This window comes from Bittarella massiliensis (ex Durand et al. 2017) (assembly GCF_009876955.1).
GTDB classification, from domain to species: Bacteria; Bacillota; Clostridia; order Oscillospirales; family Ruminococcaceae; genus Bittarella; species Bittarella massiliensis.
This window is the reverse complement of sequence record NZ_WWVY01000009.1, coordinates 40,516-97,224: the sequence shown is the minus strand read 5'-3', so window position 1 is coordinate 97,224 and position 56,709 is coordinate 40,516. Positions and strand designations below refer to the sequence as shown.

The following is a 56,709-nucleotide window of genomic DNA, read 5'->3' as shown; positions in this document are numbered from 1 at the left end:
GCGGGCAGCCATGGTAAAAAAGCCGCTGTACAGCACGCCCAGGCCGTTTGCCTCCGCGACGAACTCCATATTTTGCGCGGCGAGGACGCCATTCGTCGGATCGTTGGCCAGGATGACGATGACAGTTGGCGCGCGAAAGAAGAAAAAGTGCTCGTCGATCCGGCTGTTCCTCGCCAGCGGGCTAAACCAGCCCGCAATCGGCCGCACCGCCCTGAACAGCCTGACCGCCATCCCCTCCACGCGGTCTTTTTCCCTGTCGAGGACGGCGAAGGAGAGGTCCTGTGCGTTCTTTGCCGTGTGGGTGAGTCGGCCCGCCTCCAGAATCTGTGCCAGCACCTCCCGCGGGATCTCCCTCTGCTGAAAGGTGCGGACGCTCCTGCGAAAGCGGATGGCGTTCAAAACGTCGTCGGGGCAGAGGCGGACATCCCCCTCCTTCTCGACCTGTCCGTCCCCGCGGCCCACCATGGAAATGGCCTTTTGCGGACAGACCGCCGAGCACTGCCCGCAAAAGATGCAGGACTCTCCTATTGTGCCCGCTTTTTGGCCGCTGATGGCAATGTTGCGGGCAACGCAGACCCGGCTGCACAGACCACATCCCACACAGCGTTCTGTGTCAATGATCACCTGGCGCTGTTTCATCTCTTCCCACCCTTTTGTCAACCTTCTTTAACTGTTATAACAGAGAGACGGGGGCAAAACAACATCGGTAAAGAAATTGGCTCCCATTCAGCCCCCTGCGCCCGGCGCGGGCCGATACGGGTCCACCCCCGGAGGAGGCGCCAAATGCCGCCCAGGCGAAAAAGGGGACGGCGGCACAGCCCCTTGGCCGCGCCGCCGCCCCACCTCTATTCCCGCCGCCTGCCCCTCAACCGGGGGGGCTTTTCTATTTTAAATCAATCCTCCAGCGCGGGGCGGTAGTCCGGGTCCCGCCGCCTGAGGATAAAGTCGGCCAGGATCAGCTGGGCCATCCCCATGTAGCTGTTGACATAGGCCAGGTAGAGCGAGCAGGCCAACCGCACCCCAATGGCCGCCCACAGGCCGTAGCCCTCCGCCGCCATCCCCGCCAGTTCCGGCGGCACGACCCAGAGGATAAAGGAGAGGATGAGGACGATCACCTGAACGGCGTTGTGCCGCATGGCCTTGCAGGAGGCCACCACCGACTGCAGGGGGTTGCGCCGGGGCGACAGGGCCTGGCAGTACTTGGCCAGGAGGACAAAGAGGGAAAAGATGACCGCCAGCAGGGAGAAGATCGTCAGCACCAGCCCGGTGCCCAGCCCCCCGGTGCCCCGAACGGTCATCAGCCCGTCGGCCCGGCTCAGCAGGGTGGAGAAAAAGCTCATCAGCACGTCGGTGCAGAGGCCCAGGACCAGCGCCCGCCAGAGGCGGCCGGGGGCCGTGTAAAACCAAAAAAGGTCGGCCATGCGGGCCCGCTCCTCCTCCCACCCCCGCCAGAGGGCGCGCACAAACCCCAGCGAGAGGGGGAAGAGCAGCCATTTGACCGCCGGCGAGACCAGGGTCAGCCCCAGGGTCAACGCCTCCCCCTGGGGGAGGAAATAGCCCACTGTGCCCCCCGCCGTCACCAGGAAGGAGTAGACCAGCGCCACCAGATAGAGCCCCTTCTGGCCCCGGCAGAGCTCCTTTGCCTGCCGCTTGATCTCCTGTGTCAAAACAGACCCCTCCCCATGCCGCGTCTGCGGCCGCAATGTAGTGAAAAGTATAGCACATCCGCCCGGCCCGGACAAGGTCTGCCCCAGACAGAGAGGGCGGGCGGCGCGAGGTGCACCGCCCGCCCAGGCAATTTGCTTTTTTGTCAGTCGGCGGCCTGGGACTTGGCGTCCTGGGTGCGCAGCCGCAGGGTACAGATGACCGGGTAGTGGTCCGACGGGTAGAACCCGTCCTCGCTGCGCTTGTCCAGCTGCACGTCCAGCACCTCGAACTCCTCGGTGACGAAGATGTAGTCCAGCCGCCGGGTGGTGTTGTCCTTTCCCTTAAAATAGTGAAAGGTGTTGACCCCCTGCCCCCCGTTTTGCAGGGCGGCGAAGACGTCCTGAAAGTGGGGGCCGTTTTTCAGCGACCGCTCCCGGATCCGCCGCACCGAACCCGAGCGGGGCCCGGCGTTCAGGTCCCCCATCAGGATGGTGGGCAGGGGGTCGATCCGCTGGTACTCGGCAATGCGGTCGAAGATGACCTTGACCTCCAGGTTGCGGGCCACCGGCAGCAGGTGGTCAAAGTGGGTGTTGAAGACCCGGATGCGCTGGCGCACCTTCTTCAAATAGACCTCCACCACCGTGCAGATGCGGGGAAAGATGGCAAAGGCGTAGCGGCTGCCGATCTTGGCCGGGCTCTTGGAGAGCCAGAAGGTGTCGTGAAAGAGGACGTCCACATCCTCGTTTTTGACGATGATGTCCGAGTGCTCGTCCCCCAAATTGCGCTTGCGGCCCCAGCCAAAGAGGCTGTACCCCTCCAGCAGGGAGGCGATGTCCTGGCGCATCACCGGCATCAGTTCCTGCACCCCCACCACGCTGGCCCCCGAGTCGCGAATGACCCCGGCCGCCAGCTCCCGGCGGTTTTCCCATATTTTTTTGCGGGCAAACCGGCTGTCCCGCTTGAGGTTAAAGGTGATGACTTTCAGCACCTGCTCACTCACAGCTATCCCTCCAACTTACCCTTTCAGTATACCACAATCGCCGCAAAAGGGAACCTGTCCCCAGGGGGTTGGGAGGAATTTTCAGCATTTTGAAAGGGCGCTGTAACCTTTTTTACCGCCTCGACCACTTCCTTCCTCCATCCCCGAAGGGGGCAAAAAAGGGAGGGCGGCCGGCGGCCGCCCTCCCCTGTGGAAAGATGCTATTTTTCATACCGCTTGCGGCGGTTTTTGATGCTCCGCCGCACGTTGATGAAGAGGGAGACGGCGATGGCCCCCGCCACAAAGACGGGGATGATCCAGCGGTTGACGTTCTGGTCGTCGCTGAGCACCTCGATCCAGAGCTGCTGCATGTACTCGTTGGTCTCGTCGTCCAGGTTGAGGAAGGTCTCGGCGCGCTCCAGCACCTCGTCCCCGGGGTAGAGGACCGGGTCGGCCTTCTCCTCCTCGTCCATCAGCTCCACCGCCCCGGTGTTGGGGGAGGAATAGCCGATGGTCTCGAAGTTCTCGTAGGCCACGGCGGGGTCGTTGAGGAAGTTGATGAAGAGCTCCGCCGCCTCTTGGTTGTTGCAGTCTTTGGGCACGCAGGCCGCGTCCACAAAGCGGTTGGTCCCCTCTTTGGGGAAGGCAAAGGCGATGTCCGGGTTGTCCGCCTTGATGAGGGCGTAGTCCCCCGCGTAGTAGGGGGCGATGGCCGCCTCGCCCGCGCCCAGCTTGTCAAAAATCTCGTCCATGACGTAGGCCTGCACCAGGGGCTTTTGCTCCTTGAGCAGGTCGGCCGCCTCCTTGAGCTGGTCCTTGTCGGTGGTGTTCATCGAGTAGCCCAGCTTTTTCAGAGCGATGCCGAAGGCGTCGCGGGAGTTGTTGAACATCAATATCTGGCCGGCATAGTCCATGTCCCAGAGGATGTCCCAGCTGTCCACCTCTTTTTCCACCATGGCGGCGTTGTAGAGGATGCCCACCGTCCCCCAGGTGTAGGCCACCGAGTACTTCCCCTCGGGGTCGTATTCCAGATTCTTGAAGTTGTCGTCCACATAGCGGTCGTAGTTGGGGATGTTCTTGAAATTCAGTTCGGCCAACATCCCCTCCTCGATGAGCTTGCCCACCATGTAGTCGGAGGGGAAGATCACGTCGTACTTGGAGGCGCCGCTCTTGAGTTTGGCGTACATCTCCTCGTTGGTGGCGAAGTTGGTGTAGTTGACCTTGATGCCGGTGAGCCTTTCAAACTCCTTGCAGACGTTCATGGAGTCGTCCTCGCCCTCGGCGATGTAGAGACCCCAGTTGTAGACGTTGATGGAGACGTTTTGCCCCCGGAACTTCTGGTAGTCCACCCCGGTGGTGTCGAACTCGTAGCCGTCCTCCTCGGCCAGAACTGGGCAGGCGGCGCAGAGGAGGAGCGCCAGGCAGAGCAGCAGGGAGAACACCCGCTTGAAAAGACGGTTTTTTTTCATCTTCCCGCCCTCCCTTTGTTGCGCTCCCGCCGGGCGGAAATCAGGTTGTAGATCACCAGCAGGGAGAGGATGACCGCGAACATCACCGCCGAGAGGGCGTTGATTTCGGGGCTGACCTTTTTGCGGGTCATGGAGTAGATGGCCAGGGGCAGGGTCTGGGCGGTGGGGCCGGCCACAAAGTGGCTGATGATGAAGTCGTCGAAGGAATAGGTCAGGGCCATCAAAAAGCCGGACATGATCCCCGGCATGATCTCGGGGATGACCACCTTGAAGAAGGCCTGCACCGGGTTGCAGCCCAGGTCGCGGGCCGCTTCCACCTGGTGGGCGTCCATCTGGCGCAGCTTGGGCATGACGTTGAGGATCACATAGGGCACATCAAAGGTGATGTGGGCGATGATGAGGGTGGTGAGCCCAAACTGAAAGCGCAGAAAGACAAACAGCAGCATCAGCGAGACGCCGATGACGATCTCCGGGTTGATGACCGGCAGATAGGTGAAGTTCATCACCAAACTGCGCATCTTGCGGCCCATGGCGTTGATGCCCACGGCCGCCAGGGTGCCGATGGCGGTGGCCGCCACCGAGGCGATGACCGCCACCACCAGGGAGTTTAGGAGGGCGGACATGATGGCCTCGTTGTGAAAGAGCTTGGCGTACCAGTCAAAGGTGAAGCCGGAGAAGACCGCCCGGCTCTTGGACTCGTTGAAGGAGTAGACGATGAGCACCAAGATGGGCAGGTAGAGAAAGGCGTAGACCAGCACCATGTAGAACTTGGCGCCAAAGGACATTTTCTTTTTGTTGTTCACGAGTAGATGCCCTCCTTTCCAGAACTGTCGAACTGGTTAAAGAGGCTCATGCACAGCAGCACGATCACCATCAGCACCAGCGAGATGGCGGAGCCCATGTGGGGGTTGTAGCTAGCGCCGATGAACTGCAGCTCGATGATGTCGCCGATGAGGCTGTTGCCGCCGCCCCCCAGCATCCGGGAGATGATAAAGGTGGAGATGGCCGGCACGAACACCATGGTGACGCCAGTCATCACCCCGGGCAGGCTCAGGGGGAAGACCACCCGGCGAAAGCTCTGAAACCAGTTGGCGCCCAGGTCCTGGGCCGCCTCCAGGGTGGTGTTCTCGATTTTGACCATGATGGAGTGCAGCGGCAGGATCATAAAAGGCAGGTAGTTGTAGACCATCCCCAGCACCACCGCGCCGGAGGTGTTGATCATCTGCACCGGGCCCAGGCCGAAAAAGCCCAGGAACTTGTTGATGAGGCCGCCGTTTTCCAGCAGGGTCATCCAGGCGTAGGTGCGCAGCAGGAAGTTCATCCACATGGGGAGCATCACCAGCATGATGAAGGTCCGCTGAACCGAGGCCCGGGTGCGGGAGAGGAAGAAGGCCAGGGGGTATGCAATCAGCAGGCAGATGACCGTGGCCACCGCCGCCAGCCAGATGGAGCGCAGCAGCACCCCGGTGTACTGGCCCACCTGGGAGATGTTTTCAATGGTGAAGGCCCCGTCTTGCGTGGTGAAGGCAAAGTAGAGCACCAGCCCCACCGGGATGACGATGAAGACCGCCATCCAAATCAGGTACGGGAGGGAGGGCAACTTTGACTTCATTTCTCCCCCTCCATCTTCCGCATGATGTGGATGTCGTCGGGGGTGAGGGTCATCCCCACCACGGCGCCCACCTGCTCGCTCTGGGTGGAGTGGACCTTCCAGTGGTAGCCCATGGAGTCGATGCCGATCTCGAAGTGTACCCCCTTAAAGATGATGGATTCCACCACCCCGGTGATCTGGCCGGAGATCTGGGGGACGATCTTCACGTCCTCCGGGCGGACCACCACGTCCACCTGCTCGTCCTTTTCAAAGCCCTTGTCCACGCAGACAAACTCCGCGCCGCCAAACTCCACCAGGAAGTCCCGCCGCATGATGCCCGGCAAGATGTTCGACTCGCCGATGAAGTTGGCCACAAAGGCGTTGATGGGCTCGTTGTAGATATCTTCGGGAGAGCCGATCTGCTGAATGACCCCGTCGTTCATCACCACCACCGTGTCGCTCATGGTGAGGGCCTCTTCCTGGTCGTGGGTCACGTAGACAAAGGTGATCTCCAAACTCTTCTGGATCCGCTTGAGTTCCACCTGCATCCCCTTGCGCAGTTTCAGGTCCAGGGCGCCCAGGGGCTCGTCCAATAAGAGGACGCGGGGGCGCAGCACCAGGGCGCGGGCAATCGCCACCCGTTGCTGCTGTCCGCCCGACAGCTGGTCGATGCTGCGCTTCTCGTAACCCGAGAGGTTGACCAGGGCCAGCATCTCCTGCACCCGGCTGGCGATCTCCTGCTCCGGCAGCTTTTGGATGCGCAGCCCGAACGCCACATTCTCAAAGACATTGAGATGGGCAAAGAGGGCATAGCGCTGAAAGACGGTGTTCACCTGCCGCTTGTGGGGCGGCAGGGCCTTGATGTCTTTGCCATCAAAAAGGACCTCTCCTGCTGTCGGCTCCACAAACCCGCCGATGACGCGGAGGGTGGTGGTTTTGCCGCAGCCGGATGGCCCTAGCAATGTCACAAACTCCTTGTCGCCGATGTCCAGGTCCATCCCGTCGATGACGCGTTCGTCGTCGTAGTCGACGACAAGGTTTTTGATTTCAATTATATTGTTTTTCATCTCTTTATCACATCCCCTTTGCGGTTTTTTGCAGGCCGCCTCCCGGCTTGCGCGCGACAGCTTTTGACTCCACCCCGCAAAAGGTTTTTACCGGATTGCCCCGGTTTCTGTGGGCATACGCTGCCATGCACATGTGCCTGCATGAATGAGATACCCCTACACTATACGTGCTTTGTAACACTTTGTCAACAAATTCAGCCCTCTACTCTTGTAAAATACATTTTTGAGCGGAAAACGGCATGGTCATCCCCTTTTTGAGAGGGCAAGCAAAAACAGACGGTTTTTTTGAAAAAACCCCCTTGCAATTCAAAATTGAATATGCTATATTAGTAGGGCAGTTCCGGGTGTAGCGCAGTTTGGTAGCGCGCTTGAATGGGGTTCAAGAGGCCGCAGGTTCGACTCCTGTCACTCGGACCAAGGTGAATCGATTTAATCGATTCACCTTTTTTGTGTTTTCTGAAGGGATAGTTTGAACCGACCTTTGGGAAAACCGCTACATCGGTTTCCTTCCAATGCCAATGCCAACATTAAAAATTCTATCTGTATATCTCATCATTTATTTTTGCGATTTCCACTGCGGCAACACCGTATGTGGACAGCAGTTACAAGCCCCCCAGTGACAGTCACAGCTTTTTTCTCTCGGCTGTCCGGCGCACCTTTGATCAAAAAAGCGGGCCCGTCTCACGACGGGCCCGCTTTTTCTATTTACAGCCCGGCGGCATTTACCCCATAGACCGCCTGTTCTTCTGTGAATCCCTCGTATTTCAACTGATCGATCAGCCCCTGGCGGGAATAGGAGGAGATCTCCAGATAGGATTTGGCCGACTTGGCGGCCTGCTCGTTCCAGTTGGCCCCGCAATTGGCCGCTCCGTAGGCAGCCTGTTCGCCGGTGTACCCGTCATACTGCAGCTGTTGTGCCAACCCCTTTTGGGAGAAGGCAGCAACTTCCAGATAGGACTTGGCCCCTTTCAGCGCCTGTGCATTCCAGTTTGCTCCACAGTGGTCGGCTCCATAGACAGCCTCTTCGTGGGAGAATCCCTCGTATTCCAGCTGTTCCACCAGACCCTTGTGTGAAAAGTCCGAGATGCTTAGGTATGACTTGGCCGTGCTAAGGGCGTTTTTCTGCCCTGCCGTCACGCCGGAGGAGGCGCTGTTTCCACCGCTCTGGGAAGTGCTGCTCTGAGCGCTGTTGCTGCTGGGTTTTGAGCTGCTCTGCCCCGCACCGCTCTGGGTCGAGCCGCTTTGGCCAGAACTGCTCGCGCCGGCATGACTGCCCCCGCCCTGATTGCCGGCAGTCTCCTGAGAACTGCTGGCCGTACCGCCGCCCGCCGCGGCGCTGGAAGAGGGCTTTGACGATCCGCCGCTTTCCCCGCCACCGGATACCTCCCCCCAGCTGATCCCTTGGCTGCTGAAACGAAAGCTGTCGGTGATGGGGGCGATCTGGGCGCTCATCTCCTCTTTGAGGGCGTCGCCCATGGTGAAGATGGCAAAGTACAGACCCTTTTTCTCCGGGCCGACAAAGATATATGTCTCTAGAGTGTAGACCCCGTGAGGGTCAAACCGCTCGGTGTAATTGACCTTTAGCGTCTCCACCCCCGCCAGTTTGACCCGCTCTTTGCCGGTGAGGTGGTAGCCATCCGCCCCCTTCTCCATCCCCTCCAAAACCGCGTCGTACACCTCGTAGAGCATCTCGGTATCAGCGGCTTCGGAGACGTCTTGCTCGGAGTACAGGACGCTGAGGAATCCCGCTGTATTCTCTTTTTGGGGATAATGGTAGTACCCTCGATCCGCCTTTACTTTTCGCCAGTCGGCGGGCACTTTATAGGAAAGCTTCTCCAGCTGTACGCTCTCCAGCTGGGGAGAGGAGCTCTCTTTTTTATCCTCTTCCCTCTTGGGGATCGTTTTGCAGCCCGTCAGCTGCAGACACAGGGCCAGCGCGAGGATGACCCCAACCGCTCTCTTCATATCAACGCCTCCAAACACTCATCCGCGGGCCCACCTGGCCGTCCGGTTTCTCACCTGTGAAACTGCACGCTGTTGACAATGGGGTCGATGGCTGGGTTCATGATCTTGGCCAGCTCATCGTTCATGATGAAAATCAGAAAGTACATGATGTCGCTGTCCACATCGGCCAACAGGTAGACCACGGTGGTGTAGGGCCCCCGCCCGCCAATGGTCTGGGTGTAGGTGACTTTCATGGCCAATTTGCCCGCCAGATCTACATACTCCTTTTTGTCCAGCCGAAAATTGTCCGCACTGCCCTGGACCCCCTGAAAGGCCAGCTCGTACCCCAATTTGAGGGCATTTTCGCTGGTGGCGACCGAGAGGTCCGCCTCCATATAGTTGACGTTGAGCAGCCCCGCCGTCTTGTCGGAAGAGGGGTAGTGCCAGTAGCCTGTCTCCCCCGCCTGCTGCGCCCACTCCTCAGGGACCTGGTAGGTGATGCCCTGCAGGGACACCGTCTTCATCGCCACCTTCGACGCGCTCTGCCCGCCCTTCTGGGGCTTCCCTTTGCCGCACCCAGTCAGCTGCAGGGCCAGACACAGCGCCATGACGACTGCCAAACACCTTTTCATACAAACTCCTCCTTGCGGGCCGTCGACGGCCCGTTTTGCCCATTATAACACATCCTAAACGACAAAAAAGGAGAAAATTCGACACACAGGTTGTGCAGATTGCCCGGCGGTCCAAAGCCCTCCCTTTCTCTCCCTCCCCTTTCAAAAAAGAACAGGGCCCGCACATGATGCGGGCCCTGTTCTCTATTTGGGGGCGCAGATAGCTGCAAACGATACGGCACCCCTTACTTTTACATTGGGGCCGTCATCCCTTTCCCGTCACTGGGAGGAGGGGGAGCTGTCTGTTCTGCGGTTGCGGCGGGGAAGAAGGGTGAGCCCTCCCAGGCCGGCAGCCAGGGCCGCCAGAAGGAGGACCACCCCATCCCCTTTCTCGCCGGTGGTGGGACTGCCACCGTCCGGCTCTCCCCCGTCGGGGGTGGGCGCGGGATCGGGGGCAGGGTCGGGGGTAGGCGTGGGATCGGGTTTGGGGATGGGGTCGGGCTCCTCTGTGCCGGCGGCAACCAAGGCCTTGACGGCAAAGAGGGCGCCCGAGTCGTTGCCGTAGTAGGCGACGCCGCTGGCCCCGTCGATGACCACATTGGAGAGGCAGTAGTTCTGGCTCCCCTCCTGGGGGGTGTAGACGGTGGCGAGAGTCAGCTGCCCATCTTTGAGGGTCGCCCGGTAGAGGGCGCCCGGGTTGGCGTTTTGGGTGAACCAGGCGCTCACCTCTTCCCCGTCAACGGTGAGGGTGGGGGTGTTGCCTGCGGCCGCCAGGGCCAGTTGGGTGACGGGGGCCAGGGTGGCGCTGTCAAACACCGCCAGGTAGCCGTCGGCGAAGGCCCCGCCGGCCACAAACACCTTGCCCTCCGCCACCGCCGGGCTGGCATTGGTGCCGGCGGGGAGGGCGGCCTTGGCCGAGAGGATGGGGACGCCGCCCTCGATCAGGGTGACGCGGCAGAGCTGGCCGTCTTTGGTGGCACAGTAGAGGGCCCCGCCCGACTGGACAATGGCGCTGCGCACCCCGCCGCCCAGGTCGAGGGTCCCCTTGACGGCACCGGTCTTGGCGTCGGCCGAGACCAGCACGCCGTCATCCCCGGCAAAGACGATGAAGTCGCCCACCATGGTGGCTCCCGCCCCGTAGTAGCCGGGGCCGTCCACGCCGTAGGTCCAGAGGGGGGCCACCTCCTCATCGCTGCGGCGGCCGTCGGTATCCGCCGCCGAGAAGGCGGCAAAGTACCCCTTCAACCGGCTGCCGGAAGAGCCGTTGGTAAAGCCGGTGTAGAAGACGCCGTCGCGGTAGGTGATGGTGGAGAGCGCCTGCATCCCGCTGACGCCCTCGGTCAAAAAGAGGGATTCGAGGGTAGAGGCGCTAAAGACTTGTACCCGCCCGTCCCCCAGGGGGACAAAGAGTTTGCCCTCGCCGTAGGCGAGATAGGCGTAGTAGCCGTTCGGGGCCGCCAGAGCCGCCGCCTTCTCCACCTCGCCGGTGGAGGCGTTTAGCAGCTGCACCTGGTTGTCCCGCACCAGGGCCAACTTGCCGTCCACCAGGATGGGGGAACCGGCATAGCCGCCGCCCCAGAGGGGGTCGACCGCGGTGCAGGTCTGCTGCCAGAGCAGCGAGCTGCTGCCGGCGGGCTTGAGGGAGGGGAGGACGGCGTTGTTGCCGACATCCCCCTGGTGCATCGGCCAGGCGGAGGGGAGAGCGGGCCGAACCGGGCCGGGCACCGGGGTGCGTTTGAGGACCAGATCGAGGGTGTTGGTCTGCCCCTGCACGGTGACGGCGAGGACGACCGGGGTCTCCTCCCCCGTCAGGGGGATGGTGACGCGCACCGGGTTTCCCTTGGTCTCGGCGGCCAGAGAGACCGCCTGCGCCCCCACCTCTTTGCCGTTTACGGTGACGACGGCGGCGGGGTCCTTGACATTCAGGGTGAGGGTCACCTCGTCCTTGGCCTCGTCCACCGGGATGGTGTAGCTGCTCTCCCCCGGCTGCAACGCGATGTCGAGCCCCTCGACCGAGAGGGCGGCGACCTCATTGGTAAAGGCGGGGATGGTCAGCGCGACCTGGGCGGTGATGCCGGGGACGGCCGCTGTGCCGTCGGCGTTCTTCACCTTCTCATAACGCAGGCTCTTCAGAGGGGTGGAGAGGGTGACCTGCGCGTCGGGCTCGCCAAAGTCGGGCCGCTTGAGCAGCTCAAAGAGGTTGGAGCCGCCGTAACCACCGGTGGTGGTGCCGATGTAGCCGTAGGGAGAGGCGCTCCAGCTGCCCAGCTCCACCCCCACGTTGCCAGGGCAGGAACTGTTTTTCAGGGTGTAGACAAAGGCGTCGCCCTCCCTGTGCATCCGGTAGAAGGAGACGTGGCCGTTTGCCCGGTCCCACCCCAGGTTGTGGGTGATGAAGTCAGGGCTCTCGTTTGCGCCCTTGATGCCGTCAAAGAGGGCGGCCTCATAGGCCTTCATCTCGGCGTTGGCGGCGTCCACCTCGGCCTGGGTGATCCCCTTGATGGTGACCGGGAAGGTCTTGGTGGCGCTGACCCCCTGGTAGGTGAGGGTCAATTTGAGATTGGTCTGGGTGTCGGGCGCACCGACGCTGCGGTAGACATTGCAGCGCAGATAGCTGGCGGTGAGGTAGTTGGTCCCATCCGCCGCCGCGCTGTCGGTGGACCACTGGTAACTCATGGCCCTGTTCTCAGGGGTGTCGGCAATCATCCCCGCCTTGATCAGGTCGCCGACATCCTTGAGCTGGATGTCGAATTCCAGCGCCTGGGGGTCGATTTCGGTCAGCCCCAGGCTGCTCATCTCGGTAAAGCCGTCGAGGGTGACCCCCGCCAGCGCCGCATCGACGGCCGTCTGGGCGGCGTCGTGCTCCTGCTGGGTGACAGCGGGGACCGTGAGGGGAATCTCCACCGTCCGCTTGGTGACCGAGCCGGAGGTGTAACTGTCCTTGTCGATGGTGAGGGTCAGCTTGACGGTGGCGTCGGGCTCGCCGTAGGCGGGCCGGTTGACCTTCACCGAGCTGGAGCCGTAGGAGGGCGGATCGATAACAGCGGTGTTGTCACTCGCCCACTTCAGCGCGACGTCGCTATACCCGCTCACCCCATAGGAGGAGAGGGTCTTTTGCAGTTTCAGCGGGCCCACCACGTGGTCGGCGTCGGCATTGTCCAGGCCGATGAGGGCAAATCTGTCCGCCCCGCCAAAGAGGGCGGCGGCGCCGTCGATCTGCTCCTGGGTGGTCTTTGTGTGCGCCGGCACGGTGACCAGAACGGTCTTTTCGCAAAAGACGCCGGGGACACTCGCCTTGGAGAAGCGGAAGGTGACCTCTCCCTGCACCTTTTCGTCGGTGAAGGTGACCTTCCCGTTTTCATCGCCCGCCGCAGCGGAGATGTTGGCGTTGCCGCTGGAGACCACCTCGACTGAAATGTCGGTGCGGTCCATCTGCAACTGCCAGGTGGTCTCGACATTGTCCACCGGCACGTCGTTGTAATCGCTGTCCCAATCGGTCTCCCGCACATAGAGACCGTTGGTCGCAGAGAGGCTCACCCCGTCCACCGCGGCCTGGATCTCGGCGCGCACCTCGTCGGCGGTGACGGCCTTGACGGTGACCGAAAAGACCTTGGTGTCGCTTGCCGTGCCGCGGGAGATGGTGGCGGTGAGGGTGAGGGTCACATCCACCCCGTCAGTGGGGCGGGTGAGCTTGCCGTTGTCGCCGAGGACCGCTTGATTGTCGCTCTGCCAGGCGATGCTGGTCCCGGCGCTGCCGGCGGTGGGCAGGGTCAAATCGCCCTTCACCGCCGAGAGGTCGCCCAGATCCAGCTCGCCTTTGGCCTTGGCCACCGCCTCGGCGTCGGTGTAGGTCACCTCAGTGACCGTCAGCTCGGCATAGGGGCGGCTGATGTCGATGGCCGGATTCCCCTTGCTGTCGTACCAACTGCTCTTGCGGACAGCGGAGAGGGTGTACCGGCCCGCCTCGTCAAAGGTGAGGGAGGCGACGCCGTTTTCGTCGGTGGTGCCCACCTCGGCCTCTGCCCCGCCGTCTTTAGAGGCGAGGATGGTTGCCCCCTTGACCGGCGACGCCGCCGCGGCGTTCATCCCCGCGGTGCCCATGAGGGTGACCGAGACGGGTTCGCCAGTGTTGGCCGTCAGGCTGTCACCGGCAAAATAGGTGTAGAGGCTGCCGGCGTATGCACTGTACCAGAGGTCGTATAGGGTGACCTCGTCGCCATTTGCCAGGGGGCAGCCGTCGATGAGGTAGCCGGTGCCGTCCTTTGCGGGATAGGCGTCGTTGACCATGTACATGAAATAGACATCGGTCGGGGCGTCGGCGTTGGTGTCCAAAAAGTCCTGCAAAAAGCCGGGAGTGGCGTCGATAACGTCCGCCGGGTCCAGGCCGTTGTCCACGCAGTACTGCGCCAATACATGCAGGGGGGTGTAAAAACCGGGGTCCTTGTCCGCCCAGGCCGTGAGGCCATATTCGGGCAGGGACTTGTAGGTGTCGGGCAGGGTGATGGCCGTCGGCTCAACCGCCGTAAAGCCGTACCCCTCGACCCGCAGGGTGGTGCTGATCCCGGCGCCGCCCCGAGGGGCGCCGGCCGCGGCATAGGCCGGGGTCAGCAGGGCGCCCAGCGCCAGACAGAGCGCCAGGACCAAGCTTGTCAGTCGTTTTGTCATTGTCTCTCTCCTTTTTTTGTTCCCTTCGGGGGAAAAAGGAAAGGGCCCGCCGAAACTCGGCGGGCCCCAAAGAGCGTACACAAATAGCCGGAGCCAATATTCACCCCGCGCATTGCTGTACCATCTTTTCCTCACCGAAAGAAGGGTATAGTTTTTCGTTCTGAAAAACTGTGTCGTTTTCTTCATCAAATAGGAGCTGGTTTGCCATTGGCAAGCCAGCTTTTTTGTGCAACAAACACAAATTGTTTCATCGAACAAAAAAACTATACGTATACATTGCCGGCAGATATCCTGACTTGAGGCTGCGGGCGGCCTGTTGGCCGCCACTCCTCCCCCCGCCCTTCCCAGCGCGCGCCCAGAACGCGCGCCAGTGGTTGCGGGGTTCGTCCCCTCTCACAGTAGAGTGAACTGTTGCGGATTTGCACCGCATTCCCCGTCCGGCGGCAGGGCTTTTGCCCGCCGCCTCCACAGCCAAAAGGCTGTACCGACACCCCTATGGTACAGGCATTTTTTGGAATTGTCAATGCCTGACCGAGCGATTTTTCCCCCTTTCGGCAGGGGGCGGCCTCCCCGCAAAATCGACGGCCTTCCTTGTTTTGCGGCCGGTTTCATGGTATGATAAAAAATATCGATCCCGGCGAACAAGGGGCGCCGACTTGAAACGAAAAAGGAGCGATCTCCCCCATGGGAATTTTTGTTGCAATAGCCATCCTCTTCATTTTGATCTCCTGCGTCCTCTTTTTGGTGCGCACCCCGCTGGCCCAGTGGGGCAGTTGGCAGTGGATCTTCCTGGCCTTCAGCGTGCTGCTGCTGCTCTTCTTTGTGGCCATGGTCTGGTACTCCATCCAGACCCACCGGGAGCGCAAGGAGGAGAAGGCCGAGCGGGCCCAGCAGGAGCGGGAGGCACGCCGCCGGCAGGCCGCCATCACCTACGACGACCTGGACATCCTCCCCGAGGAGGAGCGGGAGGAGCCCGATGACTTTGACTACGAGGGGTACAGCCAGGTCGAGGAGGGCGAGATCGTCTACATCGACGGCAAGGTGATGATCGCCGGTTCGGAAGAGGCCAACGCCGCGGTGGCCGCCCTCAAGGCCGAGAAGGAGGAGGCCCGCCGCCGGGACGCCGAGGAGAAAGCCCGCCTCAAGGCCGAGGAAGAGGCCCGTCAAAAGGGCGAAGATCCCCAGGAATGACCCCGTTTTTCGGCAGCCAAAAGCCGCCTCCACCGCGCGTTGCGGCAGGGGCGGCTTTTTTGCTGGAAAGGGGCTACTTCTCCCCCTCCTTGTGGCGGGCCTTGATCCCGTCCCAGTAGGCCTTGGCGGCCTGCTCGGTCTTGTTGGGGCCGTACTGGTAGTAGACCCGGCCGCGCAGGCTGTCGGGCAGGTACTGCTGGGCCACATAGTGGTCGGGGTAGTCGTGGGGCAGGCGGTAGCTGAGCCCGCGGCCCATCTTGGCCGCCCCGCCGTAGTGGGCGTCTTTGATGGAGGCGGGCACGTCGGAGTAGCGGCCCGCCTCCACGTCGGCCATGGCGGCGGCGATGGCCAGGTTGGCCGAATTGGATTTGGGGGCGGTGGCCATGAGGATGGCGGCCTGGGCCAGGGGGATGCGCCCCTCGGGCAGCCCCAGTTGCAGGGCGCTGTCGACGCAGGCCTTGACGATGGCCACGCACTGGGGGTAGGCCAGACCCACGTCCTCGCTGGCGATCACCAGCAGCCGCCGGCAGGCCGAGGGCAGGTCCCCCGCCGCCAGCAGCCGGGCCAGGTAGTGGACAGCCGCGTCCGGGTCGGACCCGCGAATCGACTTTTGCAGGGCGCTCATCACGTCGTAGTGGGCGTCGCCGTCCCGGTCGTAGCGCATGGCCGAGCGCTGGGCCACCTGCATCGCCCGCTCCAGGGTGATGGTCTTTTCCTCCCCGCCCTCGTCAAAGCCGGTGCCGTTGCAGCACAGCTCCACCGCGTTGAGGGACTTGCGCACATCCCCCCCGCAGCTCTGGGCGATGTAGTCGGCCACCTCGTCGGGACAGTGGATGGGGTAGCCCATCTCCCCCGCCATCTTCTCAAAGGCGCGCAGCACCGCCCGCTTGACCTCCTGTGGCTCCACCGGCCGGAACTCAAAAATGGTGGAGCGGCTGAGGATGGCGTTGTAGACGTAAAAATAGGGGTTTTCGGTGGTGGAGGCGATGAGGGTGATGGAGCCGTCCTCCAAAAATTCCAGCAGGGTCTGCTGTTGCTTTTTGTTCAGGTACTGGATCTCGTCCAGGTAGAGGAGGATCCCCCCCGCGCCGGAGAAGGTGTCCAGCTCGGCGATGATCTGCTTGATGTCGGCGGTGGAGGCGGTGGTGCCGTTGAGGCGGTGGAGTTCCTTCCCCGCCTGCTTGGCCACGATGCGGGCCACGGTGGTCTTCCCCACCCCCGAAGGGCCGTAAAAGATCATGTTGGGGATCTGCCCCGAGTCGGCGATGTTGCGAAAGACCGAGCCGGGGGCCAGCAGGTGTTGCTGGCCCACCACCTCGTCGAGGGTCTGGGGGCGAATGCGGTCGGCCAAGGGCATGGCGGTCTCCTCCTGTTTTTTGCAAAGTGAAGTCAAAACAGATGGGCCGGCGGGCTTCTCCCCGCCGGCCCATCTGCTATTGTAACACAGTCTCCCCTGTTTTTTAGAGGTAGAGGGGATATTTTTCGCACAGGGCCCCCACCCGCTGGCGGATGGCGTCGGCCTGGCCCGCAAAGTCGGCGGCGGCCAGGTAGATGAGCTCGGCGATCTCGGTCATGTCCGCTTCCTTGAGGCCGCGGGTGGTGACCGCCGGGCTGCCGGCGCGGATGCCGCTGGTGACAAAGGTGCTCTTGGGGTCAAAGGGGATGGCGTTTTTGTTGACGGTGATGTAGACCTCGTCCAGCCGGCGCTCAAACTCCTTGCCGGTGAGGTCGAAGTTCTGCAGGTCCACCAGCACCAGGTGGTTGTCAGTGCCGCCGGAGACCAGGCGGAATCCCCGCTCGGTGAGGCCGGCGGCCAGGGCGGCGGCGTTTTTCACCACCTGGCGCTGGTAGTCCTTGAAGGCGGGCTGCAGCGCCTCGCCAAAGCAGACGGCCTTGGCGGCGATGATGTGTTCCAGCGGGCCGCCCTGGGTGCCGGGGAAGATGGCCTTGTCGATTTTTTTGCCCAACTCGGGGTCGTTGGAGAGGATGAGGCCGCCCCGGGGACCCCGCAGGGTCTTGTGGGTGGTGGTGGTGACCACGTCGGCCCAGGGCAGGGGGGAGGGGTGCTCCCCGGCGGCCACCAGCCCGGCGATGTGGGCCATGTCCACCATCAGCAGGGCGCCGCACTCCTTGGCGATCCCCGCAAGGGTCTCAAAGTCGATGGTGCGGGGGTAGGCGCTGGCCCCGGCCACGATCAGTTTGGGCCGCCACTCCAGCGCCTGGGCGCGCAGGGCGTCGTAGTCGATCTGCTCGTCCTCGCGGGTGACCCCGTAGGAGGCAAACTGAAAGTATTTTCCCGACATGTTCACCGGGCTGCCGTGGGTCAGGTGCCCGCCGTCGGCCAGGGACATCCCCAGCACCTTGTCGCCGGGGGCGAGGAGGGCGAAGTAGACGGCCATGTTGGCCTGGGCGCCCGAGTGGGGCTGTACGTTGGCCCACTGGCAGTCAAAGAGCGCCTTGGCCCGGTCGATGGCCAGGGTCTCCACCATGTCGATGTACTCGCAGCCGCCGTAGTAGCGCTTGCCGGGGTAGCCCTCGGCGTACTTGTTGGTGAGGATGCTCCCCATGGCGGCCATCACCGCCGGCGAGACGATGTTCTCGGAGGCGATCAGCTCCAAATTGCGGCGCTGGCGGGCCAGCTCCAGCCCCATGGCCTTGGCCAGCTCGGGATCGGTCTTTCCCACAAAGCCGATGGTGTCCATCATATCTGCAAACATAGTTCTTCCCTCCTATTTTCCAAGCCGCAAACCGGGGCCGCGGCCGCATTATCAACCAGTATACCCCGATTTCCCCAAAAGCACAAGGCGGCGCACAGACCGCCGGGCCTCTCACCGGGCGCCGTTTGCCCAAAGTGGGGCGGATGCGGCCAGAACCGCCCCCGCCCCATCCGCCGTCCCCCCGCAGAGTGAGGGCGCACGGCCGCAAAGGGAAGGGGCGGGGCCGGCAAAACCGCACAGACAGGCAGAGGATGTCCCCTACGCCCGTGCCATCGCCACGGCGCACAGACCGGCGCGGCCACAGCCGCCTGATGGGGCCCCCTTCTGCCGTCCGGCTGCGCTTTCCACCCCCTTTCACCGGGGAAGCGAAAGGGCGGGACAACAGGTGCCGCGGGGGCCCTAGCGGCCGACGAGCATTTGAAAGAGGGGGGCGCTCTCGTTCCAGACCAGGGGGTAGGTGTGGGGAAAATAGAGGGCCATGCGCACCACGTAGATCAGCAGCACCCCCACCATCATCGCCCCGTAGGGCCAGACCTGGGTGTGCCAGGTCTTTTTGAGGAGAAGGGAGAGCAGGGCAAACCCCGCCGTCAGGGCCACCAGATAGATGGCCGGGTTGAGGGCGAAGGCACCGGCAAAGTCCAGCTGCAACAGGCAGATCCCGGCGCGGGTGAGGCCACAGCCGGGGCAGGGCACCCCGGTGATCGCATAGAAGGGGCACTGGTAGTGGCCGGTGAGGATCAGCACCACCTCCACCGCAAAGAGGGCGACGATGAGCCAGACCAGCCAGCGGTTTTTGGGGCGGAGGGCGGATGGGACACGGTTCACGGACAGACCTCCTCTCCTTCGTTTTTCCGGGCCGCCCAGCACAGAGCAGCGGGCGGCCGATTTTTTTATTTTACCATGAAACGGCCCCGCTGGCAAAGGGGCGCGGCGGGTTTCCAGCAGGGCAAAAATCGGCGAGGGACCCGGCTGCTTACCGGGCGGCAGGGCTTTTCTCTGCCAACTGTGGGTGGATAAAGTATCCTTTCAACTGTGCTCCGAACGGTTCTTCCATTTCAAAATTTCCCGATGCAACAGCGCTCCTGCCTGTCAGGTCTGTCCCACTTCCCCGGCGGCAGAGCCGCAAAAGGGGGGGCACGCCGCCCCCTGCCGCGGGCCGCATTTTTTTACCGCCGCCTGTGCAAACGCCCAACTCGTAGCGGGGAAATCGAACGCCCTTATAATGCCAAACCCGGCCAGCCTCGAAACGGGGGGTCGGCACAGCTTTGGGGAGCTGCGCTCGCGACCCTCTCCAACCGCCGGTTGGGGCGCACCCCATTTTACGACAGATAAAATCTGCAAATCCGCCCCCGCCGTCTTGCGCAACACCGGGCGGTATGGTACACTATTTTTGTCTAATTTGCGGGATAGAGGCCGTTTTCCGGCGGCTTTTTCCGCCCTGTGAGGAGGGTGTTTCATGACCAAAAAAGAGCGCGCCTTAGAGGCGGTGCGGCGGCTGAAGGAGATCTACCCCATGTCCGACTGCACCCTGGAATACGACCAGCCCTACCGGCTGCTCATCGCGGTGCGGCTGGCGGCCCAGTGCACCGACGCGCGGGTAAACCAGATCACGCCCATTTTATTCGAGCGCTTCCCCACCCTGGAGTCCCTGGCCGACGCCGACCCCAAGGACGTGGAGGCCATCGTCCGCCCCTGTGGGCTGGGCAAGACCAAGGCGCGGGACATCGTCAGCCTCTGCGGGATGCTCATCGACCAGTACGACTCCCAGGTGCCCGACAGCTTGGAGGAGCTGCTCAAGCTGCCCGGGGTGGGGCGCAAGACCGCCAACTTGATCGTGGGGGACGTGTTCGGCAAACCGGCCATCGTCACCGACACCCACTGCATCCGCCTGTCCTACCGCATCGGCCTGACGGAGCGCAAAGAGCCGGTGAAGGTGGAGATGGCCCTGCGCAAGATCATCCCCCCGGAGGAGTCCAACAACTTCTGCCACCGGCTGGTCAACTTCGGGCGGGACGTCTGCAACGCCCGCAGCCCCAAGTGCGAGGGCTGCCCCCTGGCAGACATCTGCAAAAAGACCGACGTAGAGAAAAAGCCCGCCAAGAAGCCTGCCGCCAAAAAGGCGGCCGCACCGGCGGTCTGAGGAACAAGTGGAGAGAGACGAGAGGAGAGAGAGCATGGCCCCTTCAAAAGTGTATTTCACCAACATGCGCACCACCCTGGAGGAAAACCTGCTGCAGAAGCTGGAGCGCCTCTGCCGGGAGGCGGGGATGGAGCGCATCGACTTTCACAACAAGTACGCCGCCATCAAGATCCACTTCGGCGAACCGGGAAATCTGGCGTTTTTGCGGCCCAACTACGCCAAGGTGGTGGCCGACCTGGTCAAAAAGCTGGGGGGACGCCCCTTCTTGACCGACTGCAACACCCTCTATGTGGGGCGGCGCAAAAACGCCCTGGACCACCTGGACGCCGCCTATGAAAACGGGTACAGCCCCTTTTCCACCGGCTGCCACGTGATCATCGCCGACGGTCTCAAAGGGACCGACGAGGCCCTGGTGCCCATCGACGGGGAGTATGTGCGCGAGGCCAAGATCGGTCAGGCGGTGATGGACGCCGACGTGGTCATCTCCCTGACCCACTTCAAGTGCCACGAGGCCACCGGCATCGGCGGGGCGCTCAAGAACATCGGCATGGGCTGCGGCTCCCGCGCCGGGAAGATGGAGATGCACTCCAGCGGCAAACCCTATGTGGAGGAGGAGCGCTGCATCAGCTGCGGCAGCTGCCGCAAGAACTGCGCCCACGGCGCCATCTCCTTTGTGGAGAAAAAGGCCCGCATCGACCACAGCCGCTGCGTGGGCTGCGGGCGCTGCATCGGCGTCTGCCCGGCGGACGCGGTGCAGCCCGCGTCGGACGAGGCCAACGAGATCCTCGACTGCAAGATCGCCGAGTACTCCCTGGCGGTGCTTCAGGGGCGGCCCCACTTCCACATCAGCCTGGTGATCGACGTCTCCCCCTTCTGCGATTGCCACGCTGAAAACGACGCGGCCATCATCCCCGACGTGGGGATGTTCGCCTCCTTCGACCCGGTGGCGCTGGACATGGCCTGCACCGACATGGCCAACCGCCAGCCCGCCCTCCCCGGCAGCCACCTGGACGGCAGGGAGGACGGCGACCACTTCTGCGCCGCCCACCCCACCACCGACTGGAAGGGCACCCTGCTGCACGCCGAGAAGATCGGCCTGGGCAGCACCGAATACGAACTGGTTGAAATCTAGGCCCGCCCGGCGGGCTTTCAGCGCGAAAAACCGTCCACCAAAGAAAGCGGGGCCGGAAGGGATCCTCCTTCGGGCCCCGCCTTTTTGCGCCCTCTTTTCACCCCAAATATTTTCGCCCTTTGCTCCATCCCCTGTGCGGGTGCGCCCGGCAGGCCGCCTTTTGGCCCCAGCAACAGGGCCATCGCCGAGGGCGATCCCCGCAAGGCGTTCCCCTTGCCTCCCCCTCTTGTCCGCCCCAAAATAGACGTTGATTGGTTCGGGCCGGGCTTCAAGGGCACAGCCCCCTTCTGCTCGAAGTGGGGGCCAATCGGTCGGGGGCAACCGGCTTCCTCCCCCCTCGTTTGGGCCAGCGGCGCGCCGCCGCAAAGGGGGGCATCCAGGCGGGCCGCATCTGCCCCTGCCCCTGCCCCTGCCGGTACAACGCAAGGTGGGTGCACTCTAGGGAGGGGGAACATCCCGCCGGACGTGGAGTGAACAATCACAGCAAGCACTTGCGACAATATCGTCAAAAAAACATCCCCTCGCGGGGCGACGCTTAAAAGCGCGGCCGCATGGGGAATGGCGGGTCGCACAGCCGCGTATTGCAGCCTCCAAAAATCCCCCCACAACCCGTCGGGGCGTTGGCGGGGCTTTCCCCTGCCTGTCCCGCAGAACTTCTCCTTCCCGGCCGAAGGCCCCGCTGGCAGGGGCGGTGGGGCCTTTTTGATCCGCCGTCAACCCCGTCACCTGGGGTTATCCCTTCTTCCAGCCATATATGGCAATGTAGAAGGGCAAAAGAGGGCAGGGCCGAAAAGGGATTCCCTTTTCTCCCCTACAGGTGGGCGCGGTCGGAAAAAGCCCTGTCAAAATTGACCCTCACCAGCCGCCCCCCTCTCCTATCCCCTTTCATCGCTTTTGGAGTGTAGGGCAAAGGGGCGCGCTTTTCCCCTCCCGCCCCGGCAGAAAAAGGGGGCCGGCGGTCCTTTGACCATCGGCCCCACAAGGGCTTTTTCACAGTTTGATTTCCACCACGCCGCCGTCTTTGGTGCGCACCTCCACCAAGGTGAAGCCCGGATGGGCTTTGCGGTAGCGGCGGATGGCCTGAAAGAGGGTCAGGATCTGCGCGGCCGTCAGCTCGATGCCCCGGTCTTTTGCCGCGCGGGCGAAAACCCTGGCCGAGAGCCCGCTGAAGGCCAAGCGGTTGGGGATGGGGAGGCGAAGGCGAACGCCCCCCTCCCGGATGCGAATATTCATTCCACCACGATCTCCACGTGTTCGCCCTTGGCGGTGTCGACCTCTACCAGGCGGCCGATGACCCCCTGCTCCACCAAATCAAAGATCTTGTCGAAGTCCAGGTCCTTGAGGGCGGGGTTCTCCCCCACCTGGGGGATCTGCAGTCCGATTTGCAGGCCGATGCGCACCAGCGAGAGGGGCAGCTTGATCCGCACCCGATCCCCCTCGTCGCTGTCGACGATGATCTTGATGAGCATCTCGTCCGCGTTCTTCCGCTCCTCCGGCGGCAGCAGCCGCACCTCTTCCCCCCGGGGGCCCCGTAGCAGTTCGTCCACGGTGATGCCGAAGAAGTCGGCGAGTTGGGGGAGGATGAGGATGTCGGGACAGGAGGCGCCGGTATCACATAGTTAAAAATATTGGTGTCATTTAATCAATTTTGCCGATAAAGCGGTAGAAGATTTCTACCTCCTGTTCCCGGCTTCCGTCCTCACCTTTGACCGCTTCATGGACAACGATTTTTTCAATCAGCGTATTCAAAAGTTCGGCGGTCAGTTCTGTTGGATTGACGCACTCTTTCATCAAGGCAATCCATTTTTCTGCGTCTGCGGCGTTCTGGCTTTCAGTGGCGATAGCGGATTGAAGCTGTTCAATCTTTGTGTCCAGTTCAGCCTGTTCGCTCTGGTACTTCCCGGACAGCATAGAGAAGTTGTATTCTGTGATACGCCCCGCCGCCCAGTCCTCATACATCCGGGCAAACAGGGTATCGACTTCGGCTTTCCGCTTCTCCGCTTTGTTCAACTCTGCGGCTTGCTTCTTTCTTGCGGCGGCCTGTCCCTTGTCATTGGCATTTAACAGCCGCTTCAAAAGCCGTTCTTCATCATGCTGTACCAGCCCCGACCAGTATTGCAGACGGGAGAGGACATAGGCGTAAAGCACATCATAGCGGATATAATGCATGGAGCATTGGCGTGTGCCCTGTCCGTACTTGCTACAATGATAATGGCCGTAAGGCTTGCTGTTCTGCCTGTTCTCCCCATAGGACAACGACCAGCCGCAATCCGAACATTTTACCAATCCGGAAAAAATCTGTGTTGTACCGTCCTTGCATTTTCTGCGGCGGTTTGCTATCTGCTCCTGTACCTGCCGGAAAACCTGTTCGCTGATAATCGGCTCCTGCGTGTTCTCCACCCGCACCCATTCACTTTGGGGCTTGCGTATCCTCCGCTTGTTCTTAAAGGAAATGTTTGTTTCCCGGTAGTGGATGGTATGGCCGATATAGGTTTCGTCTTTCATAATGCTCTTGACCTGCGCTATCGTCCATGCGTAGCTTTTTTCCTCTGGCGCACCCGCATAGATGTTTGCGAAAGTCCCGTCACGCTGGAAGTTGATAAATCCCGGCGTGGGAACCTTTTCCGCAATCAGTATTCTTGTGATACTGGCCGCCCCTCTGCCATGAATGGCGAGGTCAAAAATCTTCTCCACTATCCAGCGGGTTTCCTCGTCGATTATCAGCTTGTTTTTGATTTCCGGGTGTTTCCTGTACCCGATGGGAGCATAAGCGCCGATACGCTGTCCTGTGGCAAACTTTGCTTTGAAAGCGGCCTTTACCTTGCGGCTTGTATCTTTCGCAAACCATTCATTGAACAGGTTTTTGAACGGGACAAAATCGGAAAGCCCTTTCTCTGTGTCCTCATTCTCCGCAACGGCGATGTAGCGCACCCGTTTTTCCGGGAACAGAAATTCCAGATAGTAGTCCATCATCACATGTTCCCGCCCGAAACGGGAAAGGTCTTTCGTGACAATGCAGTTTACTTTTCCGGCTTCCACATCGTCCATCATGCGCTGAAAATCCGGGCGTTCAAAGTTCGTCCCCGACCAGCCATCGTCCACATACTCACCGACTACATGAAGTCCCTGTTCCTTTGCGTACTGTTGCAGGATTGTCCGCTGTGTTTCAATGCTTACGCTGTCACCATAGTTTTCATCGTCCCGGCTCAATCTCATATAAAGCGCCGTGTTGTAAATCGTAGTATTGTAAGGTTGTTTCACCGTTAAAAATCCTCCTTCTTAAAGAAACAACCCACGCTTACAATACTTTTGCTCTATGGCAATTATATCATAAGCGTGGGCGTGTTATCAATGATGGGCTATCAGGTTGAAGCGGCTTTTTCTGCGGTATGCCGCACCACATCTACAATCAGATCACCGAGGGGCTTCCCGCCTGCGGCGAAGTGTTCGGAGATTTTTATACGGTTGTTCCCACATACAAAATACTGCGTGCCGTTCTCTGCTTGTATGACCTGCCCTGTCCGGGGCGTAAAAATATCGCTTTCGCTTTTTGCCATCCAGTGTCCTCCATATTCAGTTTTCAAGGTACAATGCCGCACAGGGGCGGCGAAAATTTCTGCTTATATCTATCACCTTTCCTTTACTGTGTGCCGCTGTTGCCGTTTCACCTGCGCCAGCACTTCCGGCGGGATACGGTCAACGAAATTGCGGAGATTGTGTAATTCGCTTTCCAGCGTTGCCCGTTCCATGCGGTCTTTCATCTTGCCTTGCTCACTGGCCTTTGCCCTTGCTTCCAGCTTTTTGTTTTCTTCCAGCAGGTCATTGATTGTGACCTTGTACTTTTTCAACTGCCCGGAGAAGTTCTCCATCTGCGGGAACCACTTTTTCAGCATGAAGAGGGCTTCCTCTTTTTTCTTTCCGGCGTTCAGCGGGTTAATGCCGTCAAGGGCGGCTTCAATGGCTCTGGCCTGTTTGGAGAGGGAAACCGCCTGTTTGAAAAGCCGGGTGGGGATATGCTTCCGGCCTGTCTTGCTGGCACTCTCCCCACGCTCCAAGTCGGGATATTTCACCACCATATAGGCGTGAAAATCGTCCTGCCACTTCGTCAGGTTTGCCCGGTTGCCGATAATCTCCTTTGCACACAGGCGGTTGTCCTTTGTCAGCGGAACAAAGGTCAAATGCAGGTGGGGCGTTTTCTCGTCCATGTGTACCACCGCCGACACGATATTTTCCCGTCCTACCCGGCCAATGAGGAAATCTGCCGCCCTTTGGAAGAACGCCTGTATCTCCTTTGGAGATTTCCCCTTGAAAAACTCCGGGCTGGCGGTTATCAGCGTATCGACAAACCATGTGCTGTCCTTGCGGGTTCGGCATCCGGCCTGCTCGATACGGCTCTGAATGAAGTGGTAATAGCGTCCCTCCGGCTTGACGATATGGAAATTGTATTTGCTCCGGCTTGTGTCAATGTCGGGGTTACTGGCGTATTGTTCTTTCTGCCTTTCGTGATGGGCTTCCAGCGGCCTTGCCGGGTTGCCCTTGTGCTTCTCAAACCGCAAAATTGCGTGTTGTGCCATTCTGCTCCTTTCCCCATTCCTTTCCTATCCTGGGTTTTCCACAGGGAAAATCCTGCCAGAATTATCTCTGATACGATAGGAATGGAATGGATATAAATAAATCATTTTAATCTTTGTATTTCTATATACCGTCCGGTTTTCGTACTTTAGGGGGGCGGTTTCCGTACTTCAAGGGTACGGTTTTCAGTCCTCCGGCGTACCAGAACGGGATTTCTTGAAGTCGGTGTTTGGAACCGCTTCATAGGATTTTGGAAAAATGCGGTTGGGTTTTCCACAGCCCTGCTTCTGGATCTCCACCAGTCCGGCGTATTGCAGTTCCCGCAGGGTGTTCACCGCTTTCTGCCGCCCACAGTGGAGCAGGTCAACCACTTCGCAGATAGGGTAATACAGGAAAATCCGTCCGCAGTCATCCGCCCACCCATTCTTGCGGGATAACTCTGTCCGGCGCAGGATAAAGGTGTACAGAACCTTTGCCTCGTTAGACAGGGGCTTGAATGTGGGGGCTTCAAAGAGAAAATTCGGGAGCCGGGTGAAGCTGAACGCCTTTTCCGGCTGATGAATGTAAATCGTGTTTGTCATATCGTGTTTTGTGGACGGTTAGAAGCCCGTTTTCCGGGGCGGGCGATACTTTATACCACCTGCCCCGGTTTGGGGCTTGCGGAGCCTAATAAATCAAGGCTTTTTTCGCTCCTAACTGTCCACAGCAGACCTCCTTTTCCGTTCACTTTCTGTTTTCTGCCGCCTGTGAACTCTGGCGGCACAGCCGGGGCAGTATTTTGCCCGGTTGGATTTGGGGACGAACACACCGCCGCAGACCACACAGCGTTTCAAGTCCTTATCCCGGAAAATCTCCGCTTCCAGCGTCCCGTCCAGCGGCAAGACCGCCCAGCGGAACCACTTACAGCAGACCGAGAAAGAAACTGTCTGCGGGCAGGTGCAGGTGTCCCCATCATCAAGGACAATGCAGTTGCCGTCCTCACAGCAACAGCACTCCTGGCGTATCAGGCTGGCCGCCTGTTTCCTTTGCGCCGGTGTCATGCGGTAAAGGGAACCGTCCGGCCTGCGTTCCAGCGGCGGCAAGTCTTTATAGGGGTTATCTCTCATGCGTTCCCTCCATTTTGCTTTCCGTTGCCGTTCTCCCCGAAAAGGTTTCTTGCCCCATGCCTGCGGCGTGTTCCCAACAGGGGCCCCCGCAAAGTCGTCAGACTTTGTGGGGAGAGGAGCCGCAGCGGAGCGAGTGAGCTTTCGCCCTCTGGCGGAAGCGAATGATACGCAGCTTGCGGCGACGAGGCACGCTCCCCGCAACTTCGGGACAACTTGTCCCGAAGTGACCTCTGGACAAAGTGTCCAGAAGCTGGCTCCTTGCAGTGCTTCCCCAGCCGGGGTATTCCTTTTTGGACGGTCATTCTGTTTTCAAGGTGCTGTCCATCGATGAACTACCCTAAGTCTACACCTAAATGACCGCCCGTCCCGTATATCCGAAAGGTAGGAAATCGGCTTAAAAAACAGGCTATTTCCGTGCTCTCGGAATTATGGTAAAATAAACATAAAAATTGGCTTTCAAGCCATAGGAGGACAATAATCTATGAAAATCGGAATTTTATGTGCGGGTGACGAAGAACTCGCCCCATTTTTGCCCTTGATAAGCAACTGTAAGATAACGGAAAAAGCTATGCTGAAATTCCATGCTGGACAGATTGATAGTGTAGAAGTTGTCGCCCTGTTTTCCGGCGTGTGCAAAGTAAATGCCGCCATAGCCGCTCAGCTTTTGATAGATGTATTTTGCGTGGATATAATTATCAATTCAGGGACAGCGGGCGGTATGGAGCCAGAACTTGAAATATTCGATACAGTTATCTCCACAGAAGTTTGTTACCACGATGTAGCGCCAGACATTTTAACGGAATTTCATCCGTGGATGAATTCTGTGTTTTTTGTGGCAGACCCAAAGCTGATAGATATGTCAAAGTCTGCTGTTGACAAGCTTTCAACTTCTGGAAAGGTAGTTTGGGGCCGTATGGTAACGGGAGAATCGTTTATAACCGATGAGAGCCGGCAAAAAATAAACGATGAATTTGCTCCCTTGACGGTTGACATGGAAACTGCCAGTATCGCTCATGTCTGCTATGCAAATGACATACCGTTTATCGCCATTCGGTGTGTGACCGATACTGAAAAACACAGCGGAGTTGATAATTTTGACGGAAACTGTGCAAAAGCATCAAGTATTGCCAAAGATATTACGGTTGCTTTATTAAGAGAAATCAAAAAGTCGTGGTAAGATTGGATGATATTTTAGAACAGAGGACAGAGGGGGGGAGAGTATGGCCCTAACTATTCAAGAACGACTAAAAGACCTGCGTGTGGAGCGTGGCTTGACGCTGGAACAGCTTGCGGAACAGACGCACCTCTCCAAATCTGCGCTTGGCAGCTATGAAGCGGACGAGTATAAGGACATCAGCCACTATGCCCTTATTGAGTTAGCAAAGTTTTACGAAGTGACTGTTGATTATCTGCTGGGCCGTTCCCAAACAAAAAATCACCCAAACGCCGATCTTGCAGACCTGCGTTTGAGCGACGATATGATTGAACTATTGAAAAGCGGGCGGGTGGACAATTCCCTCTTGTGTGAACTGGCGACCCACCCGGATTTTCCCCGGCTCATGGCCGACCTTGAAATCTATGTGAACGGCGTAGCGGGAAAGCAGGTGCAGAGCGCAAACGCCATTGTGGACGCTGTGAGTGCAACGATTATGAAACAACACAATCCCGGCTTGACTGACCCACAGCTGCGACAGCTTATCGCCGCCCATATTGACGATGACAGCTTTTGCCGCTATGTGATACAGCAGGACATAAACAAGATAGCCTTCGACCTGCGGGAAGCCCACAAGGACGATTTTTTCAGCGTCCCGGAGGACAATCCTCTGGAAGATTTTTTGCAGACCGCAGAGGAAACCACCAGAGAGGACAGCGACCCGGAGCAGGCGGCTATGGCATTTATCTGTAAGCGGCTCAAGCTGAACTATGGGAAACTGTCAGAGGAAGAAAAGAAGTGGTTGAAAAAGATTGCACAGAAATCGGATTTGCTGAAAAATCCAAAGCCGCAGCGGGGACGCAAGTAAGAGAATAATAAATCAGATTATATGGAGGTATTGGTTATGAAAAAGTGGTTACTGATAATTTCAGCGACTGTTATTTGCGTTGCTGCCGCTTTTTTATATTTCTTTAGTTTAACTCCCAAAGGAGATACCATTACCAGCAGAGAAAGCATATTGAACACCGCAATTTCAAAAGGGAATGAATGGACTATCGCAAAAGAACTGGAACTTGGCGGTTATATCGTGAGTGGAGCATACAGTACAGATAATAAATCTACACTTGCTATCTTTGAACCAACAGGAAATGGAGACTACAAATTTAGTACATCAACAAACCGAAATAGTGATGAGATTATTGTCGGTGGCGTTGCAATAAACGGAGAATGGTATGATTTAATTTGGTTTAATGGTGCTAAAACAGAGTATGCTGAAATCACTTATACAATAAATGGACAAGTGCAAGATACATTGAGATACAACACAGATGATATGGATATTATCTCAATTAAAAACCCAGAAAAAGAGTATTCCATTCATGTGGCTTACTATGACAATGATGGAAATAAATACGAATAAATTGTTTTTCATCGAGAAAATAGCAAAGCCAGCCGAGCCAGTCAACGGTCAAGATGAACGGCGCATTTCATGCGCCGCCGTTGACAGTCCCGCCCGTCTTTGCTAAAGGGTAATCAAGGCGGGAAAGCCCTAAAATGGCTTCACACCTATTTCAATAATTGGAGGAGATAAAAATGAGATCAGAAAAGGAAGTTTATGATATTGTTTTGAATTTTGCAAAAACAGACAAACGCATTCGCATGGTTACTTTGGAAGGATCTAGAACAAATACAAATATTCCGCCTGATGATTTTCAGGATTTTGATATTACTTTTTTTGTTACGGATATGGACAGCTTCACAAGTGATGATAAATGGCTAGATATATTTGGTGAAAGGTTGATTCTGCAAAAGCCGGAAGATATGGAATTATTTCCAGCTGTAGAAAAGGGATTTTCATATTTAATGCTGTTTACTGATGATGTTAAGATAGATTTAACTTTGCTGCCGCTGGAACTGATAGACGAGTATTTTACATGGGATAAACTGGTAAAGTTACTGTTGGATAAAGACAACCGTATCGTAAAGCCGCCAATACCAACGGATATAGACTACCACTTGCAGAAGCCTACTCAAAGAATGTTTGACGATTGCTGTAATGAATTTTGGAATACTACAACATATGTAGTAAAGGGCTTATGCCGCAAAGAAATTCTTTTTGCTATTGACCATATGAATGATATAGTACGAAAAGAATTGCTTCGCATGATTTCCTGGCTGATTGGTATCAAACAGGGATTTCATTTCAGTTTGGGAAAAAACTATAAATTTATGAAGCAATATGTCCCAGAGGAATTGTGGGAACGACTTATGTCTACTTATAATATGGATTCCTATCCCCATATGTGGGAATCCTTTGAACAATGTATGGCATTGTTCCGGGAGGTTTCGTCAGAAGTGGCATGCCAGTTGGATTACCAGTATCCACTATATGATGAAAAAATCAGTAATTATGTGATTCGGCAAAAGAAAAAATATGGCATTGAAGATGATAACAAATAAAATTTTTTCAATCGAAAAAATTTATTTTGATTATTCAATTTTGAAAAACTGAATACCTCAAAATCAGAAAGAGCGCGGCCAAGCACTTTGAGGGATTGGCCGCCTTGTCCACCCATCCAGCGGGGCGGCGGGCGGCGGTCAAGGCCGGGTGTAACCCCGTTCATTTCAGCCTTGACGGTTGCCCGCTGTCCTGCTACTTTTCCGGGAGTGTGGCCACAACTTCGGGACACTTTGTCCACAAGTCGGAGCGTAGGACGAGGGACGGGGGCTTTCATATACGCCCTGTCTGCTGATGAAACCAGACCTGCGCTTGCGGCTCCACGCCACGCAAGCACAGCCCTGTTTTCTTGCCGCTTCAAATCTTGCCGCTTCAAATGCCCTTGCCCTCCCCGGCGGCAACGGCATTTTCACGACAACGCCGACAGAGCGTATAACACACTACACTTTGCTTCGCAAAGTCGTGTGCCAAATGGGGGCGTTGCCCCCTTTGGAAACCCCCACAAGAAAAGGCGATATGCTACCCCTCCACGGGGCGCATACCGCCTTTTCTTGTTATCCAGCCCTCCGGCTGTATTGGTTGAGCAAAAGTCAGCGTGGGATTGGTGTGGTATCTTTATCTAAGTGAACCCCCGTTCTCCCACTTGGAGACCGCCTGGGGCGAAACCCCAAACTCCTCCGCCAGCTGTTCCTGGGTGAGCCCCTTGGCCCGCCGGTTTTCCGCGATCTGTCTGCCGATCTGATTCTCTTCCATTTTTCATTTCTCCCTTTCGGTGATGTAGGCGGCTCCCTTTGGGGCCTGGTACCAGTATGCCGGAAATGGCCCCCCGTCGGAAGGGACTTGCCGTTGAGCGAAGGGAGAGCGCTGGTTGCATTTTGCCCGCTTTTCCCCGGTTTTTCACAACCGTGAGTTGGATTTTGCCGGTTTTCCCTCAACCGGCGTCCATCTCTCTACTGCTGGTTGTATCACACCTCCAGCAGCTTGTCAAAGCAGAGGCGCTCGGCCCCCGCCTCGGCGCCGTCTTGCAGGTAGATGATCCCGCAGTAGGCAAAGCCATTTTTTTCGAGCATCCGCTGCATCGAGGCGTTTTGCCGGTGGGTGTCGATGCGGATCTGCCCCACCCCCTGCGCCCTGCAGAGGTCGGCCGCCGCCGACACCAGCCGGCCGGCCAGCCCCTGGCCCTTGCAATCCTCCCGCACCGCGACCCGGTGCATCACCGCGTAGGGGCCCTCGCCCCGCCAACTCCCCTGGGAGATGGTGTCGTAGGTGGGCTCCCCCGCAAAGGAGATGGCGGTGGTGCCCAGCACCCGCTCCCCGTCGGCCAGCACATAGGACCAGCCCCGGGCGATGTCCGCCTCGATGGCGGGGCGGTCGGGGTAGCCGTTTTGCCACTGGTCGATCCCCCGCGCCTTTAAGGAGGCCTGCGCCTGGCGGACGATCTCCATCACCCCGTCCAGGTCGGCGGCCTCTGTCTTGCGAAATGTCATCTCTTGCACTCCTCCCTCTTCTCTTTCTCTGTTTGTCCTTTTATTATACGGGATGTGCCCCCCTCCCGCAACACGCAAAAAAGCGCCCCGGACGGGGTCCCGTCCAGGGCGCTTTTTGTCAGGTGGAAAACGGGTCACTGCCCCTGCACCACCGGCTCTGCCGACTCCTCGGGGAGGGCCGCCAGCCGGCTGCGCAGGTTGTAGATGAGCAGGCCGATGCACAGCAGGAAGGTCAGCAGTTCGGAAGAGGGGGTGGTCAGCCAGACCCCGTCGACCCCCAGCAGGCTCGAGAGGGTCCAGAGGCCCAGCAGCATGAAGACGACCCCCTTGCAGATGGAGAGGAGGTTGGCGCTGCGGGAGCACTCGAGCCCCTGAAAGATGGCGATGGTGGTCAGGTTGCAGGCCATGGTCAGGAAGGCAAAGCTGTACAGCCGCAGCCCGTGGGTGCCGATGGCGATGAGGGCGTCCTCCCCCGCCTTGGCAAAGACCCCGATCACCTGGCTGGGGAAGAGCTGGAAGAGGGCGAAGAGGAACAGTCCAAAGCCCACCGCCACCGCATAGGCGGTGACGAGGGAGCGCTTGACCCGCTCCCGCTTGCCGGCGCCGTAGTTGACACCCACCAGGGGCTGGGCCGAGAGGCCGATGGAGTTGCACATGGAAAAGACCACGAAGGAGAGGTTGGAGACCACCGAGTAGGCAGAGACCGCCAGGTCGCCCCCCAGCCGCAGCATGGCGTTGTTGAAGCAGAAGATGGTGAAGGCCGAGGCCAGTTCGGACACGCAGGAGCCAAAGCCGTTTTTGGCCACCCGCCCCAGCCAGGAGAACATGGCTTTGGAGGGGCGGAAGGCGATGGTGTGGGGATGCCCCTTGCGGAAGTGGAGCAGGTTGACGGCGATGCCCACTGCCGGGGCCAGACCGGTGGCCAGAGAGGCGCCGAAGACCCCCATCCCCATGGGGAAGATGAAGACATAGTCGAAGATGATGTTGAAGCTGTTGGAGGCGATGGTCGCCCCCATCACCAGGTTGGGTGCCCCGTCCACCCGCACAAAGAAGCCGATGATCTGGTTGAGGATGTAGAGCACCTGGGTGGCGGTGAGGGGGAGCAGGTAGTCCTTGACCATGGGCAGCAGCTCCTCACTGGCGCCGGAAAAGCGGGCGATGGGGTCCAAAAAGAGCATGACCACGGCGGTGATGAGCACCCCGGCGATCGCCCCCAAGCTCACGCAGAGGGAGAAGAGCTCGGTCCCCGCCCGCTCGTTTCGCCGCCCGGTCTCGATGCCCAGGATGGTGCAGCCGCCGATGCCCAGCAGCAGGGAGATGACCCCGCCCACAATGACAAAGGGCAGCGCCAAACTCAGCACCGCCAGCCCGTCGGCCCCCACCCCTTTGCCCACATAGAACATGTCGACAAAGGCAAAGGCCGAGACGGAAAAGTTGCTCAGCAGCGTCGGCACAAAGTAGCGGATGAAGTGCCCCTTCACACTTCCCCTGGTCAAATCGTACTGTTTCAAACAAATCCTCCTCTGTCAAAACCGGCGGCGGATGGCCCCGGAAAAATTAGTCCAAAGTTATACTATATACCCCCAAAAAGGGGCACGGCGATGGCTCGCCGCACCCAATTCGGTTGGTTCTTGGCGCCGGTGAAGGCCCTGACAAGGGGCCCTGCGGCTATTTTTGAGAACCCCTTAAAGGGGCTTTTTCTCCCGCATTCGCTGGAGGAAGCGCTGGGCCCCCACCACGGCGCGGGTGTGCTCCCCCTCGCCGATCTTGCCAAAGTCGTCCTCGGCAGTGACGGCGAAGCGGGCGGTGCGCCCGTCAAAGGACAGCAGGGTGGCCGTGGCCCGGACGGTGGCCCCCAGCGGACTGGGGGAGAGGTGGGTCGAGCCGATCTGGGCCCCCACCGAGGTCTCGCCCTCTTTTAACAGAGGGGCCAGGCAGGCGGCGGCCGCCTGCTCCATCAAGGCCAGCATGGCGGGGGTGGCGTACACCTCCAATTCGCCGCTGCCCACGGCTTTGGCGGTCTTTTCAGGCGTCACCTCTTCGGTGGCGGTGTAGCTGCGGTTTTCCTGCTCCATTGGGCTCCCCCTCGATCGTCCGATATTTTACGAATCGTGTTTAGTATAGAAGAACTGGTCGCCATAGTCAAGGGTAATGGCGTCATTTTTTTGCAGTTTTCCGGCCAACAGCTCCTCCGAGAGCATATCCTCCACGTGGGAGACGATGGCCCGGCGCAGGGGGCGGGCCCCGTAGACCGGGTCAAAGCCCACCGAGGCAAGCTGTTTGACCGCCGCCTCGGTCCAGTCCATCTGCACCCCTACGTTTTTCAGCCGCCCGGCCAGTTCGCCCAGCATGTTGCCGGCGATCTGCTCGATGTTTTCCTGGGTGAGTTTGGAGAAGACGATGATGTCGTCCACCCGGTTCAAAAACTCGGGGCGGAAGGTTTCTTTGAGCTGCTCCATCACCCGGGCTTTGACGTCCTGTTCCAGGCTGTCGGCCACCCCGGAAAAGCCCAGGCTCTGGCGCTTTTCGGTGATGAGCCGGGCCCCCACGTTGGAGGTCATGATGATCACACAGTTGCGGAAGTTGACCTTGCGGCCCTGGCTGTCGGTGAGGGTGCCCTCGTCCATGATCTGCAGCAGCATGTTGAAGACGTCGGGGTGGGCCTTTTCGATCTCGTCAAAGAGGACCACGCTGTAAGGGTTGCGGCGCACCTTCTCGGTGAGCTGGCCGCCCTCGTCATAGCCCACATACCCCGGGGGCGAGCCGATGAGCTTGGAGACGGTGTGCTTCTCCATGTACTCGGACATGTCCAGCCGGATCATGGCGGTGTCGTCGCCGAAGAGGGCCTCGGCCAGGGCCTTGGTGAGCTCGGTCTTGCCCACGCCGGTGGGCCCCAAAAAGATGAAGGAGCCGATGGGGCGGCGGGGGTCTTTGAGCCCGGCCCGCCCCCGGCGGATGGCCTTGGCGATGGCGGTGACCGCCTCGTCCTGGCCGATGACCCGCCGCTTGAGGATGTTTTCCATGTCCAGCAGGCGCTCGCTCTCCTGCTTGGTCAGCTGGCTCACCGGCACCTTGGTCCAGAGGGAGACCACCTGGGCGATCTCCTCGGGGCCCACCTCGTCGGACTTGTGGGTGTTGCCCTCCTCCCACTTTTTTTTCTGGGCGTCCAGCTTCTCCTTGAGGGTCTTTTCCTGGTCACGCAGGGCGGCTGCCCGCTCGAAGTCCTGGGCGTTGACCGCCGACTCCTTCTCAGCTGCCAGCTGGCCCAACTGCTCTTCCAGCTCCCGCACGTCCTGGGGGGCGGTGTAGTTTTTCAGCCGCACCCGGGAACAGGCCTCGTCGATCAAGTCGATGGCCTTGTCGGGCAGGTAGCGGTCGCTGATGTAGCGGGTGGAGAGCTCCACCGCCGCCTCGATGGCCTCGTCGGTGATCTTGACCTTGTGGTGGGCCTCGTACTTGTCCCGCAGCCCCTTGAGGATCTCCACCGAGTCCTCCTTCGAGGGCTCCTCCACCGTCACCGGCTGGAACCGGCGCTCCAGGGCGGCGTCCTTTTCAATGTACTTGCGGTACTCGTCCAGGGTGGTGGCGCCGATGACCTGGATCTCCCCCCGGGAGAGGGCGGGCTTCAGGATGTTGGCGGCGTCCACCGCCCCCTCGGCCGCGCCGGCGCCCATGATGGTGTGCAGCTCGTCGATGAAGAGGATGACGTTTTTGGAGGCGGTGAGCTCGGCAATGGCGTTTTTCAGCCGCTCCTCAAAGTCGCCCCGGTACTTGGTGCCCGCCAGCATCCCGGTCAGATCCAGGGTGATGACCCGCTTGCCCTTGAGGATCTCGGGCACCTCCCCGGCGGCGATCTTCTGGGCCAGCCCCTCGGCCAGGGCGGTCTTGCCCACCCCCGGCTCGCCGATGAGGCAGGGGTTGTTCTTGGTGCGCCGGGAGAGGATCTGGGTCACCCGCTCGATCTCCCGGTCCCGGCCGATGACCGGGTCCAGCAGCCCGTCGCGGGCGGCCTTGGTCAGGTCCTTGCCGTATTTGTCCAGGGTGGCGGTGCTCCCCTTCCCCCCCTTGGGGGCGCCGGGTTCCACCGCCTCGCCGCCGTCGGCCGATACCGACTCGGCGCACTCTCCGTAGAGGCGGTCGATGTCCACCCCGCACTGCTCCAGCAGTCGCACCGCCACCGAGTCCCGCTCGCTCAGCAGGGCCAGCAGCAGGTGTTCGGTGCCCACATAGTTGTGGCCCATCTTGCGGGCCTGAAGGATAGACAGCTCCAAGATCCGCTTCACCCGGGGGGTGAAGTCATTTGGGGTGACGCTGGAGTGGATGCCCCGCCCCACCATCTCCACGATTTTTTGCTCCAAGTCGGTGTAGGTGATCTCGCTCTCGGAGAGCACCTGCCCCGCCACCCCGGAGCCCTCTTTGATGAGCCCGGCCAGGATGTGTTCGCTGCCGATATAGGTGTGGCCCAGGTTCTGGGCCGTCTCGATGGCCATGTTCAAGGCCGTGTTGGCCTTTTCGGTGAATCCGCGAAATGAGTACATCATTTCATCCCTCCTCTATCCCCGCCCTGTGGGCGGGCGCTCTCGGCGGCCTCTGCCGCCCTCTGTCACTGGTTTTCCCGGCCCTCTGCCGGGGACCGGTCCTCTCGGACCCGCCGCTCCCGGCCCAGGATGTCCCGCACGATCTGGGCGCGGATGCGGTCGCGCTCCCGGGCCGACTGGGCCTCGGGGTGGGCCGCGGCGATGGAGTTGGCCCCGGTCTCCCCCAGCAGGCGGGCGGCGGTGAAGAAGTCGAGCTTTTCCACCACCTGCCCGGCGATCCCCAGCCGCAGCTGGGAGACGCAGTCGATGACCTCCCGGTGGGAGAGGAGCCGGGCGTTTTCCAGCACCCCCAGGGCGCGGTAGACCTGGTCTTCAAAGGCCAGGGGGTCCTCGGCGCAGAACTGGGCGCGCTGGCGGCGCTCCTCGGCGGCCAGCTGCCGCACCACCGCGGCCAGATTGTCCCGCACCTGCTTTTCCGAGAGGCCCAGGCTCAACTGGTTGGAGATCTGGTAGAAGCTCCCCTCGGCCGAGGTGCCCTCGCCGTAGGTGCCCCGAATAGTTATGCCCAGTTTGTAGGCGCTGTTAATCAGGCTGCGCAGGTATCCCGAGCGCTCCAGCGCCGGCAGGTGGACCATCACCGAGGCCCGCATCCCGGTGCCCAGGTTGGTGGGGCAGTGGGTCAGGTAGCCCCACCGCTCGTCAAAGGCGAAGTGCAGCCCCTCGTCCAGCAGGTCGTCGAGCCGGTCGGCCAGCTGCCAGCACCCTTCGCAGCAGAGGCCGGCCCCCATGATCTGGATGCGCAGGTGGTCCTCCTCGCAGAGCATCACCGAGACCGTCTCGTCGTCCGAGAGGAGGAGGCCGCCCCCGGCCTTGGCCATCTCCAAACTGATGAGATGGCGCTCGACCAAGGCCATGCGGTGGCTCTGGTCAAGGGCGCCCACGTCCACATAGCGAAGCTGCAGCCCCTCGCCAAAGGCGGCGTTTTCCACCGCCGCCTGCACCCGCTGGATGAAGGCGGCCCGCTGCCGGGCGCTCATCAAATCGGGGAAGGGCAGATCGCCCACGTTGCGGGCCAGGCGGATGCGGCTGGAAATCACCACGTCCCCCTCGGGGCCCGACTGAAAGTACCACTTCTCGCCCATCACTGCTCCCCCTCCCCTCTCGCGCACTCGGGCTGTTCTAGGGCGCGGATCTGGTCGCGCAGCACGGCCGCCCGCTCAAAGTTCTGGCTCTCGACGGCCGCCTGCATCTCCTCCTGGAGGGCGGCCAGCTCGGCCGACCGGTCCTGCCGCGGGGCCAGGTGGGCCGAGTGGGGGATCTTTCCCTGGTGGGTCAGGTTGCCGTGGATCTTGCCCACCATCCGCGCCACGTCCTCGCCGAAGAAGTCGTAGCACTGGGCGCAGCCCAACTTCCCCTTCTCGGCGATCTGTTCAAAGGTGCTGCCGCAGCCCGGGCAGCGCCGCTGCACCTGGGGGGTGTGCCCCTCCCCGAAGAGGGCCCCGGCGAGGATGCCGCCGCCCAAAAGCCCCATGTTGGCCATGCAGCTGGGGCAGAGGTGCAAAATGGTCTCCTGCCCGCCCGCCACCTGGCGGTAGCTGATCTGGGCCTGGTTTTTCTTGCAGATGTCACAGAGCATATCGCTTCCTCCTCACGCGTTGAGCAGCATGTTTTTAAACAGGGCCGCCCGCACCCGGTCGCGGCAGTCGGGGGGGCAGGGGCGCAGGGTCTTGTCGGACACCGCCGAGAGCATCAGCCGGGCAGTGTCCTCGCTCAAGATCTCCCGCTGGGCCAGATTCTTTAAGAGGATGCGGGCGGTGTTCTCGTCCAGCGCCTCGCCGATGGAGTTGACCACGTGCATGATGAAGTTCTGCGGCCCCACGGTGATGCGGGTGATGCGGATGTACCCCCCGCCCCCCCGGCGGCTCTCGATGGTGTAGCCCTGCTCCGGCGTAAAGCGGGAGGTGAGGACATAGTTGATTTGGCTGGGCACACAGCCGATCTCCCCGGCAAACTCGTTGCGCTGGATCTCGGCAATGCCGTCCTGCTCCTCCATCAACTGGAGGATGCGCTGGGTGATCAAGTCGCTGATTTTCATCGTTCCCCTTCCCCTTTCTGGGCCTCGTCTCTATCTCTATGCAATAGAAGCTGACTTTATCTGACCTTATGAAATCAGTATACCCATAAGTCAGGAAAAGTCAAAGTATCAAAAATTAGAAATACCTCTCCCACGCGCCTATTTTTGAGACCGTTCGCCCTTTTTCGCCTTCTGACAAAAAAAGCGGGCGCTTCACCAGCGCCCGCTCTCTCTTTTCTCTCACAGCTCTTTGAGCATGCTCACATGGGGCCAGCCGTCCTCGGTAAAGGCCTTGCCCTGGGAGGTGTAGCCCGCCGCCTCGTAAAAGCCCGCCGCCTGCACCTGGGCGTGCAGCAGCAGTGAGTGGGCCCCCAGTTCGCGGGCCTTGCCCTCGGTCTCCTCCATCAGCAAAAGGCCCAGCTTCTGGCCCCGGCAGCTCTTCTTGACGCAGACCCGGCCGACGATGTACTGCCCCGGCTCCTCTCCGGGAAAGAGGCGGCAGACGGCCACCGCCTCGCCGCCCCGGCGGACGATCAGGTGGTATGCGGTGTCGTCCACCTCGTCTACCTCGATCTCGGCGGGAAAGTCCTGCTCGTAGGTAAAGACCTCCATCCGCAGGGCAAATCCGTCCTCCGCCCCCTCTTTGCCCCGGTGCCACTCGCACCGCAGGGCCTCGCTTTGCAGCTGTCTCGCCATCTCAAGCGCCCTCCCCTTTTTCACGATTCCCCGCCATTATAGCACAAAGGGACGGCGGGGAAAAGGCGCGGGCAGTCTCACCGGATCGGGCGGCTCAGCCGCTCCCTCGCGGCGACGTACTGGGCGACAGAGACAAGGTTCTGGATGTCCTCTTCGTCCAGCCCTCGGGCGGCGCAGAGTTCGTCCCAGAGCAGGGTGCTCCCCTCCACCGTAAAAAAGCCGGTGACCGTGTCGATGCCGACGAAGATTTTTCCACCCGCCCTTCCCCCGGAAACCGAGCCGTCGCTCTCCCCCTCGTACAGGGTCTTCCCCGCCCCGCTGTTTTCCAGATAAAAAGTCCGTGCGGCAGGGCGGGCGGCAACTTTTCGCGGCAGCAGGCATTTCCCAAAACGCTGCCGGTCACGCTACCGGCGGCCCACCCGTCGAACATTTCGGTCAGCTCATACCTGCCCTGCAGATAGCCAAGCAGCGCCCGCCCCGAGGCCCGGTCCGGCCGCAGCCGGTCGCGGTACCCCTCCCAAAGGGCCCGCCACTGCGCGGTCGTCTCTTTTGTCGGCTCTTCTGTGACCACGGCGCACCACCCTCCCTCTGTTTTTTCCCGCCATAACACACCGGGCCCTGCCCTGCTACCCCCGGCGGAGGATCCCCATGGGGGTCTGCTCGCTGCACTGGCCCAGAGGGTTGTCCCGCAGCAGGGCGCGCAGGTGCGCCCGGTCCATCCGCCGGTCGGAGACCCCGAGGATCTCGCCCCCCAGGTCGTTGAGGTCCACCACCGCTACCGCACAACCCAGGGCCTGGGCCAGCTCTTCGGCCACCCCGTCGGGGCGGAGGGGGCCCAGCACCACATAGCGGTTGTAGGGGGGCAAGGTGTTGGGGCAGGGGCCGTCGATGCTGGCCGCCCGATACCCCGCCACCCGGTAAAACCAGCCCCGCTCCCCCAGCAGTTTCCCCACCGCCGAGACCGCCGCCGCCAGCAGGATGCGGAGGGTGCCGCACTCCCGCAGGGCGCACTCCATGGTCTCGGGCATGGCCAGGCCGATGCCGTAGGGGGTGCGGCGGACAAACCGGCTCAAAAAGCGGGCCAAGGGGCGGGGATGGATCTCCTCCAGAGGGATGGCCCGCCGCTGGGTGCAGGCCACCGCCTTCTCGGTGACAAAGAGGATGTCCCCCTTCTCGAGCAGCGGCCCGGCGTACCGGCGCGCCACCTGCACGATGTCGTCCCCCGCGGTGATGACGGGGGTGCGGATGCACAGCCGCCGATAGCGCATCCCCTGCCAGGTGATCTCCTCCTCCTTGTCGGGGTTGATGACGGTCCCCGCCACCGAGGCGGGGCGCTGTACCCCCTTTTCCCCGTCTCTCGACTGCTCTTTTTCTCTCTCGTCCATCTCTCGACTGCTCCTCTCCGGCCCAGGCGGGCCCGTTTCTCTTTGACAGGACCCATTCTAGCGCGGGCGGTGGGGCGGTGTTTTGAGGGGAGATGGAGAAAAAGTGGGGAATTGATGGAGGCTTTCTCAAGACTCGGCGGAAGGGGGTACCAAAACGGCCCAGAGATAGGCGGACGCAGCGGCAGGGGGAGGTGGAGTGGGCAGGAGGGCCGAGCGTTCCAGCGCAGAGAAACCGGCAAGAAGGGGGCCGATGTCCACGGCACGGAGAAATTGGCGAAAGGGAAGCCAGTGGCCATGGTACAGGGAAACTGGCAAGGGAGCAGCCGGGAGAGGTGGTGCGGGAAACCTTGTAAGATGTGGCGGAAGCGGCAATACAGAAAAAGCGACAGGGAGCTGCCCAATGCGATTGCGCAGGGAAACTGGCGAGGGCATACCCAGCGCCGTAGCGCGGGAAAAGCAATGGGAGGATGTCCGGGAAATGGGAGGACACAGGGAAGTCGGCGGGAGGGCGACTGGGCGCTGCCGCGCAGGAAATTCAGCAAGAAGAAGGGCTGGGAATGGGGGCTGGGGAAACCGATGGGAGGCTGCTCGAGAGCAGCGGCGCCGGAAAACTGACGTAATGGCGCCCGGGAGGGGTCGCGCAGAAAAATCGGCAAGCGGGGATGAGAGCGGCAGCGCGGGAAAACCGCGGGAGGAGAGGCGGCACGGAAAAGGCAGCAGGAACTCTGCCGAGGGGGGATGGCGCGGGAACCCCCTTGAGCAGGCGGCGCGGAAGCGAGACCGGCCAAAAAGGCCGGGCGGCAAAGGGAGAGCGGACGGCTGCCCCGTTCGGCAACCGCCCGCTCCTCTTTATCTATCTCGCCGGTCCTGATGGCCCTCTGCCAGTCCCCACCGGCAGGTCGACGGTGAAGGCGATGCGCCCGCCCCCGCTCTCGGCCCGGATGTTTCCCCCGTGGCGCTGCACGATGTCCCGGGCGATGGCCAGCCCCAGCCCTGCGCCGCCGGTGGCCGTCTGCCGGGAGGCGTCGAGCCGGTAAAACTTCTCAAAGATCGCCTCCAGCTTTTCCTGGGGAATGTCGCCGGCGTTCTCAAAGCAGACAGAGACCCTCTCCCCTGTCCGATTGCCGAAGATGTGGATGTCGCCCTCCGGCGCGCCGTAGGCGACGGCGTTTTTGAGGAGGTTTTGAAAGACCCGGGCCATCTTGTCCGGGTCGACCCAGGCACAGAGCGAGGGGGGGAGGTGCAGCCTCGCCTGCCGCCCCCCGGCGGCCAGCTGGGGATAGGTCTCGTCGGCCACCTGTACCAGCATGCAGCAGAGGTCCACCGGCTGGCGGGAAAGGGCCTCCTGTTGCAGCAGGTCCCGGGTGATTTCAAAGAATTCCCCCACCAGCCCCTCCAGGCGGCCGGCCTTTTCCAGGGCGATGCGGATGTACTTCTCCCGCTGCTGGGGGGGCATATCCGGCGCCTCGTCCAGCAAGCTCAAATAGCCGATGACCGAGGTGAGGGGGGTCTTGATGTCGTGGGCCAGGTAGAGTACCAGGTCGTTTTTGCGGCGCTCGGCCTCCCGCTCGGCGGCGGCGCTGCGCTCCAACTCGTCTTTGACCGCCCCCAGCTTCTCGGCCATAAAATCCAGTTCGGGCGGGAGGACCAGATTTTCCCCCTTCCCGCCGGCCAGCCAGTCCACCCCGGCGATGATCTCGTCAAAGTAGCCGGTGAACCAGCTCAACAGCGCCCAGAAAAAGAGGAGGAAGAAGACGACGATGGCCACCCACAAAAAGATGTCCAGGTTCTGGCGCACATAGTTGAAGTAGAGCCGGGCGGCGGTCTCCCAGCTGACCCCCAGGTAGGTGCTGATGCACCCGGCGATCCAGTTGCCGATCTTTCCCCGCCCGGCCGAGCGCAGCACCGCCACCGTCACCACCGCCAGCAGGGCAATGCCCAGCACCCGCCCGAACACCTTGCGCATCATCTGCCGATAGGGCTTTTGCCGCCAGCCGTTACCCCTCAATTTTATACCCCACTCCCCACACCGTCTTGATGTATTTCGGCCGCTCCACCGAGTCGCCCATCTTCTCGCGCAGGTGGCGGATGTGGGTGGCGATGGTGTTGTTGTTCTTGGTGAAATAGGCCTCGCCCCAAATCTGGGCGAAGAGCTGCTCTGAACCGACCACCCGCCCCCGCTCCTCGCAGAGGATCTGCAGGATGGCAAACTCGGTGGGGGTGAGCACCAGGGGCTTCCCGTCGAGGGTGCACTCGTGGGTGCCGGGGTCGACGGTCAGCCCGCCCCGCACCAGCAGCCCGTCGGGGCGGGCCGCGGCGGGGTTGTAGCGGGTGTAGCGCCGCAGCTGCGCCTTGACGCGGGCCACCAGTTCCAGGGGGCGAAAGGGCTTGGTGACGTAGTCGTCGGCCCCCAGGGCAAAGCCGGTGATCTTGTCGGTCTCCTCCCCCTTGGCCGTCAGCAGGAGGATGGGAAAGGTGTGCTCCTCCCTGATTTTGCGGCAGAGGGCAAAGCCGTCCCCGTCGGGGAGCATCACGTCCAGCACCGCCAGGTCGATCTTCTCCCCGGCGATGCAGGCCAGGGCGTCTTTGGCCCGGTAAAAGGTCCGCACCGCAAAGCCCTCGTTTTTCAAGTACACCTCGATGAGGTCGGCGATCTCCCGCTCGTCGTCCACCACCAACACCGTCTCGCCCATCTGCGCATCCCCCTCTTCTCCCATTTTTTCCATTGTACCAGAAAAGGGGGCGGATATTTATTGAGAATTTCTGTGTTTTTGCGAAATACGGCCCTCCTCCAAGCAGGCGGACTTTTTTGCATTTTGGTTGCACGGCGGGGAAAAATGGGGTATACTGAAGGCAAGAAAACAGCATTTCACAGCGACGACGGGAACTGCGGTCCGCGAATCCGCCCAGAGAGCCGGTGGTTGGTGCAAACCGGCGGGAGGGACGGGCCTTTCCACCCCCGAGCTGTCGGCGACGAGCCGAAGGCCGGTGCCCTTTACCGCACTGTCGAGAGGCCGCCCTGCAGGGGCGAGCAATTTGGGTGGCAACGCGGAAGGAATGCCTTTCGTCCCAACAGCGCCGAGAGGGCAGCTGGGGACGAGGGGCTTTTTTGTTGCCCCACAGCTTTGAAAGAAGAGGAGAGAGAAGCGATGCTGGACATCAATCTGCTGCGGCAGGACCCCCAGCGGGTCAAGGAGAACATCAAGAAAAAATTTCAGGAGGAAAAGCTGGTCCTGGTGGACGAGGTGGTAAAGCTGGACCGGGAGTTCCGCGAGGCCAAGTCCCGGGGGGACCTGCTGCGCAGCCAGCGCAACTCCATCAGCAAGGAGATCGGCGCCCTGATGGGCAAGGGGCTTAAGGAAGAGGCCGAGAAGACCAAGGCCAAGGTGGCCGCCATCGCCGGGGAGCTGAGCGAGCTCAAGGCCAAGGAGGAGGAGCTGACCCAGCAGATCCGCGAGCGGATGCTGGTCATCCCCAACCTGATCGACGACTCGGTCCCCATCGGCAAGGACGACAGCGAGAACGTGGAGATCGAGCGCTTCGGCGAGCCGGTGGTGCCCGACTTTGAGGTGCCCTATCACGTGGACATCATGGAGGGGCTCGACGGCATCGACCTGGACAGCGCCCGGCGCACCAGCGGCAACGGCTTTTACTACCTCAAGGGGGACATCGCCCGGCTGCACTCGGCCATCCTCTCCTACGCCCGGGACTTTATGATCGACCGGGGCTTCACCTACTATGTGCCCCCCTTCATGATCCGCAGCAACGTGGTCACCGGGGTGATGAGCTTTGCCGAGATGGAGAACATGATGTACAAGATCGAGGGGGAGGACCTCTACCTCATCGGCACCAGCGAGCACTCGATGATCGGCAAGTTCATCGACACCATCCTCCCCGAGGCCGAGCTGCCCCAGGCCCTCACCAGCTACTCCCCCTGTTTCCGCAAAGAGGTGGGCGCCCACGGCATTGAGGAGCGGGGGGTCTACCGCATCCACCAGTTTGAAAAACAGGAGATGGTGGTGGTCTGCAAGCCCGAGGACAGCATGATGTGGTACGACAAGCTGTGGCAGAACACCGTCGACTTCTTCCGCAGCCTGGATATCCCGGTGCGCACCCTGGAGTGCTGCTCGGGCGACCTGGCCGACCTGAAGGTCAAGAGCCTGGACGTGGAGGCCTGGTCCCCCCGCCAGAAAAAGTATTTCGAGGTGGGCAGCTGCTCCAACCTGGGCGACGCCCAGGCCCGGCGGCTGGGCATCCGCGTCAAGGGGGCCGACGGGAAAAACTACTTCCCCCACACCCTCAACAACACGGTGGTGGCCCCGCCGCGGATGCTCATCGCCTATCTGGAGAACAACCTACAGGCAGACGGCACCGTAGCCATCCCCCAGCCGCTGCGGATGTACATGGGCGGCAAGGACAAGCTGGGAAAATAGAGCGATCTGCCCAAGAGAGGGGCGCCGGACCGGCGCCCCTCTCTTTTTTGCGGCAGCATCCCGCCCGCACCCCCACCCACCCCCTCTCGCCGGCAAAGGCATCGCTTGGCAGCGGCGAGGCAACAGCTTTCTCCTCCCAGATGGAGGCCCAGTCAAAAATCCTGCCGCCCGTGCGGGTCAAATACCGGGCCGGATAGCGGCGCGGGCAGAGGACCTTGACCGCAAAGTTGTAGATGGAAATCCCTCCGTCCGCTCCGCAGGCGGGCAGGGTCGCCGCCTCCCTGTCAAGGAGAGAAATATCCCCGCCGCACTCCCAAAAATCGCTGTGCAACTCCGCCGTCAACCGACCCCAGGCGGGGAGATAGGCCCTCTCAAAAAACTTCTTTATCCAGTGACAACAGCCGTTCGTACAATCCCCCCTTCATCCACCTCTCTTTCTGCTTTTTAGAAGAGGCTAGGGCCATTTTGCCCCGCCGTAAAATTGTCCTCCTCCCCTGTCCCCCTGCACAATTTTGGCCTTCGTTTTTCTACACTGTCATAGAACTTTTCACAAATCATTCTCTCTTTTGTTTTGTGTGCTATAATAATAAAAAGTTCTGTCGAAACAAGTCGAAAGAAATCGCTAATCCAACCGAGAAGAGGGGGAACATGAAGAGGACGTCCGGCGGGGCGCCGGCACTGTTCCTCGCCCTGACGCTGGTCCTCACCGGCTGTGGGGCCAACCACAAGGAGGCAATCTAGGACACCGTCAACGGCTACTTTGCCACCCTGCAGGCGGGCGATTTGGAGGGGCTGGACGAACTGTGCACCGACAACTTCACCGACGAGTACAAAATCCGCTTTTACTGCAATGCCATGAAGGCGGAATTCGGCACCACCTCGCTGGGCGGCGGATTTGAGAAACGGGGACAGGCATTCGCCAAGTACCTGGCCGCGCATACCACTCGCCAATACAGCCTGGTGAGCGCCAAGGAGGAGAATGGCCATGCCACCGCCGTTCTCACCGGAAAGAAGATCGACCTGCTCAACGACTCCTTCCCTGTGTACAACGAGGATTTGGGCACCCAGTGCGTCAATGAGCACCTCTACGAGCTGCCGCCGTCCTGCAGACCCAAGGGGAAAAGGCGATGGAGGAAAAGATCTCCGAAGGGCTTTATGGCCTCCTCCTTGAGAAGATGCGCACTTCGGTGGACAGCGCCCCGGCAGAGGATTTTGAGATGGAGATGACCCTAAAACAGGCCGATGGAAGGTAGCTGGTCAGCCGCACCCGGCCCAACTAGACGGAAGCGCAGAGCGCCCCGCCGGGAAAAGGGCGTTTGCAAAAGGGGGAAGTGACATGAAAAAATGGGGAAGCATCCTGTTGGCCGCCCTGTTCTGCCTCGCCCTTTCGGGGTGCGGGAAGAGGGATCAGCAGGCCATTGAGAGCACCGTCAACAATTTCTTTGCCGCCGTGCAGGAGGGCGAGTGGGAGAGGGCAACGGAGGAGAGCTGCACCCCGCGCTACGATTCCGGCACCTTCCGCATCGAGGACAAGGTCGCCTACTACTACGACCTGATCCACGTTCTCCTCCGCGAGAACCTGGGCGACACCTTCCGCCAGGAGGGGGAGCGGTTTCTCCAGCACGCCTTGAGCAAGTTTGTCCCCAGCTACGCCATCGAGAGCATTGAAATCGAGAAGGGCTCTCCCACCAAAGAGCGAACGGCCAGGGTGACGGTTCGCGGCAAGTCCATTGATTTCCACCAGTTGCCCCTGCAGTTGGAGCCGGAGGCCATCATCACCCAGTACACCGACACCCATCTGTACGAATTGGCCGCCATCCTGCGCTCCCAAGGGGAGGACGCCATGGGACAGTGGCTCTACGATGCTGTCGCCCCCCTGATTTACGATGACCTCTGCAAACAGGTCGACGAGATCGAGTCCGTCGACTTCGCCTGCGTTTTGACCCTCAAGGGAAACGACGGCGAGTGGCGCATCGATCGCATTCAGGAACTGTAAAAAAGCCGCCTGCCGGCAAAAAAGAGGGGGATGCCCCATCCCCGGCAGAGCGCTTTGAGAGGGCGGCCGACCCGTCTAGGCGACCGCCCGCGAAAGGAGAAGGAATATGAAAAAGTTCATCAGTACCGCCCTTGTCGTTGTGCTCTGCCTGGCCCTCACCGACTGCGGCAACAAGGACGAAAAGGCCATTCAAGAGGTGGTCAACGGCTATTTTGCCGCCTTTCAGGCGGGGGATCTGAGCGGGGCCAAGGACTTTTGCGACGACGATCTCTCGGACCACACCACCATGGTCCTCTCTGCCGAGGTGATGGAGGGATTTGTCACCGACCAATTCGGCGACGTCTTCCGCAGTGAGGCCGAGCAGTTTGGCAAAGACACCATCGCCAAATTTGTCAAGGAGTACAAGCTGGACAGCCTCTCCATCGAAAAAGGAAAGGCGGTCGCCACCCTCAGCGTCAAGATGCTCGACTTGGGCCAGCTCCCCATGGACAACACGGCGCTGGTGCAGGAGTTGGGCAACCAGTACACCGAGGACCACATGTACGAGCTGATTGCCGTCATGCAGACCCAGGGAGAGGCGGCCATGAAGAAAAAACTCTATGACGGGGTGGCCCCTCTCCTCTTTCAAAAGATGGGCGAAAGTGTGGACAAGATCAAGGCGGTAGACTACACCTTTGAGGTGAAACTCGAAAAGCAGAACGACCGCTGGGTCATCACCCAGCTCTCCCGGTAGGTCCAGCTTCCCCCTCCGCAAAAAAGAGAGCCGTCTAAAGCGGCTCTCTTTTTTGCGCTGTCGGTCGGACAGACATCCTCCTCCCCTTTCGCTGTCGTTTGTTCGCCTTTTCCCCCGATTTTTCGGTTTTGCGGCCAAAACAGTCCACAAATTTTTGTATCTGTGGTATAATGGCAACAACATTTCTTTTGAAAGAGGGATTATATGAAAAAACTGGCAACACTCACACTGGTCCTGGCGCTCTGCGTCTCCATGACCGGCTGTGGAAAAAACAACAAAGAGGCCATCAAAAACGCCGTGGACAGCTACTTCACCGCCATGCAGGCGGGGGACGTGCAGGCGTTGAGCGCGGCCTGTGAAGAGGGCTATTCCGACGAGATGGGGCTGGTCGAGTTTGAGAAGACCCTCGACGAGTCCTTCGGCGCCGACGAGATGGGCGAGGTCTTCCAGACCGAGGCCAAAGACTTCTTCAAAAACGTGGTCGGCAAGGTGATCAAAGAGTACACCCTGGTGAGCGCCGAGGAGAAAAACGGCGAGGCCTACGCCGTCGTCAACATCAAACAGCTCGACTTTGACAGCATCGACTTCTCCACCGCCTCTGAGGAGTTCGCCCTCCTGGGCCAGACCTACGCGCTGGAGCACATGGACGAGCTGCTGGAAGTCATGCAGAACGAGGGAGAGGCCGCCATGCAGCAGAAGCTGACCGACGCCCTGGCCCCCCAGCTGTTTGACAAGATGGAAGAGATCGTCGCCGCCGCCCCCTACGTGGACTCCACCCTGAAGGTGACCGTCGTCGAGCACGGTGACAAGTGGCTAATCTCGGGCGTTTACGAGCAGTAGATCGCACCGAACAATAAAAAACAGGCGGGCGCTCCCGTTGGGGCGCCCGCCTGTTTTTTGTCTCCGCGCTGCAGGGATCGGGGAAAACCGCCGCCCCCTTCTCCACCGCGCAGGGCAGATTGGAAAACCGCCGCAAAAAAAGGCATTCGGCCCGGTTGGGCCGAATGCCTTTTTTCTCCCCCTGGGGCCTTGGCCCGCCGGAGCTCCTATGTACCCTCACAGCCCAAAGAGGAATTTCAAGAAGAGCATCCCCACCACCCCCGGCACCCCCAGCACCGCCGAGGCGCCGCAGGTGTAGAAGTTGAGCTTGAGGGTCGGCCCGATAAAGGGCGAGAGCACGTTGAGCAGCAGCAGAACGCAGATGCCCGCCAGGCCGGTAAAGAGGGCGGTGGGACAGGGGTGCCGCCCCCGCGAAAAGGCCCAGATCATGCAGAGCACGGCCACCACCGCCACCGCGATGAGGGCCCAGGTATAGCTGTCCATCCTGTTTTCCATCCCCTTTTATGGCGGGGGCAGGGCTCACCCCTGCGCCCCGATGTGCAGTCCCTTTTCCTTTGCCTTGCGGTAGAGAAAGGCGAGTCTGCTCTCCAGCGCCTGCATTTCAAAGGCAGCCGCGTCGATGAGCAGGTCGTCACAGGAAAAGTTGAACCGGTTGACCGCCGCCGCCAACTCGTCGTTGGTGCGGGCGATGTCCCCCAATATCTGCTCCAGGTCGGAAGGCTGCTCCTCGCCTTTGGCCCGGCGCAGCCAGTCTCGCGCGCTCGCGCGCGCCTTGATGATCGCTTCCACTGGGAAATCCCCCTTCCGCTTCGCTGTCGGTAGTGGTAGTCTGCCCGGTCGCTACCATTTGTATGCAGCGGGGGAAGGTTTTAGTAACCCGCACCCGGGCGCAAAAAGAGGGCGGAGCCGCAGCTCCGCCCTCGCAAAGGCGTTTTCGGGGGAAAAATCCTATTTTGCCAGGTCAAAATCCACCTGGCCCAGGGAGACGTTGACCGCCCGCACCTTGACCCTGACCGGGTCGCCGATGCGCAGGGTGCGGCCGGTGCGCTCCTCCACCAGCTTAGTGCCGTCCTCCGACAGTTCAAAGTCGGTGTTCTCGATGGTCGCCAGCCGCACCAGTCCCTCGGCGGTGTTGGGCAGCTGGACGTAAAAGCCGTAGCTGGCCACGCCGGAGATGATCCCGTCCAGCTCCTGGCCCACAAACCGCTCCATGTACTGGGCCTTGTAGGCGTCGTCACAGGAGCGCTCGGCCAGCATGGCCCCGATTTCGCGGTTGGTGGACTGAAGGGCGGCCTCCTTGACAAACTCGCCGTAGCGCTTTTTGATCTCCTCGGCCGGCACCCCGTCCAGATAGTCGGTGAGGATGCGGTGGATCGAGAGGTCGGGGTAGCGGCGGATGGGGGAGGTGAAGTGGGTGTAGTCGTGCAGCGACAGGCTGTAGTGGCCCAGAGGGGTCTCGGCGTACTTGGCCTTGGCCATGGAGCGCAGCACCATCTTGTGGATGAGGATCTGCTCGGGCTTGCCCCGGGTGACATCCAGCACATCGGCCAGCACCTTGGAGGGGGCCCCGGCCTTGATTTTCAGGTAGGGGTGGCCAAAGGCCTTGACGATCCCCTGCAACACTTCCAACCGCTCGGGGTCGGGGTCCTCGTGCACCCGGTAGACAAAGGGGAGCTGTTTCTCCCTGCCAAAGCGGGCCACGGCCTCGTTGGCGGTGAGCATGAACTCTTCGATCATCTTCTCCGAGTCGCCCCGGTCCCTCACCAGGATGTCCACCGGATCGCCGTTCTCGTCGATGACGATTTTGGCCTCCATGCTCTCGATGTTCATGGCCCCCCGGCCAAAGCGGCGGGCCTCCAGCACCTTGCCGAAGGCGCCCATCTGCAAAAGGGTCTCCTTCACCTGGGCGTAGGCCGCCTCCACCTCGGGGGTGGCGGTGCCGTCCAGAAGTGCGTTTACCTCGCTGTAAGCGCACTTTTTGCAGGAGCGGATCACCGTCTTGGCGATGCGGTAGCCGAGGATCTCGCCCGAGGGGGCCATCTTGCAGATGCAGGAGAGGGCCAGCCGGTCCTCGTCGGGGTTGAGGGAGCAGACCCCGTTGGAGAGCTCCACCGGCAGCATGGGCACCACCGCGTTGGCGTAGTAGACCGAGGTGCCCCGCTCAAAGGCCTCGGCATCCAGGGCGCTGCCCCGCTTCACGTAGTGGGACACGTCGGCGATGTGCACCCCCAGCTCGAAACCGCCCTCCACCTGGCGAAAGGAGATGGCGTCGTCGATGTCCTTGGTCTCCTTGCTGTCGATGGTGAAGATGCACCAGTCCCGCAGGTCCTCTCTGCCGGCAAAGTCGGCGGGGTCCACCCCCCGCTCGCCCACAGCCGCGGCCTCCTGCAGGGTGGCCTCGTCAAAGTCCAGCTTGACCTTGTTCTCCACCAGGATGGCGTCGCAGCAGTTTTTGGCCTTTTTGCTGTCGCCGAAGACGGTGACCACCTCGGCCACGTGGCTGAAGTGACTCTTGCCTCGCACCGCCAGCTTGACCATCACCTTGTCGCCGTCCTTGGCGGTCCCCACGCTGGAGGGGCGCACCTGGATGTCGGTCTTGGGCATCGAGTCGAGCACCACCCAGCAGCTCTGGCCGGCCTGGTGCAGCACCCCGATGTAGCCGCCGTCGGGGTCGGGGGTGACGTGGAGCACCTCGCCCTCCAGCGATTGGCCGGTGCGGCTGGGGCGGGTCTTCAGCAGCACCTTCTCCCCCGCCATGGCCCCCATCAAAAAGCGGCCGGGGATGAAGACCTGGGTGCCCTCCTCGTCGTCGAGCTGGGCAAAGCCGAACTTGCCCGCCACCTTGACCACCGTGCCGCTGACGATGCCCAGCCGGGAGCAGAGGGCGTAGCCGCTCTCCTTGGAGAAGTAGACCTTGCCCTCCCTCTCCAGCTCGTTGAGGCAGGCCCGGATCTGGTACTTCTGAAAGCTGGGCATCCGGGTGCACAGCAGCTTCATGTTCATGTAGGGCTGACGGGATTCCCGCAGCTGTTTCTCTACCGTTTCTTTCAGTTTAATGGTCGTTCACCTGTCCTTTTCCCAGGGGCCGTCCCGGCCCAACTGTCTTTTCATCCACAATATCCGACGAATTTTTTGCGAAATAAAGCACCCTGCACATCCGGCAGGGTGCTTTTTCTCATCTTACTTAAAAAATATTTCAAGTACGCCGACTAAAATTGTCAGTACAAAAAAGGCGACCGCTGCGATCTTGGTCCACTTGCTCAGCAGAGCTTCCGGGGTCCGTCCGCCGGAGCGCCCCAGGTAGGACTGCGTCGCGCCGCCGCTGATGGCGCCGGACATGCCGGAAGTGGCCTCCTGCATCATCACCATCAAGATGATTACCAGGCAGGCGATGATCAGCAACACGCCCGCTACGATTTGAATTGTATTCACGGCGAACCCTCCGAATAGAATTTTTTCTCGCTCAAGACCTCAAAATAACATTCATATTCTAGCACACCCACCGGGGCTTGTCAATTTTGTTTTTCCCCGATTTTTCGCATAAATACCCCGCGGCGGGGACAGACTAGTTCTTGTCCAGTGTACCTTTATTTTTTGGCGTTTGCAAGTATTGTCCACTGGACAGAGCCGGCGGGAAACCGCCGGCTCTCTTTTTTGCCCAAAGAAGGGGGCGGAGAGACCGCCAAATTCTCCCCCGGCCGCCCCCCTCTTTGCCTTGTGCTTTTGGGGCGATTGTCGTAAAATGGGAAAAGAGAGATTTTCACTGCCCCTCGCGGGGCTTCTTTCTTTTGGGGGTGAGCGCTTTTGAATATCGCCATGGCGGGCATCGACCATCACCGCGCCTCCCTGCAACTGCGGGAGCGCTTTGCCTTCACCAAGGCCGAGGCGGCCGAGGCCCTGTCCCGGCTGGCCGAACAGCCCGCGCTCGAGGGGGCGGTCCTCCTCTCCACCTGCAACCGCACCGAGCTCTGGCTCTCCTGCGCCGAGGGGGCGGCCCTCGACCCCGCCGCGCTGCTGGGCGCCCTCAAGGGGGCCGACCCGGCGGACATCCCCTTTGCCGTCCGCCGGGGGCGGGCGGCGGTGGACCACCTCTTCGCCCTGGCCTGCGGGCTGCGCTCCCGGGTCTTTGGGGAGGACCAGATCATCGCCCAGGTCAAGGGCGCCCTGACCCTGGCCCGCAGTTGCGGCAGCGCCGACGGGGTGCTCGACCGCCTCTTCCTCTCGGCCGTCACCGCCGCCAAAGAGGTCAAGACCTCGGTGCGGCTGACGGCGATGGACAGCTCCTCCGCCAGCCGGGCGGCCGACCTGATTTGCCGCCACTTTCCCGATTTAAAGGGGCTCCCCTGCCTGGTCATCGGCAACGGGGAGATGGGCCGGCTGGCCGCCTCCACCCTGGTCTCCCTGGGCTGCCGGGTGGAGATGACGGTGCGGCAGTACCGCTCGGGGGAGGTCAAGATCCCCGCAGGCTGCCGGGTGATCCGCTACGACGAGCGGCTGCAGGGGCTGGCCCGCTGCCGCGCCCTCGTCAGCGCCACCGCTAGCCCCCACCACACCCTCCGCTACGAAGAGGCGGCCCCCGTCCTCGCCGACGGGGCGGAGCGGGTGCTCATCGACCTGGCAGTGCCGCGGGACATCTCCTCCCGGCTGGGGGCGCTCCCCGGCGTCACCCTCTACGACATCGACGACCTGGAGGGGGGCGGCGAGGGGGAGGCCCGTCGCCAGGAGGTGGCGCGGGCCGAGGCCATTTTGCAGGCCGCCGCGGACGGGTTTTGCGACTGGTGCGACTTTCGCCCCCATCTCCCCGCCGTGCGGGAGGTGGCGGCCCTGGTGGCCGACGACGCGGCCGCCCGGCTGGAGCGGCCCATCGCCAAGCTGGCCGCCGGGCCCGAGGCGGCGGCCGAACTGGAGCGCCGGGCGCGGGACGCCTGCGAAAAGGCGGCCGCCCGCCTCCTCTACGGCCTGCGGGAGGAGCTGGACCGCACCCTCTACCGAGACTGCATCGAGGCGCTGCGGCGCTCGGCCCGGCCCCGGGGGGAGTGATCCCCCCCTTTTTCACCACAGAAATCACCTGCAAAGGAGCATTGCCGATATGGATATGACCAAGCGCCCCCGCCGCCTGCGGGGGAACCCCGCTCTGCGGGAGATGGTGCGGGAGACCAGGGTGGACAAGTCCTCCCTGATCTACCCCCTGTTTGTGCGGGAGGGCAGCGGCGTGGTGGAGGAGATCCCCTCCCTCTACGGCCAGCTGCGATACAGCCCCGACACCCTCTGCCAGGGGCTCGAAGAGGTGGTGAAGGCCGGGGTGCCCGCCGTCCTCCTCTTCGGGCTGCCGGCCGAGAAGGACGCCTGCGGCAGCGGCGCCTGGGACGAAAACGGGGTGGTGCAGCGGGCGCTGCGCCAGGCCAGGGCGGCCTTCCCCGAACTCTACCTCATCACCGACGTCTGCCTCTGCGAGTACACCTCCCACGGGCACTGCGGCATCTTGGACGGGGAGACGGTGGACAACGACAAGACCCTGGAGGTGCTCTCCAGGACCGCTCTCTCCCACGTGGGGGCAGGGGCGGACATGGTGGCCCCATCCGACATGATGGACGGGCGGGTGGGGGCCATCCGCCGGGCGCTGGACGGGGCCGGCCGCAGCGATGTCCCCATCCTCTCCTACGCGGTGAAATACGCCTCGGCCTTTTACGGCCCCTTCCGGGAGGCGGCGGACAGCGCCCCCGCCTTTGGCGACCGCCGCGGCTACCAGATGGACCCCCACAACCGGCGGGAGGCCATAAAGGAGGCCGCCCTGGACGTGGAGGAGGGGGCCGATCTGCTGATGGTCAAGCCCGCCCTTTCCTACCTGGACGTCATCCGCGACGTGTCCCAGGCCTTCCCCCTCCCCTGCGCGGCCTACAGCGTCAGCGGGGAGTACGCCATGATCAAAGCCGCGGCGGCAGCCGGCCTCATCGACGAGGCGGCGGTGGCCTGCGAGGCCGCCCTCTCGGTCTACCGGGCCGGGGCGGACATCCTCATCACCTACTACGCCAAGGAGCTGGCCGGGTGGATGGACGAAGGGAGGATCGGCTGATGGGCCGTTCGGAAGAGCTCTTTACCCGGGCGGTGCAGCACATCCCCGGCGGGGTCAACAGCCCAGTGCGGGCCTTTGCCGCGGTGGGCAGTACCCCCCGCTTTATCCGCAAGGCGGACAAGCAGTTCATCTGGGATGTGGAGGGCAACCGCTACATCGACTACATCGGCTCCTGGGGGCCGATGATCCTGGGCCACAACTTCCCCGCCATCCGCGAGGCGGTGATCTCGGCGGCGGGGAGCGGCCTCTCCTTTGGCGCGGCCACCGAAAAGGAGGTGGAGATGGCCGAGCTCATCTGCGAGCTGGTCCCCTCCGTCGAGATGGTGCGGATGGTCAACTCCGGCACCGAGGCGGTGATGAGCGCCCTGCGGGCCGCCCGCGGCTACACCGGCCGCCCCAAGATCGTCAAGTTTGACGGCTGCTACCACGGCCACTGCGACGCCATGCTGGTCAAGGCCGGCTCCGGCGTTATGACCGCGGGGGTGCCCAGCAGCGCCGGGGTGCCCGCGGGCACGGCGGAGGACACCCTCACCGCCGCCTACAACGACCTGGGCAGCGTGCGCGCCCTCTTTGCCGACAACCCCGGGCAGATCGCCGCCGTCATCGTGGAGCCGGTGGCCGCCAACATGGGGCTGGTCCCCCCCGCCCCCGGCTTTTTGCAGGGGCTGCGGGAGATCACCAAAAAAGAGGGGGCCCTCCTCATCTTCGACGAGGTGATCACCGGCTTTCGCCTGGGGCTCGATGGGGCCCAGGGCTTTTACGGGGTACAGCCCGACCTGACCACCTTCGGCAAGATCATCGGCGCGGGGATGCCGGTGGGGGCCTACGGCGGCCGCCGGGACGTGATGGAGCAGATCGCCCCGGTGGGGCCGGTCTACCAGGCGGGCACCCTCAGCGGCAACCCGGTGGCCATGGCCGCCGGATTGGCCCAGCTGCGCATCCTCAAGGGCCACCCGGAGGTCTACGCCCGGGCCGCCGCCCGCGCCACCGAGCTCTTTGACGGGCTGCGGGAGATCATCGGGGAGAGGGGCGCGCCCTGCACCGTCAACAGCGTGGGCTCCCTGGGCTGCCTCTTCTTCACCCCCGGCCCGGTGGTGGACGCCGCCAGCGCCCGCCGCGCCGACACCGACGCCTACGGCCTCTACTTCCGCCATATGCTGCAAAACGGCTGCTACTTCGCCCCCGCCCAGTTCGAGGCCATCTTCCTCTCCAACGCCCACCAGAGCGAGGACATCGAGCGCACCCTGGAGGTGGCCAGGGCCTATTTCACCCGCTGATTTTCCCCTTCCCAGCGCCCCCCACAAGCCTCTTTTCGGCAGCGAAAAGAGGCTTGTTTTCTGCCGAAAAATGCGCTATTCTAGGAGTTGCGTCTGCCGGGCCCTTCTCCGGCGGCGCGGTCAGTTCGAGACCTTCCTGACCCAAAATAAAACTAAAGGATGGATGAAATGATGAAACGAAGGAACCCGACGCGCTACCTGGTGCAGGCCGGCATGATCGCCGCCCTCTATGTAGCCCTCACCTACCTCTCCAACGCCCTGGGGCTCGCTTACGGCATGGTGCAGTTTCGCCTGTCCGAGGCGCTGTGCATCCTGCCCCTCTTTACCCCCGCCGCCGTGCCCGGCCTGGCGGTGGGCTGCATTGTGGGCAACCTGGGCAGCCCCATGGAGGTGGTGGACATCGTCTTCGGCCCCCTGGCCACCCTGGGGGCCGCCCTCTGCACCCGCGCCCTGCGCCGGGTGCGGGTGCGGCGGCTCCCCCTCCTCCCCGCGCTGATGCCGGTTCTGTGGAACGCGGTGGTGGTGGGCGTCGAGCTGACCATCTGGCTGGTGCCCGGCGAGGCGTTCACCCTGCCGGTCTTCTTCACCAACGCCCTCTGGGTGGCGGTGGGCGAGGTCACCATAGTCTACCTGCTGGGCATCCCCCTGGCCCTGCTGCTGGAGAAAAAGGGGCTGCACCGCCAGCTCTTTGGGGAGTAAGTCGTTGATATAGGTCAAAAGAAGTGCCCCCCCCCC

The 56,709-nt window shown here is 61.2% G+C and carries 54 protein-coding genes, 1 tRNA gene and 1 riboswitch (1 of these 56 only partly in view); of the genes, 17 read left to right on the top strand and 38 right to left on the bottom strand.

The window, feature by feature from the left end; genetic code table 11:
* From GT748_RS10740 to potA, 7 genes are all read right to left on the bottom strand, one after another.
* Positions 1–639 carry the 5' portion of a nitroreductase family protein gene (locus tag GT748_RS10740; protein WP_021658870.1) on the bottom strand. 135 nt of this gene lie to the left of the window's left edge, so 639 of the gene's 774 nt are visible here — the first part of the coding sequence; its start codon is at positions 637–639; its stop codon lies off the left edge, out of view.
* A 254-nt stretch (positions 640–893) separates the two neighbouring features.
* Positions 894–1,667 (bottom strand): hypothetical protein, encoded by a 774-nt coding sequence (locus GT748_RS10735; protein WP_161222342.1) that lies wholly within the window; start codon positions 1,665–1,667, stop codon positions 894–896.
* A gap of 143 nt (positions 1,668–1,810) precedes the next feature.
* Positions 1,811–2,647 (bottom strand): endonuclease/exonuclease/phosphatase family protein, encoded by an 837-nt coding sequence (locus tag GT748_RS10730; RefSeq protein ID WP_021658867.1) that lies wholly within the window; start codon positions 2,645–2,647, stop codon positions 1,811–1,813.
* Between the two features lie 200 nt (positions 2,648–2,847).
* Entirely contained in the window at positions 2,848–4,095 is a 1,248-nt protein-coding gene (locus GT748_RS10725) for an ABC transporter substrate-binding protein (protein ID WP_021658866.1), read from the bottom strand.
* Entirely contained in the window at positions 4,092–4,880 is a 789-nt protein-coding gene (locus tag GT748_RS10720) for an ABC transporter permease (protein WP_044992208.1), read from the bottom strand. The genes GT748_RS10725 and GT748_RS10720 overlap by 4 nt, the downstream gene beginning before the upstream one ends.
* Before the next feature lie 14 nt (positions 4,881–4,894).
* The gene (locus tag GT748_RS10715; protein ID WP_021658864.1) at positions 4,895–5,707 is read right to left on the bottom strand and encodes an ABC transporter permease; all 813 of its coding nucleotides are present in this window, start codon (positions 5,705–5,707) and stop codon (positions 4,895–4,897) included.
* Complete coding sequence (potA, locus tag GT748_RS10710) at positions 5,704–6,753, bottom strand: spermidine/putrescine ABC transporter ATP-binding protein (protein ID WP_021658863.1); 1,050 nt, start codon at positions 6,751–6,753, stop codon at positions 5,704–5,706. The genes GT748_RS10715 and potA overlap by 4 nt, the downstream gene beginning before the upstream one ends.
* Positions 6,754–7,093: 340 nt before the next feature.
* On the opposite strand from potA, the gene GT748_RS10705 reads away from it, so the two are divergent.
* A tRNA-Pro gene (locus GT748_RS10705) sits at positions 7,094–7,170 on the top strand.
* Between the two features lie 288 nt (positions 7,171–7,458).
* On the opposite strand, the gene GT748_RS10700 is transcribed toward GT748_RS10705, so the two are convergent.
* The 3 genes from GT748_RS10700 to GT748_RS10690 form a co-directional block, all read right to left on the bottom strand.
* The gene (locus GT748_RS10700) at positions 7,459–8,718 is read right to left on the bottom strand and encodes an Ltp family lipoprotein (RefSeq protein WP_021658860.1); all 1,260 of its coding nucleotides are present in this window, start codon (positions 8,716–8,718) and stop codon (positions 7,459–7,461) included.
* Between the two features lie 50 nt (positions 8,719–8,768).
* A complete protein-coding gene (locus GT748_RS10695) occupies positions 8,769–9,329 on the bottom strand; it encodes a hypothetical protein (RefSeq protein ID WP_021658859.1) in 561 nt (186 codons plus the stop codon).
* 258 nt (positions 9,330–9,587) lie between these two features.
* Complete coding sequence (locus GT748_RS10690) at positions 9,588–13,973, bottom strand: immunoglobulin-like domain-containing protein (protein WP_161213523.1); 4,386 nt, start codon at positions 13,971–13,973, stop codon at positions 9,588–9,590.
* Between the two features lie 264 nt (positions 13,974–14,237).
* A riboswitch (cobalamin riboswitch) is annotated at positions 14,238–14,477 on the bottom strand.
* Positions 14,478–14,657: 180 nt separating this feature from the next.
* On the opposite strand from GT748_RS10690, the gene GT748_RS10685 reads away from it, so the two are divergent.
* Positions 14,658–15,164, top strand: coding sequence for an MFS transporter (locus GT748_RS10685; protein WP_021658855.1), 507 nt, complete (start codon positions 14,658–14,660; stop codon positions 15,162–15,164).
* Positions 15,165–15,237: 73 nt separating this feature from the next.
* Here GT748_RS10685 and GT748_RS10680 read toward each other — a convergent pair whose 3' ends face one another.
* From GT748_RS10680 to GT748_RS10670, 3 genes are all read right to left on the bottom strand, one after another.
* Positions 15,238–16,521 (bottom strand): replication-associated recombination protein A, encoded by a 1,284-nt coding sequence (locus GT748_RS10680; protein ID WP_021658854.1) that lies wholly within the window; start codon positions 16,519–16,521, stop codon positions 15,238–15,240.
* Between the two features lie 103 nt (positions 16,522–16,624).
* Entirely contained in the window at positions 16,625–17,881 is a 1,257-nt protein-coding gene (glyA, locus tag GT748_RS10675; RefSeq protein WP_161213524.1) for a serine hydroxymethyltransferase, read from the bottom strand.
* Between the two features lie 399 nt (positions 17,882–18,280).
* Entirely contained in the window at positions 18,281–18,706 is a 426-nt protein-coding gene (locus GT748_RS10670) for a DUF2752 domain-containing protein (RefSeq protein WP_021658851.1), read from the bottom strand.
* Between the two features lie 631 nt (positions 18,707–19,337).
* Between GT748_RS10670 and nth the strand changes: the two genes are divergently transcribed.
* Positions 19,338–20,021, top strand: a complete 684-nt coding sequence (gene nth, locus GT748_RS10665) for an endonuclease III (protein ID WP_021658848.1) — start codon at positions 19,338–19,340, stop codon at positions 20,019–20,021.
* A gap of 34 nt (positions 20,022–20,055) precedes the next feature.
* Positions 20,056–21,153 (top strand): DUF362 domain-containing protein, encoded by a 1,098-nt coding sequence (locus tag GT748_RS10660; protein ID WP_044992182.1) that lies wholly within the window; start codon positions 20,056–20,058, stop codon positions 21,151–21,153.
* Positions 21,154–22,143: 990 nt separating this feature from the next.
* Here GT748_RS10660 and GT748_RS10655 read toward each other — a convergent pair.
* The 7 genes from GT748_RS10655 to GT748_RS10625 all read right to left on the bottom strand — a co-directional run bounded on the left by GT748_RS10655 (position 22,144) and on the right by GT748_RS10625 (position 26,831).
* Positions 22,144–22,386, bottom strand: a complete 243-nt coding sequence (locus GT748_RS10655) for a hypothetical protein (protein WP_021658843.1) — start codon at positions 22,384–22,386, stop codon at positions 22,144–22,146.
* Complete coding sequence (locus tag GT748_RS10650) at positions 22,383–22,700, bottom strand: hypothetical protein (protein WP_021658842.1); 318 nt, start codon at positions 22,698–22,700, stop codon at positions 22,383–22,385. Before GT748_RS10650 ends, GT748_RS10655 begins: the two co-directional genes overlap by 4 nt.
* A 91-nt stretch (positions 22,701–22,791) precedes the next feature.
* Positions 22,792–24,414, bottom strand: coding sequence for a recombinase family protein (locus GT748_RS10645; RefSeq protein WP_435413791.1), 1,623 nt, complete (start codon positions 24,412–24,414; stop codon positions 22,792–22,794).
* A 101-nt stretch (positions 24,415–24,515) separates the two neighbouring features.
* Complete coding sequence (locus GT748_RS10640) at positions 24,516–24,710, bottom strand: hypothetical protein (protein WP_002334813.1); 195 nt, start codon at positions 24,708–24,710, stop codon at positions 24,516–24,518.
* A gap of 72 nt (positions 24,711–24,782) precedes the next feature.
* Positions 24,783–25,727: a MobV family relaxase gene (mobV, locus tag GT748_RS10635; protein ID WP_161213525.1), complete on the bottom strand. Its 945-nt coding sequence runs from the start codon at positions 25,725–25,727 to the stop codon at positions 24,783–24,785.
* Positions 25,728–25,910: 183 nt separating this feature from the next.
* Positions 25,911–26,306, bottom strand: coding sequence for a replication initiator protein A (locus GT748_RS10630; protein ID WP_008395976.1), 396 nt, complete (start codon positions 26,304–26,306; stop codon positions 25,911–25,913).
* A gap of 111 nt (positions 26,307–26,417) precedes the next feature.
* Positions 26,418–26,831 carry a cysteine-rich VLP domain-containing protein gene (locus tag GT748_RS10625; protein WP_044930679.1) on the bottom strand — a complete coding sequence of 138 codons (414 nt, stop codon included), beginning with the start codon at positions 26,829–26,831 and terminating at the stop codon, positions 26,418–26,420.
* A gap of 481 nt (positions 26,832–27,312) precedes the next feature.
* On the opposite strand from GT748_RS10625, the gene mtnN reads away from it, so the two are divergent.
* The 4 genes from mtnN (at position 27,313) to GT748_RS10605 (ending at position 30,444) form a co-directional block, all read left to right on the top strand.
* Positions 27,313–28,008 carry a 5'-methylthioadenosine/S-adenosylhomocysteine nucleosidase gene (gene mtnN / locus GT748_RS10620; protein WP_008395978.1) on the top strand — a complete coding sequence of 232 codons (696 nt, stop codon included), beginning with the start codon at positions 27,313–27,315 and terminating at the stop codon, positions 28,006–28,008.
* 43 nt (positions 28,009–28,051) lie between these two features.
* Positions 28,052–28,852 carry a helix-turn-helix domain-containing protein gene (locus GT748_RS10615; RefSeq protein WP_008395979.1) on the top strand — a complete coding sequence of 267 codons (801 nt, stop codon included), beginning with the start codon at positions 28,052–28,054 and terminating at the stop codon, positions 28,850–28,852.
* 36 nt (positions 28,853–28,888) lie between these two features.
* Positions 28,889–29,404, top strand: coding sequence for a hypothetical protein (locus tag GT748_RS10610; protein WP_015573183.1), 516 nt, complete (start codon positions 28,889–28,891; stop codon positions 29,402–29,404).
* A 173-nt stretch (positions 29,405–29,577) separates the two neighbouring features.
* On the top strand, positions 29,578–30,444 hold the full coding sequence (locus tag GT748_RS10605; protein WP_001255868.1) for an aminoglycoside 6-adenylyltransferase AadE: 867 nt from the start codon (positions 29,578–29,580) through the stop codon (positions 30,442–30,444).
* On the opposite strand, the gene GT748_RS10600 is transcribed toward GT748_RS10605, so the two are convergent.
* The 14 genes from GT748_RS10600 to vanR form a co-directional block, all read right to left on the bottom strand.
* Positions 30,393–30,818, bottom strand: a complete 426-nt coding sequence (locus GT748_RS10600) for a hypothetical protein (protein WP_032548332.1) — start codon at positions 30,816–30,818, stop codon at positions 30,393–30,395. The two genes, GT748_RS10605 and GT748_RS10600, sit on opposite strands and share 52 nt — an antisense overlap.
* Positions 30,819–31,057: 239 nt before the next feature.
* Positions 31,058–31,195, bottom strand: coding sequence for a helix-turn-helix domain-containing protein (locus GT748_RS10590; RefSeq protein WP_161213617.1), 138 nt, complete (start codon positions 31,193–31,195; stop codon positions 31,058–31,060).
* Between the two features lie 212 nt (positions 31,196–31,407).
* Positions 31,408–31,929 carry a GNAT family N-acetyltransferase gene (locus GT748_RS10585; RefSeq protein ID WP_021658821.1) on the bottom strand — a complete coding sequence of 174 codons (522 nt, stop codon included), beginning with the start codon at positions 31,927–31,929 and terminating at the stop codon, positions 31,408–31,410.
* A gap of 134 nt (positions 31,930–32,063) precedes the next feature.
* Complete coding sequence (locus tag GT748_RS10580; protein WP_021658820.1) at positions 32,064–33,440, bottom strand: MATE family efflux transporter; 1,377 nt, start codon at positions 33,438–33,440, stop codon at positions 32,064–32,066.
* 174 nt (positions 33,441–33,614) lie between these two features.
* On the bottom strand, positions 33,615–34,004 hold the full coding sequence (locus GT748_RS10575; protein ID WP_021658819.1) for a thioesterase family protein: 390 nt from the start codon (positions 34,002–34,004) through the stop codon (positions 33,615–33,617).
* 27 nt (positions 34,005–34,031) lie between these two features.
* Positions 34,032–36,467 (bottom strand): ATP-dependent Clp protease ATP-binding subunit, encoded by a 2,436-nt coding sequence (locus tag GT748_RS10570; protein WP_192926655.1) that lies wholly within the window; start codon positions 36,465–36,467, stop codon positions 34,032–34,034.
* 65 nt (positions 36,468–36,532) lie between these two features.
* A complete protein-coding gene (locus GT748_RS10565; RefSeq protein WP_021658816.1) occupies positions 36,533–37,609 on the bottom strand; it encodes an ATP--guanido phosphotransferase in 1,077 nt (358 codons plus the stop codon).
* Positions 37,609–38,103: a UvrB/UvrC motif-containing protein gene (locus GT748_RS10560; protein WP_021658815.1), complete on the bottom strand. Its 495-nt coding sequence runs from the start codon at positions 38,101–38,103 to the stop codon at positions 37,609–37,611. Before GT748_RS10560 ends, GT748_RS10565 begins: the two co-directional genes overlap by 1 nt.
* Positions 38,104–38,115: 12 nt before the next feature.
* On the bottom strand, positions 38,116–38,562 hold the full coding sequence (locus GT748_RS10555) for a CtsR family transcriptional regulator (protein ID WP_021658814.1): 447 nt from the start codon (positions 38,560–38,562) through the stop codon (positions 38,116–38,118).
* Positions 38,563–38,781: 219 nt separating this feature from the next.
* Positions 38,782–39,237 carry a GNAT family N-acetyltransferase gene (locus GT748_RS10550; RefSeq protein ID WP_021658813.1) on the bottom strand — a complete coding sequence of 152 codons (456 nt, stop codon included), beginning with the start codon at positions 39,235–39,237 and terminating at the stop codon, positions 38,782–38,784.
* A 77-nt stretch (positions 39,238–39,314) separates the two neighbouring features.
* Positions 39,315–39,446, bottom strand: coding sequence for a hypothetical protein (locus tag GT748_RS15805; protein ID WP_279286087.1), 132 nt, complete (start codon positions 39,444–39,446; stop codon positions 39,315–39,317).
* A gap of 417 nt (positions 39,447–39,863) precedes the next feature.
* Positions 39,864–40,622 (bottom strand): coenzyme F420-0:L-glutamate ligase, encoded by a 759-nt coding sequence (locus GT748_RS10545; protein ID WP_021658810.1) that lies wholly within the window; start codon positions 40,620–40,622, stop codon positions 39,864–39,866.
* 853 nt (positions 40,623–41,475) lie between these two features.
* Complete coding sequence (locus tag GT748_RS10540; protein ID WP_243148201.1) at positions 41,476–42,630, bottom strand: sensor histidine kinase; 1,155 nt, start codon at positions 42,628–42,630, stop codon at positions 41,476–41,478.
* Complete coding sequence (gene vanR, locus GT748_RS10535) at positions 42,620–43,315, bottom strand: VanR-ABDEGLN family response regulator transcription factor (protein ID WP_044992175.1); 696 nt, start codon at positions 43,313–43,315, stop codon at positions 42,620–42,622. The genes GT748_RS10540 and vanR overlap by 11 nt, the downstream gene beginning before the upstream one ends.
* 456 nt (positions 43,316–43,771) lie before the next feature.
* On the opposite strand from vanR, the gene serS reads away from it, so the two are divergent.
* The 5 genes from serS (at position 43,772) to GT748_RS10510 (ending at position 48,624) form a co-directional block, all read left to right on the top strand.
* Positions 43,772–45,055: a serine--tRNA ligase gene (gene serS, locus GT748_RS10530; protein ID WP_044992173.1), complete on the top strand. Its 1,284-nt coding sequence runs from the start codon at positions 43,772–43,774 to the stop codon at positions 45,053–45,055.
* 783 nt (positions 45,056–45,838) lie between these two features.
* On the top strand, positions 45,839–46,282 hold the full coding sequence (locus tag GT748_RS10525; protein WP_143161530.1) for a hypothetical protein: 444 nt from the start codon (positions 45,839–45,841) through the stop codon (positions 46,280–46,282).
* Between the two features lie 109 nt (positions 46,283–46,391).
* Positions 46,392–47,051 carry a hypothetical protein gene (locus GT748_RS10520; protein WP_021658800.1) on the top strand — a complete coding sequence of 220 codons (660 nt, stop codon included), beginning with the start codon at positions 46,392–46,394 and terminating at the stop codon, positions 47,049–47,051.
* A gap of 106 nt (positions 47,052–47,157) precedes the next feature.
* Positions 47,158–47,784 carry a hypothetical protein gene (locus tag GT748_RS10515; protein ID WP_161213616.1) on the top strand — a complete coding sequence of 209 codons (627 nt, stop codon included), beginning with the start codon at positions 47,158–47,160 and terminating at the stop codon, positions 47,782–47,784.
* Positions 47,785–47,988: 204 nt separating this feature from the next.
* On the top strand, positions 47,989–48,624 hold the full coding sequence (locus GT748_RS10510; RefSeq protein ID WP_021658775.1) for a hypothetical protein: 636 nt from the start codon (positions 47,989–47,991) through the stop codon (positions 48,622–48,624).
* A gap of 216 nt (positions 48,625–48,840) precedes the next feature.
* On the opposite strand, the gene GT748_RS10505 is transcribed toward GT748_RS10510, so the two are convergent.
* From GT748_RS10505 to secG, 4 genes are all read right to left on the bottom strand, one after another.
* Positions 48,841–49,107, bottom strand: coding sequence for a pro-sigmaK processing inhibitor BofA family protein (locus GT748_RS10505; RefSeq protein ID WP_161213615.1), 267 nt, complete (start codon positions 49,105–49,107; stop codon positions 48,841–48,843).
* A gap of 36 nt (positions 49,108–49,143) precedes the next feature.
* Positions 49,144–49,413 (bottom strand): DUF2508 family protein, encoded by a 270-nt coding sequence (locus GT748_RS10500; RefSeq protein ID WP_021659759.1) that lies wholly within the window; start codon positions 49,411–49,413, stop codon positions 49,144–49,146.
* Between the two features lie 159 nt (positions 49,414–49,572).
* Complete coding sequence (gene rnr, locus GT748_RS10495) at positions 49,573–51,675, bottom strand: ribonuclease R (protein ID WP_192926660.1); 2,103 nt, start codon at positions 51,673–51,675, stop codon at positions 49,573–49,575.
* Between the two features lie 129 nt (positions 51,676–51,804).
* The gene (gene secG, locus GT748_RS10490) at positions 51,805–52,056 is read right to left on the bottom strand and encodes a preprotein translocase subunit SecG (protein ID WP_021659757.1); all 252 of its coding nucleotides are present in this window, start codon (positions 52,054–52,056) and stop codon (positions 51,805–51,807) included.
* A 372-nt stretch (positions 52,057–52,428) separates the two neighbouring features.
* Between secG and hemA the strand changes: the two genes are divergently transcribed.
* From hemA to GT748_RS10470, 4 genes are all read left to right on the top strand, one after another.
* Entirely contained in the window at positions 52,429–53,664 is a 1,236-nt protein-coding gene (hemA, locus tag GT748_RS10485) for a glutamyl-tRNA reductase (protein WP_161213614.1), read from the top strand.
* A gap of 49 nt (positions 53,665–53,713) precedes the next feature.
* The gene (gene hemB / locus GT748_RS10480; protein WP_021659777.1) at positions 53,714–54,697 is read left to right on the top strand and encodes a porphobilinogen synthase; all 984 of its coding nucleotides are present in this window, start codon (positions 53,714–53,716) and stop codon (positions 54,695–54,697) included.
* Positions 54,697–55,974: a glutamate-1-semialdehyde 2,1-aminomutase gene (hemL, locus tag GT748_RS10475; protein WP_021659776.1), complete on the top strand. Its 1,278-nt coding sequence runs from the start codon at positions 54,697–54,699 to the stop codon at positions 55,972–55,974. Before hemB ends, hemL begins: the two co-directional genes overlap by 1 nt.
* 168 nt (positions 55,975–56,142) lie before the next feature.
* The gene (locus GT748_RS10470) at positions 56,143–56,673 is read left to right on the top strand and encodes a QueT transporter family protein (protein ID WP_243148200.1); all 531 of its coding nucleotides are present in this window, start codon (positions 56,143–56,145) and stop codon (positions 56,671–56,673) included.
* Positions 56,674–56,709 lie beyond the last annotated feature (36 nt).

Coding starts and splice junctions, on each gene's coding strand:
- hemL (WP_021659776.1), top strand. CDS start 54,697: ATGGGCCGTTCGGAAGAGCTCTTTACCCGGGCGGTGCAGCACATCCCC.
- GT748_RS10695 (WP_021658859.1), bottom strand. CDS start 9,329: ATGAAAAGGTGTTTGGCAGTCGTCATGGCGCTGTGTCTGGCCCTGCAG.
- GT748_RS10555 (WP_021658814.1), bottom strand. CDS start 38,562: ATGAAAATCAGCGACTTGATCACCCAGCGCATCCTCCAGTTGATGGAG.
- GT748_RS10680 (WP_021658854.1), bottom strand. CDS start 16,521: ATGCCCTTGGCCGACCGCATTCGCCCCCAGACCCTCGACGAGGTGGTG.
- GT748_RS10560 (WP_021658815.1), bottom strand. CDS start 38,103: ATGCTCTGTGACATCTGCAAGAAAAACCAGGCCCAGATCAGCTACCGC.
- GT748_RS10640 (WP_002334813.1), bottom strand. CDS start 24,710: ATGGCAAAAAGCGAAAGCGATATTTTTACGCCCCGGACAGGGCAGGTC.
- GT748_RS10690 (WP_161213523.1), bottom strand. CDS start 13,973: ATGACAAAACGACTGACAAGCTTGGTCCTGGCGCTCTGTCTGGCGCTG.
- GT748_RS10590 (WP_161213617.1), bottom strand. CDS start 31,195: ATGGAAGAGAATCAGATCGGCAGACAGATCGCGGAAAACCGGCGGGCC.
- GT748_RS10610 (WP_015573183.1), top strand. CDS start 28,889: ATGAAAAAGTGGTTACTGATAATTTCAGCGACTGTTATTTGCGTTGCT.
- GT748_RS10615 (WP_008395979.1), top strand. CDS start 28,052: ATGGCCCTAACTATTCAAGAACGACTAAAAGACCTGCGTGTGGAGCGT.
- mobV (WP_161213525.1), bottom strand. CDS start 25,727: ATGGCACAACACGCAATTTTGCGGTTTGAGAAGCACAAGGGCAACCCG.
- GT748_RS10655 (WP_021658843.1), bottom strand. CDS start 22,386: ATGAATATTCGCATCCGGGAGGGGGGCGTTCGCCTTCGCCTCCCCATC.
- GT748_RS10505 (WP_161213615.1), bottom strand. CDS start 49,107: ATGGACAGCTATACCTGGGCCCTCATCGCGGTGGCGGTGGTGGCCGTG.
- GT748_RS10570 (WP_192926655.1), bottom strand. CDS start 36,467: ATGTACTCATTTCGCGGATTCACCGAAAAGGCCAACACGGCCTTGAAC.
- GT748_RS10515 (WP_161213616.1), top strand. CDS start 47,158: ATGAAAAAGTTCATCAGTACCGCCCTTGTCGTTGTGCTCTGCCTGGCC.
- GT748_RS10470 (WP_243148200.1), top strand. CDS start 56,143: ATGATGAAACGAAGGAACCCGACGCGCTACCTGGTGCAGGCCGGCATG.
- nth (WP_021658848.1), top strand. CDS start 19,338: ATGACCAAAAAAGAGCGCGCCTTAGAGGCGGTGCGGCGGCTGAAGGAG.
- GT748_RS10625 (WP_044930679.1), bottom strand. CDS start 26,831: ATGAGAGATAACCCCTATAAAGACTTGCCGCCGCTGGAACGCAGGCCG.
- GT748_RS10725 (WP_021658866.1), bottom strand. CDS start 4,095: ATGAAAAAAAACCGTCTTTTCAAGCGGGTGTTCTCCCTGCTGCTCTGC.
- GT748_RS10575 (WP_021658819.1), bottom strand. CDS start 34,004: ATGGAGCAGGAAAACCGCAGCTACACCGCCACCGAAGAGGTGACGCCT.
- GT748_RS10630 (WP_008395976.1), bottom strand. CDS start 26,306: ATGACAAACACGATTTACATTCATCAGCCGGAAAAGGCGTTCAGCTTC.
- GT748_RS10565 (WP_021658816.1), bottom strand. CDS start 37,609: ATGGGCGAGAAGTGGTACTTTCAGTCGGGCCCCGAGGGGGACGTGGTG.
- hemB (WP_021659777.1), top strand. CDS start 53,714: ATGGATATGACCAAGCGCCCCCGCCGCCTGCGGGGGAACCCCGCTCTG.
- GT748_RS10585 (WP_021658821.1), bottom strand. CDS start 31,929: ATGACATTTCGCAAGACAGAGGCCGCCGACCTGGACGGGGTGATGGAG.
- GT748_RS10520 (WP_021658800.1), top strand. CDS start 46,392: ATGAAAAAATGGGGAAGCATCCTGTTGGCCGCCCTGTTCTGCCTCGCC.
- GT748_RS10685 (WP_021658855.1), top strand. CDS start 14,658: ATGGGAATTTTTGTTGCAATAGCCATCCTCTTCATTTTGATCTCCTGC.
- mtnN (WP_008395978.1), top strand. CDS start 27,313: ATGAAAATCGGAATTTTATGTGCGGGTGACGAAGAACTCGCCCCATTT.
- GT748_RS10720 (WP_044992208.1), bottom strand. CDS start 4,880: ATGTCCTTTGGCGCCAAGTTCTACATGGTGCTGGTCTACGCCTTTCTC.
- GT748_RS10605 (WP_001255868.1), top strand. CDS start 29,578: ATGAGATCAGAAAAGGAAGTTTATGATATTGTTTTGAATTTTGCAAAA.
- GT748_RS10660 (WP_044992182.1), top strand. CDS start 20,056: ATGGCCCCTTCAAAAGTGTATTTCACCAACATGCGCACCACCCTGGAG.
- potA (WP_021658863.1), bottom strand. CDS start 6,753: ATGAAAAACAATATAATTGAAATCAAAAACCTTGTCGTCGACTACGAC.
- serS (WP_044992173.1), top strand. CDS start 43,772: ATGCTGGACATCAATCTGCTGCGGCAGGACCCCCAGCGGGTCAAGGAG.
- vanR (WP_044992175.1), bottom strand. CDS start 43,315: ATGGGCGAGACGGTGTTGGTGGTGGACGACGAGCGGGAGATCGCCGAC.
- GT748_RS10550 (WP_021658813.1), bottom strand. CDS start 39,237: ATGGCGAGACAGCTGCAAAGCGAGGCCCTGCGGTGCGAGTGGCACCGG.
- GT748_RS10545 (WP_021658810.1), bottom strand. CDS start 40,622: ATGGACGAGAGAGAAAAAGAGCAGTCGAGAGACGGGGAAAAGGGGGTA.
- GT748_RS10510 (WP_021658775.1), top strand. CDS start 47,989: ATGAAAAAACTGGCAACACTCACACTGGTCCTGGCGCTCTGCGTCTCC.
- glyA (WP_161213524.1), bottom strand. CDS start 17,881: ATGTTTGCAGATATGATGGACACCATCGGCTTTGTGGGAAAGACCGAT.
- GT748_RS10715 (WP_021658864.1), bottom strand. CDS start 5,707: ATGAAGTCAAAGTTGCCCTCCCTCCCGTACCTGATTTGGATGGCGGTC.
- GT748_RS10700 (WP_021658860.1), bottom strand. CDS start 8,718: ATGAAGAGAGCGGTTGGGGTCATCCTCGCGCTGGCCCTGTGTCTGCAG.